Origin of the sequence: Nocardia sp. XZ_19_369, from assembly GCF_015355715.1 — a bacterium.
Classification (GTDB): Bacteria; Actinomycetota; Actinomycetes; order Mycobacteriales; family Mycobacteriaceae; genus Nocardia.
Genome location: NZ_JACVED010000016.1, coordinates 1 through 57,671 on the forward strand (window position 1 = coordinate 1; position 57,671 = coordinate 57,671).

The window sequence follows — 57,671 nt, forward strand, 5'->3', positions numbered from 1 at the left end:
CAACATCCGCCGAGTTGGGTAACGACCGTGACGGCAGCACCTGTAACCGTCGGTCGTCCCATGTCTACTGCGGCCCAAGCAATTTCAAGATCAGAAGCGCAAACGCGCCCTCACCAGTGTGCTGGCGGCTACCTACTCCGGCCGCCCACCCACAGGATGGAGCGCTTGGTCGAATTACTCTGTGTGACAATGCTTTCCGAATTGCAAGTCTCGATCATGGAAGCCCAGCTCGACGCCCGGGTCGAAGCGTTCCACACCCGCCCGCTCGACGGTGCCCGTAGCGGGTCTTTGGTTGGGAACGCTGACAATCGAGTGGTTTCCGGCGCGCGTGTCGGTGCGCAACCGGCGTGGTGTGACCTACAAGTGCAGGGCCGCTGCGGATTCCGCAGTTTCAGAGGTTGTTTTACACGTTTGCGTGTCGGTCAGTAGACGTACTCTGGCAGCGATGAGTGTTCGAGGCGTAGAGGGTGCGTATCAGGGGGCTCTTCGGGCGTTCAAAACCCCGATGCTGGATTTGCTCCATCAGACGTATGCGCCGTTTGTCGTGACCATGCTGGCGACAGTGTTCACGGCCCAGCGTCCCGCCGTGGCAGTGGCAGACGCGCACGCAGAGATCAGCGATGCGTTGAACCAGTTGAGGGCGATGGGGTATGGCGAGGAGAACCAGCTGCCGTTGCCCGCGGGAAGCGCGCGCGATCTGTGCCGTCAGTGGGTGAACGCTGGGTGGCTCGTGCGGCAGGTGTTGGAAAACGAGGGCGAGGTTTATCGGTTGTCCGCGCATGGCGTGGGCGCCTTGGAAGTCGCCGGCCGGGTGGGGGGTTCCCGGACACGGGTATCGGAGTCCCGGGTCCGGACGCTGCTGGAAGCAGTGGAGCGGCTGGCGCAGGACGCCGACCCGGATGTGATGGCGCGGGTTACCCGTCTGGAGACGGAGATCCGCGAACGGCAGCAGGAGCTGAGGCGGCTCGAGGCTGGCGGCGCAGTCGAGTCCGTCGATGACGAGCGGCTGGTCGAGGAGGCGGAGAATGTGCTGCATTTGGCACGGGAGCTGCCAGCTGATTTTGCCCGGGTGGCAGAGTCGATCAAGGCTATGCAGCGGCAGGTGGTCGCCGATCTGCGGCAGGACATCCGGCCGACCGGCGAGGTGCTGCGTGAATACCTGGAACAAGGACAGCAGATCATGGACGCAACGCCGGAAGGGCGGGCGTTCGCCGGGGCGTTGCGGTTGATCGGTGATCCGGAGCGAATCGATGATTTGTCGAGCCGGTTGCGCACGGTGTTGCGGCATCGGTTCACCGCGCAGTTGACCGAACCGCAACGGCGGGAGTTCACCGAGATCGCGCGCCGGATCGAGCGAGGCGTCAAAGAGGTGCTGACCGCGCAGCGGCAGGCGTCGCATGTGATCACGACCCAGGTCCGCAACCATGACCCGATGAGGGACCGGCAAGTGGATGAGCTGCTCCGCGAGGTGATGACCGGCTTTCACCGATGGATGCCAGGCTCCCGACGCGGAGAACCGATCGAGCCACTGCGCCGCCTACCGACCGCCAGCGTCGAGCACCTGCGTCAATCACTGAGCGATCCCCGCCCGCTTCAGCTACCCCCACCGTTGGCCGAGTGGAGCCAAGACATGATTCCGGACACCGATACCCGGGCATGGGGCGGGCCGAATTATGCGGCGCTGGAAGCGCTTTTAGAACGATTCGGCACCGACGCAGACATCATCGAAATCGCGGCCGCGTTCGGTGCGGCGCCCGAGAAGATCCGCCGCCCGGTCGATTTGCTCGGTCTGCTCGAGCTCGCGCATCGCGCGGGGATGACCGAAACTGGGGAGGTTGTCACAGTCGAGGCGATCCGGCCGGACAGGACTCGGCGGCGGTTCGCGTTCGGCGGTGTGGTCGTGACGACGAAGGAGGGGGCGGATGAGTGAGACGAATCCCGGTGACGACGCGTGGTCGGAGGGCGAGGACGCCGGGTTCATCGACCCGGTCTCAATGGAAGAAGACCCGACCGAGTTGTTCGCCGGTGACACGGGCACGCTGGATGTGGAAGTGCGGCGGGTGCTGGTGCGGTTGCTGCAGCGCCGATGCCTGCTAGCCGAAAAGAACCCGGCGCAGTGGCGGACCCTACTGGAAAACCAGCAACTCGTAGAGTCCCGGCTGCACGACATGTTCGTTCGGCTCGTGATCGATCATGAGCGTGGCATCGCCCACAAACAGCAGGTGCGATCGGCGGAACTCGATGTGCCGATCCTGCTGAAGGACGACCCCTACAACCGTGCCGAGACGCTAGTACTGGTGCATCTGCGCACGGTGTTCCAGCAGGAACGGGTCGCGGGTGAGGTGTCGGCGCGAGTCGATATCGAAGAACTCGAGCAGACGGTGCTGACCTACTTCGACCCTGGTGACACCAATATGGCGGAAAGGCAGAAAGAGATCCGTGGCGCCGTGACGCGGTTGGCCAGGGAAGGGTTGATGGAGGAAGAAACCTCGGGTCGGTACCGGATCACGCCGCTGGTGGAGGTCGTGATGAGCGCGGAGAAACTCAGCGAGCTCAGCCGATGGTTGCGTGAACGCAACAACGCGGCAGGCCATGCAGGCGATGCCACCGCGAGAGAGATCGCGCCATGAATATGATCGACACGCTGTTCGGGCTGATCCCCGAAGCGTCCCGCGGCCAGCAGTGGGTGGCGCAGGATCTGCAGTTGGTCAACTGGGGCGGATACGAGGGGCACCATCGCGTGCGGTTCGCGCCCGGCGCGACCCTGCTGTGCGGTGAGTCCGGATCGGGCAAGTCGACTCTGATGGACTCCTATATCGCGTTGATCATGCCCCACACGATGCCGTTCAACGGAGCCTCTAATGGCGGTGTCGTCGGTCGGCCGCGCGGCAAGGACCAGCGCAACATCCTGTCCTATGCACGGGGAAAGCTCGACGAATCCCGTACCGGGGGTGAGACGAAGGCCCAGGTCCTGCGCGGCGACGGCTGGGACACCTGGTCAGCGATCGCGATGACATGGGCCGACCGTTCCAGTGCGAGATTCACTGCTGTCCGGGCATGGTATGTGCCGTCGTCGGCGCGTTCTCTCGAGGACCTGGTCCAGGTGCGAGCCACCTGCGATGAACCCTTCGACCTGCGTGAGCTGGCGGAACCGGCGAACAAGCGGTTCGCCGAGCCCGCGGTGAAAGCCCTCGGGCTGACGTGTTACACCACCGACCGGGAGTACACCGCGCGGTTGCATACCGCGCTCGGGATCGGTGCCGCCGGGGACGGGAACAAAGCGGTCGCGCTGCTGGGCCGGATTCAGGCCGGACAGCAGATCACCACGGTCGACGCATTGTACAAGACGATGGTTCTCGAGGAGCCGTCCACCCTTTCCACGGCCGACGAGGTGGTAAAGCAGTTCGATGAACTGTCCAGTACTCGGAAGCAGATGACTACCGCGCGCCAGCAGGTCAGGGCACTGACTCCGATCCGGGAGTATCGCAGCACCATCCACGACGCGATCGATCGTCTGCGCATGATCGAGGCCATCGGATCGTTCACCGACTCCTCGTCGCCAGCGTGGTTGTGGCGACACGAACGACGAGTCGAATTGCTGCGCGCCGCGGAGGAAGACCTCCGGCGACGCCGCGAACAAGCAAAACAAGCAGCTGTTGTGGAGTCGGCTCTGGCCGAGGCGGCCAAATCCGAACTGGACGGCGTCGCAGAGACTTTGCGCTCTTCCGGAGGCGACAGGTTGGACAGAGCCCGCAGCGCGCTTCGTGATGTCGATAAGCGGCTCGAAGAGGTCAGTCGGGTGCGCACGCGACTGGACCAGGCGTTGAAGGTCCTCGACGCAGAGGTATCCGGCGAAGAGGATTTCGCCGCTCTGGTCGTCCAGGCACGCCGGCTACTCGATGACAAGAAAGCCAGGGAAACCACTCAGAACCACTTCGCCGACGCGAAGGCACACCTGACGACCGTGACGGGTGAGCTGGCGGATCTGCGCGCTGAGCGCAAGGCCGTCGCCGCGCGCCGGGGCAATATCCCCACCGAGTTGCATCGAGCGCGCGCGGCGTTCGCCGAGGTTGCCGGTCTCACGCCGGATGACCTGCCGTTTGTCGGCGAACTGATCGAGGTTCGTACGGTATTCGAACCGTGGCGCGAAGCGTTCAACCTCGCTCTGGCCGGGTTCGCCATCAAGATGCTGATCGACATCGCACACCTCAGCACCTTTCGCGAAAAGATCAACACCGTGCGCACTGCGCGGCGCATCCAGTTCGAGGGCGTGCCGACCGGATTGCGGGACGAGATCGGGCTCGACGATCGCACGCTGCCCGGCCGACTCGACTACCGGCCCTCGCCGTTCACGGCTTGGCTCAAAAGCGAACTCGTCAACCGATTCGACTATGTCTGCGTCGAGACCCCTCGCCTGCTGCCACAGCATCCCAAAGCACTCACGATCACCGGTCAGATCTCCGACGGTGCGCGCGGCGCGCACGGCGGTCAAGGGCGGGCCAACGTCCTCGGCTTCACCAACGACCGATTGCTCGCGCACCTCGACAAACAGATCCGCGACGCCGAGGAAAATCAGACCGAAGCCTCCGACCGAGCGAAAGGGGCGCAGGACGCCCTCGACTCCTTTGAGGACCGCCGCAGCGCCTACCGGACCCTGACCGAGCTGTCGTGGGATCAGGTAGACGTCGACTCGGTCTCGGCCGAACGAGACCGATGGATGCAGATCATCGACGAAGTTCACTCCGACAACCCCGAAATCGACCGACTGCAGAAGAAATTGGATGCGCTGGAGGTCAAGGTCAACGACCTCGCCGAGAAAGCCATCCGGGCCAAGGTCGTGAAAGAAGATCTCGACGAAGACTGGAAAACAACCGCCGACGAGGCAGTCGACGCCCAACAGCAACTCGACATCGTTTGTCAGTCCGGCCGCGAGGTCACCTCAGAGCACCGCGATTATCTCACCGAATTGTTCGATACAGGGAGTACTGGCGATATCTCAGCGAGCGAGGCCGTCACGCAATTCGACACGACTACCGACCGTGTCGCCGACAGGCTCAGAGCCGATCGGCAGACTGCGGTAAGTGCGATAGCCAGGGCCAGAACAGCACTGTCGGAAACATTTTCGACATTCGTCGAGCGCTGGCCGAACCCGAACCTCGGCACCGACCCCGATGCCTCCTACGACGATTTCGAACGCCTGCTCACCGACCTGGAGACCAGTCGGCTGCACGAGCTGGAAACCCAATGGCGCGACAGCCTGCTGAAGCTGTCCGGCAACGACCTCACCAGCCTCGACAGCGAACTCGCCTCGGCCATCCGGGAGATCCGCGACCGGATCGAACCGGTGAACCGCATCCTCGCCGAGTTGCCCTTCTCCGACAACGACCATCGACTACAAATCGACCCACAGGAAAGCCACTCGGCAGTACGCGCACGCTTCCGCAAGGAGATGCGCGACGTTCGCCGCCTGATCGACCAGGCCGATACCGACACCGCCCGGGAACGCGCCTACGGTCGTATGGCCAAGGTGATCGACCGCATCCGCCGCACGGCCCCGGACTTCGCCGACCTGATCGACGTGCGAAACCACATCCGCATCAGCGCCGAAAAGCGCAACGCCGCAAACGAACACGTCGCCCTCTACGACCACATCGGAGAGAAATCCGGCGGCGAGTCCCAGGAACTCGTCGCCTTCATCGTCGGCTCGGCCCTGCGCTATCAGCTGGGCGACGCGGGGGCTGAGCGCCCGCGCTACGCTCCGGTATTTCTCGACGAGGCGCTCATCAAGGCCGACGCCCGCTACACCGGCCGCGCCATCGGGGCCTGGCGTGGCCTCGGATTCCAGCTCATTGTCGGCGCACCCAACGACAAGAACAGCGCCATCGAACCGCATGTCGAGGCTGAGTATTTGGTACTCAAGGACGCCCAGAGCCGCTCGTGGGCCAAACTTATTATCGGCGTGCCCGGGGACGACGAGTGACCGCCAGCCTTCTGACAGTGGACGAGGCCGTCGAAGCGCTCCGCCACAAGATGGACCAGAAATGGGCTGAAGCAGTCTGCGCGGAGCGCGGCGCCGAAGCGCCCGTGAACTTTTCGGTGCCGCTTCGTCCCGGCGTGGCAACCGGGAAAAGAGTCGGAGAGATCGGGTACGTCCGCTGGCACGAATGGTATGCGGCGTGGCGTGCGTTCGACACACAATTCGTCAGCGGCGCCGCAGGAGTCGAGATCATCCGCAAACCGGTGACTATCCGCGGTGTGACTGACGAGTTCCCGGCGATGCTCGTAGCCGACACCCTGGCCGCTGCCATCGAACTCGTGGCCCGAACCCAGACCAAACCCCCGGCTATCGACATGGATCGCGCCCGTTCCCTCGCCGCGTCACTTGCTGCAGTCGGCGCCACTCTCTCCCCAGCCACCTTGAAAGCCACCTGCCGGCTCGCCGATTCCGACACCACGGTTCTATTCGAGGCTGTGTCCTGGTTACGCGACCACCCCGACGCGAGTGCCTGGACTGCCCGCCAGCTCCCGGTGCCCGGCATGCACTCGAAGTGGCTCGAAACCCATGGCACTCTCTTGGCGATGGTGGCCGGCCGCGATGTGCGCGCCGAAGTCAGGCCACGGCTCGCCGTCGTTCACCTGACCTACGTCGACCCTAACTACACCGCCTTGGGCAGACGCAGGCACGACTCCTGGACTACCGGCGACGTCCACGACCTCGCCTACGAACCGCGGGTGGTCCTCATCGTCGAAAACCGTGACTGCCGCCTCTGGTTCCCACCTGCCACCGATACGATCATCGTCGAAGGAAGCGGCAAAGCCGCTGGATCCCTGCTTGCTGACATCGCCTGGATCCGCGCGGCCGAACATATTTTCTACTGGGGCGATATCGACGCCGACGGCTACGCAATCCTCGACCGGCTCCGCGCCATGATGACAGCTACCACCCCCGATGGCATGTCCGCCAAGACCGTCCACTCTATCCTCATGGACGCCACCGACCTGCACCGCTACGCACACCATGGCGTGAACCACGACAAGGCAGGTCGGCCGATCAAACCATCCTCGACGCGGCTCACCCACCTCATCCAGGCCGAAGCAGCCGCCTACGACGCCGTCGCTACAGCAGGACCCGCACCGTTCCGTCGAATCGAGCAGGAAGCCATTCCACTCCATGACGCCGCAGAACGGCTTAAGTCATTGATTGACACCCTCCCGACAACGACGTTGTCTCCTTGACCGGTGACACCCGATCCACAGAGCTAGATCGATCTACCGGCGCGTAGGAATGCAAGTGCGCCGCCGCGCCAGCGGGTCCTCGATGGGTCAATCTTGGAATCTGCCGAAGTGTCCACGATCTCGCTTGCTCTCGCATTCAGCCATTGCCGCCCATGCTGCGACGTATTGCTTGACCGCTGTTCGAATTCACACCCAAGCAAGCACGGCAACTGACACTGGGAACGCCGTCTCTTATGCCGTCATCGATAAGGACCTGAGCCTTCTAGCGGAACAACGTTGCGCGGAATGCCTGTCGCAGTGGCGATCTAGGCAGCCGACTGTCCGGCCCCCAGCCGCGCACAGATCTGACGCGGACCGACTGTGGGTACGATATCGCCGCCCGACCAAGTGCAACGACAACCCAGGACCAGCAGCGCCGGAGAACACCTAACCGAAGGCCAGCACCGGCCCGCGCATGCTGACCGGCGACACAGGGGCCAGCCTCTGTTGCGGATCGCGGTGCCGGAGACCCGGCCTGTTCCCCCAGCCGTAGACCGCGTTTGTGGTCGGCGGACAAGGTTCTCGTGGACTGGTTGTGGGAGGAGGATGCGCGCTACCGGGATGCGCATCGGCGCCGCCCGCTCCAGGCTGCTGAACGATCATCCGAGCCGATCTGCGAGGAAGATCCACTCAAGATGGGGTGCTCGCCAAGGCGCGAGTGTGATTGCGGACGGTGGGCCGCCTCGCAGCAAGCTGTTTGCACCTCTTCATGACTGCTGCGGAGTCGTGTCGAGCACGCAATCATTCGGCGTCGTCAGTTCTGGGGGAGTTGAGGGGCTCGACGGCCGCTGGGCCAGGGTGCGCGACAGTGCTGATCGTGGGATTTTCGTACGTGAAATCCAATTGATCGTATTCGCGCCGATAGACGCTAGGAAGCTCGTTGTCACCGACGATTATCTGAAGCCGCCCTTGCGCTGCATCAACTTGAGTCACCATGCGGCGGTAGAGTGCGGCTGCCAAGTCGTCACTGTTGTTGAGCGACGTGCGTGGACTGTCGATCAGGAGAAATGCTGGATACGCAGTGTCTCGGCGACGGAGCGCGACCGACATCAATGTCAGCCAGTACGCCAACTGCGTCGCAGTGCGGACGCCGCCAGCAGGGCTGAACTTTGTATAAATCTCACCGTTGAGCATGGGCAAGTAGCTCGTGCGATTGATTGTTGCACGCTCGACGCTAGGTACTCCGATAGCAGTCATCGTTTCTGCAAATTCAGCGTCCAGTTCATCAAGTATCTCCGTCTTACGTTCTGCCAACTGTCGCTCAGCCAATTCCAGGGCTGTACGTAGCCGTTGCACATCGTTCCTGAGCTGATCGGCGGTGAGTCTCAAGTCATCCGCGCGGTCCCATTGGAAGAGCACACGATCAAGAGCCTCTTGCTCGCTACGGGCTTCGGCGAGTTTTTGGGAGGCGTCACTATATGCCTGGAGCTGGGGCGTGATCCGATCGCGAGTTCGCTCGTCCAGCGTTGCGCTTAGCTGGTCAACGAGCGCATGGCGGTGCTCCACTGCTCGCTGCACATGAAGCAGTTGCTCCGCGCTGCCTGTGAGTTGCTCTTCCAGTTCGACGAGTTGATCGTTTAGTTGGCGCTGCTCGTAGCTTTCCTCAGCAGCCGAAGTCCGGGCTGCGGGAACTGGGTCGGGCTGCAGGCAAAGCCGGCAGTGGTCAGTCGGTACGTCCCGAAGGTGAATGTCTTGCATACAGCGAGGACAGACCATGAACTCAAAGTCGGCGAGGCGTTCACCGGCGTCATGCAGACGTCGAAGTCGGTCAAGGTCTTGCATGACCCTGCGGCGCTCTGTGCCATAGTCGACTTGTTGCTGTGCAAGAACGATTGCGGTCTGGCGGGCCATCGCCAAGCTGCGCTCGGCCTCGCCGAGCAGGTCGCGGAGAGTCTGGGTTTCGCGGTCGACAACTGGGGCAACGGCTTGTCGAAGAGTGTCCAGTTCAGCTGCAGCGGTGGCCTCAGCCTCAGCGGCCTGTGCGCGGGCAGCGACCGCTTCATCCAGGCTTGCCGTGTTGCTGTCATGCAAGAACTGGAGCACAACCTCGTGGTCATGGACTGCTGCGTCCAGCTCACCGTTGCGCACGGCAAGATCAGAACGAGTTTGGAGAATATCAGAGTCTGTCAGCCCAAACAGCAGCTCGAAGACGGTTTTCCTCTTAGGCTCCCGGTAAGGGGATTGGCTCGATGCGATGTCGCGGTTTATCTCGGCTTGGCGGATATACATGAACATGAAGATGTCCGCGAACGTGATGCGATTTCCAGCTTTGGTAGTGGTAGTGGTTCGCGCGGCAGCTCGCATTTCAGTGGGCAGGCCAAGGGCGCCAAGCAGCAACGTGTTCAGCGATGGTTCGCGATCCTTGACGAAATGATCCGGCAGTCGCTCTTGAGTGATGTTGTCGACCACGCGGATAGTGTTCTTCTTCGTGGGGTCGAGGCTGCGCGTGAGAGTAAATCGCTCATGTACCAGCGTGAGCTGGACCGTGACATCCCGAACGTTTTTGACAGCGACGGGAGCCAGCTCACCGTTGCCGCCAATTCCGTACTTGATCAGTTCGAAAAGCGTGCTCTTGCCGACGCCAACCGGTCCAGCAAGCACCGTGAGAGCTGAAGGGAACTGGTAGGTCACCGTTCCCTCGGTGGTGTCCAGGGAAACGGCGTCGAGCCGGAATCGTGTTGTCATCGAATGACCTGCCGTTGGGGACGGTCCATCACTTCTGGCAGGTGACGGTAGATGAGGTCTTTCAATGCGGCGCCGGTGAGGCCTCCGGTCGCCTGTGCGACTGCATGGCACCGGTCATTGATCTCTTGCCACGGCTCTGTTTGAGCCATGCGCTCGGCGAGCTTGCGACCAGCAGGCGTTGGTGTGAGGGCTACGCTGCCCTGTCGACCTGCGACATAGCGAAGTAGGCCACGCCCGACCAGAGCACCGATGACCGGGTAGTACCGGTCATCCCATGGGCCGTACTTGTACCGAGTCATCGGTGCCTCCACATCGGTTGCGTCAACGTCCTGCGCGATGTGCAGCCGCTCGTCCTCGGCATTCAGGTTCTCCAGGACTCGCGGCGCGAGAGCTGGATAACGTACGAGGAAATCCAGCTTCGCAAGCTTGGTCAAGCCATCGAGTTTGCGGGCATGTCCTTGGCTTCCAGCGACGGCTGTCACCAGAAGGAGAATTCGCATCTGGTGGTATGCGAGATCGTCTCGAAGTGCTTCACGGACTCCGGCGTGACTCGGCGATGTCATCGTTCCGCCGTCCGTTCTGCACGTAGACGCGCGATCTCAGTTTTCACGTCAAACCGAGGACTGAACCAGACTTCGCATCTGGCGGCCAGATCGCAGACGCCTCCGAGGGCGAGTTCGTTATCCAAGCCGTCAAGTGATCCTGCTTCATGCAGGCGGTCAAGGCGGCCGGCCAGCGCGATCCAGAAAGGCGAACCCCAATTCCCAGTGGCTGTTCTGGCCTCGAAGGTAGCTTCGTCGGCCACTCGCAGGAACTTGCGCTCCATCGCATAACGTTCCGCTGCGCTGCCCGGCACGTCATCGCCCCGTTCCTGCCAATAGCGCTTGAAATCCGATCGCAGCCGTTCAGCCCGCGAAATGCTCGTATCGGCGCACCCGCCCCTGGCCATCTTGATGCCGAGCTTGCTCAGCTGAGCGGGCACGGCGAGCGGCATGTACCCAAACGGGTTGGCCAATGCAGTTCGGATAGCTATCGCGATGTCGTGCACATCGATTGTGCGGGGGAGCAGAGCGCGTCGCACTTCGAACGCAGACGTCGCGCCGCCCGAATTTGGGGACGTTACAAGTACGAGCGGAAGCGCACCGTCCGGGACTGGCCCCTGGGCGCGCATACGCAATCGGAAGAGTTGTAGAACTGCTTCCCAGACCGCCGAGGCCGGCACATCCCGCCGATCCATTTTGTCCAGAATGGGCTGCATGTACATGCTCGGCGCCGCATGTTCGGTCACCTCGCGGTGCGGCCGACAGTCATCTATGAACAGCACGGTAAGAAACGAGCAGACTTTCTGGCCATGGGCCTCGCTGGCCACGCACGTCTTCGCGGTGGCCTCCGCAGGAGCCTGCCATTCCTTGGGTAAACCATCACGATAGAGAAGCAGTTCCTTCGCAAAGCCCATCGCAACTTCGTGCACCAACATCACCGTGGGCGCATCCAGTTCACACCCCGCGGCCTGATCGCGCAGAAATGCGGTTACCTTCGCGAGCTTGCGCGGATCTCCCGGTGCCAGCGCTGCGCAGGTCACCAGCCGGACGTTCGGCTTCTCATCAAGCGCGAGCCAACGGCCGAACAGATGGGCCAAGCCACCCTTGTCAACAAGCTGCTTGATTGTCGTCCACGCCCCGGACGATGGCTCGCGGTGCTTCGCCGACACCAGCTCTGCATCAGCGGCATTGAGAACCGTCCAGTCCTCGTGGTGCTCGCAGATGATGCGGCTATCAGCGTGCGCCGACAGGTGACCGTCACCGTCGAGAGCATCAGCGAACAATCGCAACCCGTCAGCAGTAGCCATGGCCGCCTGCCAGTCGTACAGATCAGCTGTTCGCGCACCAGCGTCATCACCTGCGGGTACGGCCAAGACAACCTCTGCAGCCGTGTCCATGTTCCTCCCCGCTACGACAAGTGTCCACCACAAGCCAACAGTCATATCGTCATCGCCACAAGATCTGTAACAGCCTCGCACCGAGTTCGAGTAACGATCTCGGCAAGTGCCGCCACCTGGCGTTCGTTGTACTTCTCCGCCGAGCCTCCAGCGGGCGGTCTGTTTGTGTTGGGCATTGGCGGCGTCTTCACTTTGCTCTTTGTGGAAAACTCGCACGGTCCTGCCTACCCGCAATGACCGAGGATGCGGAACGTCTACTCGCGGCGTTGGTGTCACCTCTGCATCTTCATAGCTCGACAGAACGTGGGAGTCGCGCGCGGGCCGCAGGTGTAGGCCGGCGTGCCGGGAACCGCCTCACCGCGCGCCCACGCGCGCACCTGGGTACGAAACACCGGCAGCGCCTGCTGGTCCTCGACCTTGCCGCGCGCCTAATTCTTGCGCCGGGTGAACGGCGAGACACCGTCGACGGGATTGACCGCCACCGCACCACGATCGCCATCATCGCGCGTAGCACGATCTTGTGCTGCTTGGCATTGCGCCGAAGCCCCAGGGCTACAAGATGTTTGAGATAGCGATCGAGTTCATCGGTGGTCGCTTGCCAGACCTGGAGATTGCCGACCGAGTTCTCGATCTTGACGGTGCCGGGGTTCGCGCGCTTGTCGGCCGAGACGTAGATCTCGCGCCGGTAGTCCTCGACATTTCCTTCGGTGTAGTCGGGATCGGCTTCGAGCTCCACCAGCAGTCATCGGCGCTGAGCCCCATGCGCTCGACCCGCTGGGAACCCCCCGCTCCGTAGTAGCGCACCGTGGTCCGCCAGCTACCGTAGCGGGTACGTCTCAGTGGGCGAAAGAACTGAACTGAGGTGCCCACATGCAATCGAAACCCGAGCCGGAACGCACCGCCGTCGAACGCAGCTCTCCCCAGAGCGATGCGGTCGACGTAGATGGCCCTCCGAGTGATGAAATCTGGCTCAGCACAGCAGAAGTGGCGCGTCATCTGAAGATGCGCCCTAAAACGCTGACGGCGTGGGCTGCGGCGGGTCGTGGTCCGCGGTACGCGCGAATGGGCAGGTAAAGGCGTTATCGCATGGCCGATCTCGTCGTCTGGGAGCTGGAGCAGCTCGCACGCGGCGGTGGAGGCGAACCCACCGGAAAACCGTATCCACACTGACCGTCCGCGACACCCGGCCGGAATAGCTACCGAGTAGCAAACTTCCTGCTCTTGTGTGTGGTGTGTAGCTGGCCCATTCTTGTGCTGGAAGTGCTGGTGTCAGGTAAGAGTTGGTTCCAGTTCTTCTGCTTCTTCGGCTTCGATGCGACACCAAAAGGTGGAGTCTTCGGCCTATCAAGGGCGTCACGCTCTGAGGCAACCAGTTTGCAGTGGGTCCAGAAAGGAGAACGGTGGGAGGCAGGCTGCACAAGCCCGTCGGTACCACCCATTGTAAGCCGACCTTGGCGAGTTTAGCCAGTTCCGCGTACCGCGCCAGGGCCCACGGGGGAGAGCAAGCGCAGCTCACTCACAAAGAAACGCGGCGATCGACACGACCAGACGGCTCCCCTGCTTGCCTTAGCGGTACATCATCGACAAGCCCTGCCAGGCCATCTACATGCGTAGATGGGCAGCCAGATAGCGCCAGGTTTATGGCCATGTGAGCTTATTGGCCATGACCGAAGGGGGACACACGCGCTGAACACACGACCTGCGCAAACGGGATCTGCCCGACTGACAACGACCATGAGGTCGATATCGCGCCGTCGACTCCGTGCAGAAGGGGCAATCGTACGTGACTGCAGCTAGTCCATAGTGGCAACGAACGAACGGTCGCGCGCGTTGCTGACTCCGCGCCCGGTGAATCGATGCTTTAGCCGCGCACGAACAACGACCTAGCTAGCCTCCATCAACTCGGCTGGAACACGTCAAGCTACAAACACCGAGCGCGATAACAGCGAGATAAGTGCGAATAAATCGAATCTCATGGCTGCGCAGTGCGAAGATATGGACATGAGAGCCGAGTTGACGTCAGCGCCCGACGATCGGGAGGTGCACCTCCGCGCAGGCTTCTCAATGCGTTGGGGGAAGGTTTCGGTCGTGGCGACCACAGCACCCGGGGATCCGAGGACGCCGAACGAGGATTCCCTCGCTGTATGCGACGACGGCTCTGGACTGACAGCCGCAGTGTTTGATGGCATAACTTCCCTGAAGAGTACTGCGGGACTTAACGATGAGACGGGTGCACATTTTGCAGCACATTTCCTGAAAGATGCTATCCCAAACATCCACAGTTCAGATGCCATGAAAATACTAATTGAGCTGAATGAGCGACTCGGCGCAGCAACGAAAACTATCGATGGAGTGGATATGTGTGACACAACAACTCTACCTTCATCGACAGCAACGATCATTAGAGTCAATCGATACCGGAAGTCCGTCACTTTTGGCCACATAGGCGACAGCTTCGGCATTGCATACTATACTGACGGATCCTCCGAGTTATTCACAGACAATCGAAATGAATCATACGATCGGAAAGTTTTGTCACTCGTCCGGAAAATAGCTACTCAAGATGGTAAGACCAATCGCGATGCGAGAAACGATTTCCGTGTCGCGTTAGCCTTGATTGATATGGCGAAAGAACGCAACAATAGTGCCGCCGGCAACGGGAGCGGCTGCATCAACGGAGACTCCAATGCCTATCGCTATATCCAATCGGGCCACCTTGCCCTAGATCGTCTACACTCCGTGCTGCTCGGAACCGATGGACTTGTTCCTCAAGATATGTCTATCAAACGCGGTCCCGACCGGAACCTACTGTTGACAATTATTTCAGACGCGGGGTTTGCGAATCTCATGGAGATCAAGCGCCGCAGCGAAGACGATGATCCCGACTGGCGCCATCTCCGGTACAAACACTCCGACGACGCCACCGGAATCCTAGTACGATTCTCCAATCGTACATAGACTCTACCTTCGTAGATCACACCCGCAGCGGCTCGAATGCGCGTTGGACGTTGCGACTATAATGAAGTATGACTATGGCAATACTTGGGGCATCCGGAACTCTCGGTCGAAGCCTAACCAGAATCTTGGGACAATCGCGTGATGTCGTCACGTCTAGCCGTTCAGGCGGAGATCCCGCGACGCGCCTCGATGCAACCGACCCGGAGGCAGTGAACCGATTCTTTACCAGATACCAACCTGCGGTCTGCGTTAACTGCATCGGATTGGTGGACATACGCCAGTGCGAACGCGAACCGGAACAAGCCTACCGGGCCAATGTTGATACTGTTGCCAATATTAAGAATGCTACAGTTGCCCGTGGGTGCCGTCTAGTTCATATCTCATCAGACTACGTATTCGGAGAACCATCTGCACTACCTCATTGCGAGGGAGATATCCCCGCACCGTTGCAAGTTTACGGGGCAACTAAATTGCATTCCGAACACATTCTACAACATGCACAAGACTGTCTCATTGTTCGCTTACCGCTCCTCTACGGGGATAACGAAACGGCACACAACTGGGCAACCGCCATAGTGCATGCACTGCGAAACCAGACACCTGTTGCTATCGATGACGTCCACCTCAGACAGCCCACCTTTGTCGACGATGTCGCGGTTGCCCTCATCGCTGTTGCCGCAAAACCGATTACTGGAATTCTTCACATCGCGTCACCCTCGATCATGACGAAATATGCCTGGTCAATGACTTTGGCCGCCCTTCTCGGCGTCACCGAGCCGAGCATATCGCCGGGGATGCCCTCCGCAAGCGACCCCGCGCGTCCAAAGCAATCGGCGCTGTCGACAGAGCGGGCACTCCGTCTCGGCGTACCGACGCCTCGCCCTGTGGAAAAGGCGCTGTTATCCTTCGTGGGTGAAATTGCCTAATGCCTCGAATTGAGCCCACCTAGTATTTTTTGAGAATACTCCATATCTTCGAAGACAGATGGCCGACGCCAAAAACAGCTCGAGGTACACGACCTCCATTAGGCCATTCCAACGCCTTACCCTCCCAGTTAAGAGCATAGCCTTGCGGTATCGCAGCGATGACAGCGCCTAGCATAATATCTCGCATTTGACGAGTATGACTGACGTAGCACAGAGCTCGACCATTGATACAGTCGATAAGACAATTCGGAGCACCTCTATCATTTTCAGTGTCATCTACAATAGTCAAGCCAAGATCCCGTAATTCATTTTGCGCCTCTACAGGCACCCGACCATTGACATATACAATATTTGAGTCGGACAATTGGGGTTTGATATGTGTCACTTCGAGCGGCGACTTTATCGAGGCACCGGCCGCCATCAATGCTTCATCTTGCTCCGAGGTCCAGTAAAGCTGATCCCGGCGCGGGAAGTAAATATAGACAGGACCGAAGCGTCCCCTGCTAGCCAAGCCAAGACAGATAGAATACGAGTCCCGCCCCAGAAGATACTCCATGGTTCCGTCAATTGGATCAATAACCAACGTGGCGCTATCTGACCGCCGGAACAGACGTCTCATCGACGACTCCTCCTCCGCATCCAACGAGAGGCCACTCCCCCAGTAGGCTGCGGCAGCAATCAAAAGCACATCCTGAACCACCACGTCGACGGTGGTTTTCGCGGCACGACGCTCTCTGAGTTCCGGGGTATCGTGTGGCATGGCTGTATCGTCTACCTTGCCATCATTCGCGACCTTGCCCTCAAACCCTCGCGCGACCGCACCGGCTTGCATCAGCGCGAGAATGACTTGCTGATCCATACGAGGAGTACCCCCAACGGGATTTTTATGCATTGAAAGAACCACGTTTGAATTATCTCCTAGTAGACTTATTTTAAGGTTTCATCCATGAGGGTCGCCTGTCTGCCAGTCGTCCGAAATATAACCATCGATGTCGCTCGTCCCAGGCCGTGACCAGTCGCATCCCTTCTGCGCTCGTCGCCATAGTCCGACATAGCTCAGGAATCCCAGTTGGCAGGCTAGATTGTATTGCATCGAAAGCTTCGGAGTGAGTGGGAGGGATCCGGGCGTGTCTTCGGACGTAAGCAACTGCGGTCCAGGCAAGCAGGGTCATTGTCAGACTTCGCTTATCACCGATCCGCAAATGGTCATTTGTCGCGAGCTGCAGTTTTTCAGCTGCTACCCCAAAGTTGCTTTCGTGGGCATCGACAAGCGCGAGGCGCGCACATGCTATAGCGGTTCGCCGCGAGTCCCCTGATTCGGCGCATCGCCTGTGGGCCTCCGCCAACGTTGCATGCACTTGCGCGATTGCTACGTCAGGCTGCGCCAGATAGACCAACCCAAGATGAAGGAGCACTCGGCCCAGTTCCCTGAGATCGAACGACGGAGAGGTAGTGTGTGCCGCTAGGTTCTGTGCATGCTCGAAAAGGACCCTGGCTTCCGACAACCGACCGGCGTAGTACAGAACGAGGCCGCGGCTGCACAGATTGCGCGAGAATACCGCCGGGTCCCGGTCAATGGAGCACGCGTCCAGGGCCAACTCACTCCAGCGCAGCGCACTACCGAAGTCGAGCAGGTCACAATATTGGTATCCAAGATAGCCCATGCAGGCCGCAGTTTCAGAATGGACGGCAGTTGGATCGGCCTCGATCGCCCGCTGATAGCTAGCGATACAGGCGTCGGTATCGCCAAGATTCCCGTGAGAGATAGCGCTCTGCACCCAGACACGTCGCATAAGTTCTTGGGACCGGTCATCAGCGACTCCGACGAGATTCTGGCGCGCTTCACGAAGCCTTTCCAAGCAATCTTGCGGGTTTCCCATGTCGGATGCGATGTGGGCACGAAGGAGAGCCAGATGCGCTTGCTCTTCGGCAGACAGTGAACCGGGATTCTGAGACACGGCTATGGCGATTGCCTCAAGTGGCTCCTGCAGCTGAACAGCCAAACCGGCCCGGCGCCAGCGCTCTACCAGCCCTGCAGCCAGCAGCGTGCCATGGGCTTCAGAGATTTGCTGCAGACAAAGCATATGATGGACACATTCCTGGACCGCACGGGTGTCAAGCGAGTCCACCAGGAGGGCGGATGAGTAGTAACTTATCGCAAGTTCGTGGACCCGAGCGGCCCACCTCCGCCCGTGTTCTTCAGCCAGGCGGGTCAGATCAAGATGGACCAGGGGGTGTAGCTGGTATTTTTGGCCGACGGATCCCGGGACTACAAGAAGAATCTGAAGAGAGACGGCTTCCAAAATCAGATCTTCTACACTTACTGACGTCAAACTGTCACACAGATAGTGAACAAGCTCAAGCGGAACATCGATCTTGCGCAGAAGCCCACACGCCATGAGTGCCTCACGGCCAGAAATATTCTCCAATGCAACCCGAACTGCGTGGATACTTGCAGTATGGCGCTGATTAAGGAACGACGCTACGAAGTCATCCGGCACATCTGTGGCCGACCATCGAAAATATAGAAGATTCTGCGGGAGCCGACCTATCCGGTCCGCGACATCGAGGATAACCGGGTCACCGAGGCGCCCCCGAACCTCTGGCCCAACTATATCGATGATAGCACTATTTTCACGAATACCTTCTAGTTTCAGGCGCCAAATGGATTGATCAAATGCACGACCACCTTCGCGTGTGGTCAAGATCAGCGTCAGCGCGTTCTGAACACGAAGAGTTGCTAGCAATCGGCAAAAATGTGTTCCATGCGCGACAGCTTCCTCGACGTTATCAACGAACAAGAGAAGGGAATCTTGCTCTTGAGTCTTCAATGACTCAATGATTATCTCAGGCACAAGATTCAGCTCAGGTGACGGCGAAGTTCGACCAGAGACCATACGATAGATCGTGTCGAGCAAAGATCTCTCAGTCATCCCATGGCCCGGAAGAATCGCAGCCGCTAAAAAATGGGTCGACACATCCCTGAACTGGGAGAATACAACTGTGGCTAGCGCCGTTTTGCCAGCCCCGGGAGGCCCTGATATGACTACAACGCGATGGCGACGGACAGCATCTCTGACTGTTCGAATCTCGCTCTCGCGACCTACAAAACGTGAAATGGGCCTGGGAGGCATTGAATTCCATTGGCCCGTCATATTATCTGTCCTCTGGAAGATATGGGCCGGTATCACCTAAGTCCTCGTGTCCTTCCCGGAAATTACGATCTGTTAACCCGACCCGTTTTGCCGCTGCGACGACCATTGCGTCCAGGAGTTCGCTTATGACGTACTCGCCGGTGTCGGCCAGCGCTTGGAGCGGGTTCGAATGAGGACTATCTTGCTGATGAATTCCGATGAATATGTCGCACAGCTCAGCGAATGCTGTCGCATCATTGTCTGCTATACCAAGGATTCGGATGACCGGATTCCTAGCTCTAGCTGTTCGCATAATATTCAGGACGGATGCGGATCGACCCGAAGCACTCGCAGCTAGGATATTGCCGCCTTTTATCGTGTTCGGAAGAGGCACCACGTCGTGTGCGACGTATACGTGAGCGCCGCAATGGGCCAATCGGTTTGCAGGTATCGCTGCGGCTAGCAGGGCTCTTCCGGCGCCTACTACGCGCACGATCTCCTCATTACGTATCCACCTCACAACCTCTTCGACGCCGAGCGATATTGATGATCGCGAAAGTACGACGGTGTTATTGATTGCGAAACCAATTGCTAGTGCCCGAGCGCGGATGGCCCTGCTCAGGCCATCGACTGAATCGAGAGCATGCGCCGCATCCTCTGAATCCTCGGCGGCCTGATGATCGAACTCTCTGGCTGGGAGTTCCGTGGAACCATTTAGCGCATCCGGGAGGTAGATGAGCCGGTTGCCTATAAGAAGTTCCTCTACACTGCTCTCAAGTGACACGGCTTCTCCGGAACGGCCGGCCCCCGCAAACGACGAGCCCTACTCGGCCAGTTTGCGTTGACGATCTCGCTGATAGTTGCGGTGACGCTCCTTGGAGACTGGATCCCACCGACGCTGCGCCGAGGGCGGCGTGATGCCGGCCGCGCGGGCAAGCTGAGCCCACGAGGCCCCGAGTTCGCGCGCTTGAACAGCCGCTTGGTCGAGCTTTTGCCGTAGCTCGTCAAGCTCCAGTGACATACTCGCGACCTCTCCAAGAAGTGCAGCCACATCATAAAGCCTGCGAGCCTCGTTGCGGCGGTCATTCGACGCACTTCGCGCATCGCCCGCGCCAGAGGCGCTGGACTCATCTATCCGGTCCATGCCGCTAGCATAGCGCGTCCATCCCACTTTGCAGCGTAATGGTGCAAACAAGCACCTTTGGCGTAGTCTTGTGCAGTATCTAGAGCTGATCTGACAGGGAGTTGCCGTGGGTACCCACAACACAGTTAGCGGTCATACACCGGTGGGGTGTCAGCGCGATCGCGCGACAGAACCCGTTGCGCCCCATCTCAACGAAGATCCTCGCCAATCAGCCGCCGCTAGCGGCGGCTTCATGCCACATGTCGCACGAGTCTGTGCTTCTGTCGACCGAGACAGTTCGCCCGACCATGGCGGCTCTGCCGGTCGCCGCAGCTTCCAGCGCACACTGACGGCTGTGGCGGCCCTGCTGCAAGGCGTTGCCTTGGCAATGGAAGTTATTGGGCACCAAGACATCTCCACCTCTGCCCAGGCCGGATCAGCTGTCCTGTATGCCCTTAGCAGCTCCACTTCCTTCCGCGCCTTTCAAGTAGTTGGCGGCACACTCGGTCGGGCGGGCAGAACCGCGCGCCGCCGTGCGCTCGGATTGTCCCGCCTTACCGGTTGATACAGGCCGTGCGTCAACGCGCGGACAAACTAGCGCGTGGCGGAATGCGTGCATGCAGAAACATATCGTGGCGCGATCGCTAGATCTGTCCACTTCGCGCAGTGTGCCACTGGACGGCAAGGTATTAAACCCAGTCGGCGTCTCGGTACCCGACGGCACTGTCCACCTGAGGCGTTCTCGTTCGGACAGTGGGCATGACGTTAGTCCGGCGCGGCGTTGACCTTTGAGCGGCGGGTGGGCGCACTCTCCACCAGTCGCGACAGGCACCGGCGGCCACCTGAGGCTGTTGCGGCTAACGACGACGAAAGAGGCGTACGCCGAGCACAGAAACAGCCGCAGCGCCACCGAGGACGACAGGCCAGCCCGGTCCAGCGAGAGACAGCAGCACAAGTATCACGGCGAGGGCGCCGGTGATCGCGGTCAGATAGGCGATGTGTATCCAGGTCCAGTGGCCGCTGGAGACCAGTCGGAGCAATCGGTCGAGGAAGTCGATCCAGTTCGCCGGCGGGGTGGTGCCCCGGACCAGTGCGAGACAAGCGGGTGATCCACACTTCGTACAGGAGGCGTCAGCGGGTTCGGGGCTTGCTGTGCGGTCGGCTGGCACGTTCGGCATGATGGGGTTGCCCTTTCGATGGGTTCTCGCTGAACGTGATAGGCGACCGCCGCAACGGAGTCCCCGAGTTCTCCTGGTGGTAGCGGAAATTGGAAAGTTCTCGCTGCTGGAGGGGACGGGTCGGGGACGCGGCGCCTAGAAGTTAGTTGTCCGCGCGTACGCATCGCGTCGGGTCGAGCAGGTCGGATGCGATCCGACGTAGATATCGGGCGTGCGGAGGAGGAAGCCGATGGCATCGCCAGACGATGCTGTACCCACCCCGAAGAGACAGTCATCAGACTGTGTCTCTTCGGATCTCACCCACAACCAGCTGGCCGCCAGTACCTCAGAGGAGCTAGATACACCGCCGCACGCTGGCGAGTGCGGCGACCAGGGCGGCGGCCTAACCGGAGCCTCGTCGGCGGATCAGGGTGAGGCCATCGGATTGATCTCGCCGAAACGCGCTCGCGACGGTAGCTGCGGACTTTGAAGTTCCATTTCTTTGCAAAAACAAATAACGCAGTTAGTGAAACAAACAGCGCTACTGGATACAACACGCTCTGTCGACACACTCAATTACATGTAGTGCGTTCGCCTCTTTTTGCGATAGGGCTGTGAGTAGCTCTATTTCGAGTGGGAGAAATAAGTATGGGGATGGAAGTCGTTGTCGGGATGATCGTCGCCTGGCTGATCGGTAAAGGGAATCGGGCAGCAGGGCGCCTCGACAGTCGCACTGATCAAGTCGTCGATGCCGCTGCCGATCGGCTATGGGAGATCGTATCCCGAAAACTTGGCATGACCGCAGCTATTCGACAGCTCGCTGACGACGCCAGTGCTGGGTCGGTCCCCGAGAACACGCGCCGCGATGCGCAGCAGACGCTCGAGGACGCGGCAATGAACGACCCTGGCTTCGCCGCAGAGATCAATGCCCTCTTGGGGCAGGTTCCGTCACATACCTCCGCCGGTGCCGTTACTAACACCGGCCCAGTACAGGGTGGCATCGTCGCCGGCCAAATCTACGGGTGGCCGTAATGTGCGCATTAATACTTCGAACGGGCACGACCCGAAGATCCGTCGACGGGTAATTGCGATCGTCGCCCTGTTGGGGGTAGCCTTCCTCGTCTTCGGCTGGATTTTCTGGCCGCACGATTCTCAGCCAAAGGTTCAGCTATCCGGCATAGCTGAGGTCCTCGGCTCGTTGATCTTTCACAAGCCCACGCTGCCCGGTTCGAGCTGCGTGGGCCCCGGCACTACCGGGCGACGAGGGCAGCAAGCCTCCCGGTCGGGCTGTGCTCAGTTCGGGCAGTTAGCCGATACCGAAGCCGCGGAGGAACCCCGAACTCCTCGCACTGGCCACCGCGGACTCACCGGTAGCCGACGTGGTTCCCGGCGATCGCGGCCGCTGCGCGCTGGTGCCGTCCGCACATTATCGGCGAGGTCGAATACCGCGAAGTGACCGGATCCAGCCTGCGCCACCCCAGTTGGCGCGGCGTGCGCGCCGACAAGGGCCCGACCGAGGTCACAGTGCCATTGTCGGATTAGATGCAACGCCACTTCATTGGTCTTTGGGCACGGGGGCGTACGCGCCACTGACTTGTTTAGTCCTTCGGTCGCTGACCTGCGCTGAACCTTAAGTTGAAGGCCAGAAGCCTTCGTCCCTGTGGTTTTGATACATGCGGTTTGCTGCTCTGCGCACGGAGTGAACGGGCTCTGACGGCCGGAGCTTCTTCTCGCACAGCCTGACGCGCAGAGGCCCAGACCGCCTCACGGGCATCGCTGGACGTAAAGTCAACGACCGTCTGCTTCCTGGGGTTGGTTAGCTTGATCTTGCCCATCTCGCGTCCTTCCTTCACGATCGACGGCGAGCCCCCAACGGGTTTCGCTTTCAGTCGGAGCTTGCTATCCGCGTTCGAACAGCAAACGCGATCGCCAGCAGATCTGCTACCAGCATGACGATTTGCATGTCGGTGTCAACCAAGTCGCCAGCCCGCGGAGCGTCGACGGTCACCATTCCATACCCGTACTCACCGTTCTTTATTGCGGCCGCTATGAAGGTTTTGTAGCCCTTTCGGGAACCTCCGTAGTTCTCAGGAGCCTCTTGGTCGATATCACGCATGAACCTGGTCTCACGCTCTCTGACCATCGCAATGGCAAGATCGCCCCGAGGCGTACCAGGAACGAACGGCTCCGGTGGCCTTCCATCACCCCTCCCGCAGTAGCCGATGACTTCCATCGGGCCATCGTCTCCAGCCATTGCGTAGACCACGGCCCGTAACCGGTCGACGTCCTTGAGCAATAGTTTGAGAGCCCCAACGGCCTGGTGAGCAATGCACCTGAGCTGGGCTGACCGCTCCGACTCGTTCATCCCGGGCATATCCGCTATCAGTCCAGCCAACGGCTGGAGCGCATCCTTCATCGCGACGCGAAGACGGCCGGCTTCATCAAGCTCGACCTCTCGTCGGCGCTTCTCAGCGAGCTGAAAGAAAACGACAATGATCAGCTGCATTATCCCGACGACAATCCATGTCCAATCGCCGCGATCCGCGAAATCTTTGCCCAGCGTCAAGCAAACTCCGACGCCCGCAGGTAGCAGAACTCCGCCAACGACCTGCCACCGTGACCCATCGAACCAAGAACGCATCCGGCTCACGGTGGCTTCGCGATCTTGCGGAAGTACCACCACATCCTACTTATCGCAGGTCGACCTTGGTTCGTTCCGTGTATCGGCATTGCGATTTCGATTCGTTCGATCCCGGGACGACCCTCGCCGCAGGGCGCGGCGGCCCGCACCGGCGCTGCGGGGTTGACGGGGGTTTCAGCGCGTCTTCGGATTGAGGCGGGCCACCGCCGCTTCGGCGGCGTGGAGGGCGCGTTGCAGGGCATCGGCACCTGCTGAATCCGTGCGGTGTTGGCGTCGAGGTCGGCGCGTTCCCGTTCCCGTTCGGCGCGATCATCTGCCAGTTCCTGGCGGCCTCCCCGGTGCGTTCCTTGGACTCGGCTACCGCCGCGTCGAAGCACTGTATTAGCCGATGTGCGTGCGTCTGCTCCGGAGGCAGCCCCGGCCCGTTATGCGGGCACTCGCCAGTCTTCCGGCGTACCGTCCACCTGCGGATTCGGTCCGACCACATCCGGGGCTGTTCGGGGTACTTGTGACATCGCGGTGATACCGAGCCGCTAGTCGTGACCTATGGCACCGGGCTATCGTCGTCGTTGTCTTCTTCCCTGTCCAGTACGAACACCTGGTACGTCCATGTCGAGATCTCGTGTCCTAGGACGGCGAACTCGGCCGCTAGTTCAAGGAGCGCCTCCGGATCCATCTCGTGGCGGTCGAACATGCCGTTACGGCGGTTGTTGGTGAGGATGAAGGCGTTGTTGGTCGCGGATAGCCGCATTCCATGGACGTACTTGTTTCGCTGCTGAAATGCTGCGCGGCAACGGTTGAGTATCTCAGCCAGCTCCTCGGCTTGTGCAACGCCAACCGCTCCAACGTCGAGAATGCGCTTGATCGCATCGATCATGCTGGAGGCAGGCATCGCGGCCGTGACGAGGGACGCATACTCGCCGCCGACCATCGTTCGGATGGTGCCTTGGAGACTGAACTCAGCAGACGCAGCTGCCCGGACCATCGCTCCCAAGGCGAGATCCATTTCTGCATGGAGTCTGTGCTCGGCCCAGTTGTCGCGGATGGTTTTGATGATGTCTGCCTTTGTGGACACGATCCCTCAATTTGTTCAGGTTGGTGGGTGCAGCCAGCGGGAATGCCAGGGTATCGACGCTCGAATAGTATTGCGCAACAGCATGTTCGCTCGCACGTTAGTACGTGCCATCTGCTTGGGAAGCAGGCGAATAGGCGGGAAAACGGCCTGACCTGGGCTACCGGTTGCGCGTGAGGTACCCGGATTTACCCCCTTTGACCCTGGCTCAGGGCACGAATGGGGCACGGCCGGTAATCGTCTCCAGGCGAGTTGCCAGCGCGGTCGAACGTCCGCTCATCAGCGTAGGGCGTTCTGTATCGCACTCATCCATGCTGACTTCAGTCAGAACGAGTGAGCGATAATGCCGCGGAGCGCGCGTTGTGAGCGATCGGTGGCCGGCCTCGAACCGGTCGGCCATCAACGCTTCTGGGACATCCTCTTCTCCCGATGAGCGAGCATTCTCGCTGAGGCGCGCATTTGGAATGTGATCTTGTGGCGCAACACATCTCACGATCGGTACGGAATTCCGTTCACCGCACGGCCCGCCTCTGCAGGCCCTACCGTGAACGTGCAGAGCTTCCCCTTACCACCGAGAGGAACCGCTAATAGCCAGCACCCTACCCAAGATCAGCGATCTTGAGCCAAAGTCAGGTAAGGTGACGGAATGGTCATGCGGGTGGCGGTTCCCGTGCTGCCGTGCCGAGATGTGCAGGCAGCGCGGTCGTACTTCACGGACGTGCTCGGATTCGACACCATATTCACCTGGGAGACCCCACCTAGCTACGCGGCCGTGATCCGCGACACCGCCGAGTTCCACCTATACGCCGAAAGCAGCGTCGGCCCGGCCAGGGTGGTGGTTGTCGTCGACGACGTCGATTCCTGCCACGACGAGTTGCGCGCCCGCGGCGCCGACATCGTCGAGCCACTGGCTGACCGGCCCTACGGGATGCGCGACTTCAACGTACGGACACCCGATGGGCACTTTTTGATCTTTAGCCAGCCGCTTACCGAGTACGGGTGACCATCAGCGGACCAGCCGGAAGAATGACCGGACCTCGTCGACGAACAACGCCCGGCTTGTCGCTGAAGCCGTAACCGGGAAGCGATGGGCAGACCCCTAGAACCGGCCGGCTTAGTGCGCAGATTTTCGCCGTTCACACGACGAAACCGCAGCTCAACAGCCAGCACCCTACCCAAGATCAGCGATCTTGAGCCAAGTCAGGTTACCTGCCGTTTTTGTTGCGGCGCGGCCGATTTCGTGCAGGGCGGGTTCATCAGCGAAGCCGAACGCGTGGCCGAACTCCTCGCCCACGTCGTGACCCGCGCCGTCGAACCCCGCGTCACCCAGGTCGAACACGTCCTGCACCAGCTCATCGAGCGCGGCGCGGTCCGCGCCGATATCGACACCCGCACCATCGCCACCATGGTCTTCGGCGCGTTCCTGCGCGGCGACGCCGCCGCCGCGCGCGCCAGCCTGCCCGAACAGCTCACCACCATCCTCTGGCCCGCCCTGACCACCCGCCCCTGACCGCGCCGCAGTGTGCGTCGAGCACCCATCGAGTCCGAGGAGATTCTGTTAGGACCTTGTCCGTCTTGCCCTCCAGGCACGTCGTCGTGCCTGGACTGGACTTCGAGCCCCGCCGACGCAAATAAGCCCGCTGCCTCGGCCCGCCGACTTCAGTGCGCACGCCTGCCAGGTCGCGTCCTACCACGCACTCTCTTGCCGCTGACCGCTCGATTCTGGACAGCCGCCGCCCCGACTCTGCACGTGTTGGACGACGCAGATCCACCACGCAACGAGATCGTGTGAGTGTCATCCGACTCTTTCGATGCGGACCGCAATCGAGTCACTAGCCTCGACCGGTGACCTGCGAATTCGACAGTGAGATGGTCGAGCGAGATGAGGCGATCGAGCTCATGGATCGTTCCGACGGCACCGGGGTGCGGCTGTGGCACCGCACCGTTCCATACAGCGACGACTACGTAGCGGTGTGTGTCGAGTTGTCTGCGGATGGGATGGTGGCGTCGATGCGTGGTCTCATCCTCGATTACGTCGCTGGTCGCTCACTCCCGGGATTCATCAGCAGCTTGGAGCGGGATTTCGCTGGCTGGCAAGGGATCCGGACGTGGGAGAGCATGGACCACGAGCTTCGTATCGAGGCGCGACATTCGACCTTGGGACATGTTCAGCTTGACTGGAGCCTGTGCCGTCAGTCGAGCGAATCCCTTTCCTGGACCGCGACGGTTGTGACCTACCTGGAAGCTGGTGAGCAGTTGCGACAGTTCGCAGCTGCCATCCATCGATTCGTTCTGCCCGACGATGCCGAAGACCGGCGGTAGCGCATATCCGCTATTGCCGCATATCCGCTATTGCCGCATGGCGCGCGTCCCTGGTGAGCACCTCCGGCGAGGCGGGCACGGTATAGTTCGAACTTATGTTCGACGAATGGCCGGAGGAGTTCACCCCACCACTGCGTCGGGTCGTTGAACCTCCAATGCCGGTCGTCGTTGACCTCGGCCAAGCAGTTCCGACCCTGCAGGCAGCCTTCGGCCCAAAGCAGTCGGTACCCCTACGGGTCAGCTCGGGTGGCCTGCGCTTTACCGGAAACGTGCCCGGCCTGCTGCATGCCTGGGCCCGGTCGTGGAACGGGGTATGGCTAGGGCTCGTGGAGTTCACCGCCTCTACCGGCAACGGCCGCGGCCAGCTCGCGATGCGGCAATGGTGCCCCGAGCACTCCCTGGCACCGCCGCCGAACTCCGCAGGCAAAGGCGATCGCCGCCATGGTCAACGCGACCGGTAGCCGCGAGAGTCACTCGTCGGATACGGAGGAATTGCGCGACAAACGAATACATGCACTCCACCGGTTGCGGACAACCGCGGTCATATCGAAGCTCGTCAATGGTGCCCTGAACATGCGCTTACCGAACCAGAATGACAACTCATGACCACCTCTGAGGAGCGGCCCGGTGACGTCCTTTCCGTTGTCGCGGCCGCCATCGACGATGAGTCGGACTCGGGCCGTTTCGCGACCGCCGATGTTCTACGAGTCGTGCGTCGCGATCTCGATCCCCCGCCGACGTCAGAGGAAGTCATCGCGGCGCTGAACTTGTTGGCGCTACCCAATATCAACGGCATTCGCGCTGATGGCGACAGCTGGCGGGTCGCCGACCCTATGGATGTGGTGGCACGAAGGCTTTGTTACCTGGCCGAAGCGGTCGCCGATTACCGCCACGGATACGGCGGCAGCCTTCACCTAGACGACGACGCCTACTGAGGTCGGACGTTTCGGTAAGGCTTCGTCGACTCAGCGCAGGCGTCCGCACCTGTCAGCCTGGCTGCCGCACCCCAGGGGCGAAAGATGCGGCCGAGTTCGCACGAGGTGTCCTGGAGTCGATGAATTGCGTGACACCCCATCTCAAGGCCGAAGTCATACGCGCAGCCGGGAGCATCCACTGCCGCAGCGCAGTCATGTTGGTCCATCTACCAGGGCATCAAGTACCCCTGAACAAGGAGGTCGCAGTGACACTTTTCTATGGAACAGGGCACACGCACCCTCGACAGACGCCGCCCAAAGGTGTTGGATATCACAAAGATCAATCGCTTGGCATCACAGAACCTGTAACCGCCGCACGCAAGCCGAGCAGACATACTGCCCGGGATGGGGGCGCTCGTATGAAGATCGACATCTCATGTCCGCGCTGCGGCGACGGTCACGGCGTTCAGAGTGTTCCCGCCGCGCACGCCGAAGGCGTGTCCACAAGCTACGGCACCAACCTCACGACCGGCGTGGGTATCAGCCCGTCTGGGTTGATGCCGATTGTGGGGACGACGACAGTCGAACGCACGCACACGACCGCACTCGCCCGGAGTCTGTCGATGGCACCCGCGCTACGGCCGGTTGGCCGACTCGTTGCCCTCGGGCTGGTGCTACTGGTCCCGGCTCTTTTCGCACTGGCAGTATTCGCGCGGGCGCTTCAACAGCCCGACGAGGTCGGGTTGCTGTCGATACTCTTCGCCGCTGCCCTGGTGATCGGCGTGTTGACTATGCCGTCGGTCCTTATCTTCTGCATCGTGGTTGGCAGGAATCGCTTCAATAGCCGTATTTTGCGGGGACGCCGAGCAGCGCATGCGGTGTGGAGTTCGGCCTTGTACTGCCATCGATGCGGCATGGCGTTCTGGCCGTTCTCTCCGGCGCCGAACATCCCAGCTCACCAAGCATTTCTGCCAGAGCATTTTCGCTGGTTCGTCTGGCACGCCGGAGATTACGTCGATGCATGACTGCCAGCCCGGACGGCAGCGACTCCCACGCGTAGGACCTTGATTCTGGTTCAGTGAGTCAACGGCCCTCCGCCGTCGGCTCGGTCTCGCTACTTGATCTGGTAGGTCCGTCGACAGGCGTCCGGCCCTGGGGTGTCACGTTCGGTCGGGCGTGACCACGGCCGTCAGCCGGTCCGCTCCCGTCAGTAATCCGGGCAGCTGAGATCAGTTGACGCGCTTGCTTGGCTGTGATTTCGAGCAGCTCAGCGACGTCGTCGTCGCTTTGGCCTTCTCTGCGAAGTGCGGCTGCGGCGGCGGCCTGTTGTGCACGGTGTCCGGTCAGTTCTTCCTCGGCGCGGGCTTCGAGCTGTCGTATCTGCTGGTGGCACACCTCGATGTCGCGATCTCGCTTGCTCTCGCACTCAGCCACCGCCGCCCATGCCGCGACGTATTGCTTGACCGCTGTGGTGATGGCTTTTTCACGCTGTCGAGCTTGAGCCCGGCGCGCGCGCACCCGTTCGCGGTTGCGCTCCAGACGATCGTGAACATCGGGTCCACGACGCGGGTGGCGTGAGGGTTTCGAACCTGAAGTCGGCATGACAGGACTCCTCGACCCGTCCACCTGATTCTCCCGCTGATCAGCGTACCAATATGTCCGCCACCATGATTCCGTGACCGGGCGACCGGGCCACCGCGCTGTGAGGTGCAGCGCGTGCCTACGGAACTGCCGACGCCGGCATCCGCGGATCAGCTCTGCTCTCGACGCCAGAAGCTGGCTCTGCAGTCAACGCTCATCCGATGTCAACCACTGTGCTGATCTCTGGAAGGAGTTCTACCAATGTCGCTTCCACGGTTCGATCCGACTGGGTTGATCGTGTCTATCCCGGCACGGCTGCGCTACGCACCCCACCGCCAGCTGGTGATCATGCTGATCAACACCGAGATGGGGCCTGCGGGGGAAGACACCGACTCGCTGGCGCGCACCGCGATTGTCGCTTTCGATCTTACTGGTGATGTCGAGCGCCTTGTCGACGCCGCGGCTCAGGCCGCACGTCGCATAGATGCCTCCGTGGCGTTTGTTGTTGTCGTCGATGACCGGCTGATCGGCCCAACGCTGCAACCACTTCCGGCACCTGGGATCGAGCGCACACTCGCTGTGTTGGCCGCCGGACTCGCTGCCGCGGGCGCACCCATCAGGCAAGTCTGGGCAACCAGGCGCGTCACGCCGGGATCGCTGTGGTGGTCGCTGACCGACAGCGAGGACCAGGGCGTCCTCACCGATCCATCCGAATCACTTGCTGCCGCTGATCGCAGAGCGAAGGGCCAGACAGTCTTTAGTTCCAGGCAGGAACTCATGAGCGCCCTCGACCCGGATCCCGATCTCAGCGCAGCGGTTGAGACGTTGCTGCCCGCGGCGAGGATTCGCGCCGAGGCGCAGCGGGGACGGGCGATGGCCAACGACTGCTGGAACAGTCACTACCGTCGCGGCCTGGAATTCGTCCTCTGGTGTGCCGCCGACATCGCCGCAGGCGAGGATGTGCCACCGCAGCGGTTGGCCGAACTTGCCATGGTGTTGGCAGACCAGATGGTCCTCGATTGCTTGCACGCGACCGCGAGAAGCGAATACCAGCCCGTCGTAGAACAACTCTGGACGCTGCTCCTTCGCAGTCTCACCGGGCCCGAGCGAGCCGCGCCCGCCGCACTACTTGCCTACAGCCTTTCTCTGCGCGGCGACGGTCCCCTCGCTCTCGTCGCCGTAACCGCTGCCCTCGCAGCTGATCCCCACCACTTCACCTCCAAGCTGCTCTACGCCGTCCTCAACCAGCCCGTGCCCCCATCCCATCTCCCGACATGGAGTCGTCTGGGTGCCGCTGCTGCCGAGGATCTCGGCGTCGATCTCGGAACAACGGATCACTGAGCCAGGCACCGGTATCTGATTTCCATCGCTCGGCCCGCCTCAACCGGGTGCGCCGCGGCGTCGACCTGAAAGGAGCCGCCGATGTGTGCTGACGCGGATGGCCTCTTTGGTCTGCCGTCGTTCTTCGCTGATGGCGCGACGCCGGTGTGCTGGTCCTGGCCACGTTCCCTCTACGACACCGCCCGCCAGACCGGCTCGCTCCCGACCTGACTAAGCCTCATCCGATGCGGATGGGGCTTAGTCGATTTCGTGGGCGCTCAGCCCTTGGCGTTGTGGGCATCGCGTGCGCGGGCGAGTTGGTTGCGGGAGGTGAGGGTTTCGTGGTGGTCGGGGCCGAGAATGCGTTCGCGGTCGGCGAGGGTGGCCTCGAACAAGATGATGGCTTCGTTGAGTCGGCCTGCTGATTCGTAGGCGTCGGCGAGGTTGTTGCGTGAGGTGAGGGTATGGGGATGGTCGGTGCCGAGGATGCGTTCGCGGTCGGCGAGGTTGACCTCATAGAGGGTGATGGCTTCGTCGAGTCGGCCTGCTGCTTTGTAGGCGTGGGCGAGGTTGTTGCGTGAGGTGAGGGTTTTGGGGTGGTCGGGTCCGAGGATGCGTTCGCGGTCGGTGACGTTTGACTCGTGGAGGGTGATGGCTTCGTCGAGTCGGCCTGCTGATTCGTAGGCGTCGGCGAGGTTGTTGCGTGAGATGAGGGTTTTGGGGTGGTCGGGTCCGAGGATGCGTTCGCGGTCGGCAAGATTGACCTCATAAAGGATGATGGCTTCGTCGAGTCGATCTGCTGCTTTGTAGGCGTAGGCGAGGTTGTTGCGTGAGGTGAGGGTTTCCGGGTGGTCGGCCCCGATGATGTGTTCGCGGTCGGCGAGGTTTGACTCGTGAAGGATGATGGCTTCATCGAGTCGGCCTGCCGCTCTGTAGGCACCAGCGAGGTTGTTCCGGGTATTGCGGGTCTGGGGGTGGCCGGTGCCGAGGATGCGTTCCCGGTCGGTGAGGGTGGCCTCGAAGAAGGTGATGGCTTTGAAGGGTTGGCCTGCTGATTCGTAGGCGCGGGCGAGGTTGCTGCGTGAGGTGAGGGTTTCGGGATGGTCGGGTCCCAAGAGTCGCTCACAGTCGATGAGGGTGAGTGGTCCGAGGGTTAGGGAACGGGCGAGATCTGCCGATTCGACCAACTGGCGGACGGCCCACGCGCGTGTTCGTAGTGCACGTTCGGTAAGGGGCAGATTGGTAGTTGTGAGTAGCTGAGCATCCCATATTGCGTCTATGTGGTCGACCAGATGGATGCCTTGCTCGCGGCGTGTCCATGCCTCGCTCGGGTCGAACAGGTGGGGTTCAACGATGGCCAGCGCGTTGGTGATGAGTTCGGTGGTGGTGTTGGTGGATTGAGCGCGTTCGCGCAGGATTCGGGCGATGAGTCGGTGCATGATCAGGGTGTCGCCAGTGGTCGACCATGACAGCAGTGACCCGTCCACGCACCGCTCCACTGACTTATCTATTTCTTCGTCGTGGTCAGGAAGGATCGCGCGGCGTACACCAGCATGCGACAGCATCGCGATTGCCCCGAGCAGCCAGCGAACGGTTATGTTGAGAGCCGAGATTTCGTTGGGGGCTTCGACAGTGTCGATGGAGAGCAGGAGGGCTTGAGCGACCGATCGGGGGTAGTCGTGCCCTGCTTTGCGTTCCAACACCTCCGGTAGCTGACTTTGCTCCAGCAGCTTCAAGTACTGGAGGAAATCGAGGTGTCGCCCGGCGATGGTCGCTGCCGCGGCTGACAACGCGACTGGCAGGTTCCCCAGTGCAGCGGCGAGGCGGCTGGCGTTGTCGCGGTCGGTCAAGCCGGTGGCTTCGTGGAGATAGTTGATGGCTTGCTGGTCGGTGTAGACGTCGAGTTGGACGGGTTCGCCGAGGGCGGTGAAGGTCTTGTTGGTGCTGGTGATGACCACTTGAGTTGTTCCGCCGACGGGTAGTAGTGGTCGGAGTAGATCAGGGTCGAGGGCGTTGTCGAAGACCAGTAGACCGGCTTCAGTGCGGCTCGATAGGTGGTTGCGGAGGCGTCGCGCGGAGTTCGCGGAGTCGCCGTTGAGGTCTGCTACTCCGAGGTGTTCGGCGATGTCGGCGAGTCCGGCGTGTGTGGTGTCGAGGGTTTCGGCGTTGACCCATCCGATAAGGGCGAGGTCTGTGTCGAGGTGTTCGCGGACCAGGGCTGCGGCGAGTTGGGTTTTGCCGACGCCACGCATGCCGGTGACGATGACCCCGACCGTGCTGCGTTGGAGAACCGCGCGGAGTTGGTCGAGTTCGGGGCGTGTCATGTAATGCTGTGGAGGTTGCGGGATTTCACCGGATCTGACGCGTACCGGCGATGACTGCGAGTCAGTCGCTGGCGGATGGAAGTGGAAGTCCCGGAATCGGGATCGGGTGATTCCGATGGTGTGGTTGACCGTTGGGTTGGGCGCGGCGTAGTGGTCGGTGTCCGTCGCGCCGATCAAGGGGTGGGTGGTTGATCCGGTCCTGTAGTGATGTCGCCGGCGGTGAGGTCTCCGAGGAGTTTTGATCGGGTGATGTCGATGCCGTCGCCGGGGGATCGGACGTTTCCGATGTTTACGTTGCGGGCTTTGCTGCGTGTGAGGCGTAGTCCGCGTGCCGGTTCGGTTGGGGACGCGGCGTTTTGGTGGTGTAGCCACATCGATACTGCGAAGCTGAGGAGGGTGAGTACGGCGACGGCGGCCCACAGCCAGATCGAATGCACGCTGCCGGTGGCGAGGTTCACCACGATCGCCAGTGTGGTGGTCACGATCGCGGTTGCTGCGGTCGGTGCCGCGATTCGTGTTATCGCGGTGCTTGCCACGAAACTCTCCCACCCGAAGAAGAAGCGGACTGCGATGGCCCGTCGGCACCAGCGTAAGCAGGTCGTGGGGGGTGTGCAGGGCTTCGGCAATACTCGTTCACTGGCACCTTCGAGCTCGCTTGTCGGATGGTTGCCGGTGCGGACCCACGCGTTCTGTGGTTTGCGGCAGCGGTTATTCGGCTTCGTAAACTTGACGAAGCTGACCTCAGGGTCGTTGCCGACACCAGAGTGGCTGTAAGGCCGCGGTCTGGTCGAGGGGGTGGTGCCATCTTGCTATTTGCGGCATGGGCTGAGACGCGATGTCAATGGGGTCGAGTTCCGGTTCGGAATAACCTCAGGCGGCAAGCAGAGCTCCTGACCTGAGAGGTCTCCCCGGACAAGCCCTCGGCCTCGTGGTCGGGGGCCTTTTCGTATCCTGGTGCCCGACGGCGCGTTCGTCGGCCGGCGCCACGGCTCTCAAGATCGCGCGCTCCGCAGCATAGATTATGGCGTGTTCCCGCCGCACATGCAGGCCGGATTCACGGCGTCGTCATCGCCCCCATGACGGCGCACGGATCGCTGCCGCAGCCAGAAGGTCGAGCGGCGTGTCGCCTTGCGTAGTGCAGTGAAGTTCGGCGAAGGCGAAGGGGGTGCCGCTGGATGGCTGGCGTGCACGGAATTTCGCGCAGGAGCCGTATCTGCATGCGGTGGGATTCAATGCCGATGAGTCGCGGCGGATCGAGAAGGACTCCTCGGTCACGATCGGCGGACAGCGACATCCGATCTACCCGTTGCACGCCGCGGGCTGGTCACGTGCACGATGCCAGGGGTATCTGTTCGGGTTGTTCGGGGTGTGGTGGCCGAAATCGTGCTGCCGCCAATGCTGTTTCGTCTCCGAGGCCGGTTGGCCTGAGCAGCTCGACCGATTCCGCGAGATGCCCGCCGAGGCGTTCGACCATCTCGTCGACGAGTACGTGGCCGTCGCGCTCAACCGCAACTCCGGGTTGTTCGGTCCGGGCAGATCGTTGACCGATCGGCTGCGTCGTGACGACGCTGAGCAGGTCCTCTCCTTTGCCGCTGCGGCACTCGATCGCTGCCGATGGGCGGTCTACCGAGTACGCCGTTGTTACAGCGGGCCGGGTAAGGCGTGGCGATCGGTGGAAACGACGCTGCGCGGCAGCCGTGCCGAGGTTGTTGCCTTCCTTGATGAGCTGGCTGCTCATGTACGGGTCCGCCCGACAGTCGATGGGGAGCACATCCGGGTCTGGCTGACTCCACCGCTGTCCTCCTATCCACGAATCGAGGAGTTCTTCACGATCGCTCCTGATTCGGTCACCGATAAGCAGCGGCCCGGATTCGAGACCCGTTGGCATGGACACGCCGACACCCGGCTACTGGCCATGGAAACCGCCGCGCTCACCTACGCCCGAACCCGCACCGCCGCATGAGCAGCACCGCCCGTCCGATTCACCAGCGATCAAGGAGATCCCCTGTGCAAGTGTCTAGTTCCCGTTCTGTCGCTAATCCTTGCCCGCTCGATGACCATTTCTGTGAGGCGATCGGCGCGGTGGTCGGCTACCTGTGGGACGTCGAGTCCGCCGATTACGAACAACAGGACGCCGAGGGCCGCGCTGGGCATGTTCTGCTGTCGCTGCGGACACTGGCCCGCTGGTTAGATGGCTGCTGCACAGCCGACCTCGTCCTACCCGCTCACCTGGTCGGCACTCTGGCGCCGGGGCGCACGGCCGCGACGCTCGATCACGTCCTCGCCGAGCTCGACTCTGTTTCCGAACCTCTGCGGGTCCACCGATCCGATCACAACCCGCGTGCGAATGCCGGGCCGGTGAGGGCACCGGCGTTCCTTCTGAGCAGCCCCAATCAGCTCTATCACCCCAGCGAGTACCTGCTGCGCGAGCTCGGTCTCAAGTCCAGCGCCAACGACGACCGGACGTCTTCTCCGGCCGTGCCCGGCACCTGGATCGGCGAGATCGCGACCGACATCGATCCCGTCATCGAATTCAGCGCGCCGACAGCGTGATCACCCGACATACGCGCTCCCCACCGGCCTACCGTTCCAGCAAGGAGACACCATGGCACATGCGCCCGAGTGTGATGGCGAAATCTATTATTGCGCATGCGGTTTCGGTCCCTGCTCCATCGAGATTCTCGCCCCCGAACGGCACACCTGTTTCGATCCGCCCCGGCCGATCGTGATTGTGAATCTGCCTGTCGTCGAGATGACGCGGGATATCTATGAGCGCTTCGCCGGACTCACTGCCTCCGGCTGCCTCGTCGTCGATGATGGCGGAACCAGGACGGCATTGACCAAGTGCTGCAATGCCTTCGCGACCTTCCATGACGAGCAGCTGTGCTGCAAAAACTGCTGGAGCGAAGTCCCGCTCGAGCACTGCCTGCCAGCAGAGATCGCCGTCGCGCGCGACCTCATCAACACGTGCATCCCCGGGAAACCGCTTACTTGACAAAGGAGTTGCCGTGAGGTGGGAATACTTCGCCAACAAGTACAGCGCCGAGCTGTCGCTTCTCTCCCGATTCTGCACCAAACCAGCCGAGGTTGGATCCACCGGCGGCGGCTGTTACGGCCTCTGCGGCCAGCTGAGAAACGGGCTCAATGTGCTGGCGTCCAATGGCGAGCTGGAAGGAAACGACGACTCTGGCTGGACGCTCGGGCTCTATCACGTCGATGAGCAACTCGCCTACATCCCCACCGGCACACTCCATGACCAGCTCACCATGGCCGCCGGACTTACACCCGCTCAACTACAGGCCCTGATCAGCCATTCTCCCGGCCAGGTGCCCCTGCCCGCCGAGATGGAGTTGCTCTGACCGCCGTTCACACGCTGGCAGGCATCCGACCGTGAGCTTTACCACCGCCTGACGGTTCAGAACTCAGACAACCCGTAGCGAACCACGCGCAGCCTGACAGCCGGTTCAAATTCATGCATACATGCGCATTCAAGGACTCATTGGAGGTGGAATCGATGTGTATTCGGATCACGCACTCCGCCGAGGAGGGCACCTTGCTTCAGGGAACCGAACGTGATGATGGCACCTATGAGGTGATGGTGGAGGTGAAAAAGGCTGTGGGGCATTGGAAGTGGGCTCGCGGCCTGGGACAGTGGTGTGTTCACTGCTCGCGCGATCGCCAACCCAAGCAGTACGTGATCAACTACGCGGCCAAGCAGTTGCGAGAGGCCGGCTTCGACGTCGAAGTCCACATCGACCGCACCCCACGTGCTACCGAGGTCGCTGAAGCCGCCCGTGCCGAACGGCAATACGATCGGGTCGTCGCGTTGCAGGACAAGGCATCCCGCAAGAATGACCGGGCAGTGGCGGCCGACGCGGCGCAGCGACGGGCAGTGGAGAGTTTGCCGCCCGGTGGTGAGCCGATCAAGATCGGACATCATTCCGAACGCCGCCATCGCAAGGCTATCGATAAGGCGTGGAATGCCTGGGACCGGTCGATACACGCCGACCGCGATGCAGCGACGGCGCATCAGCGCGCCGAGGCGGCGGCACGGACGACCGAGCGGCGGTATTCCCCGCAGACGGTGGCTAATCGCATTGAAACCCTCGAAGCGGAGCAGCGCGGTGATCAGCGCCTACTCGACGGCCACACCCGTGTCGTGTCCCGGGTGGACGGCGAGGTCCGTTCCGCGGACATCACCCCAGCGGCGACCGGCGAGTATCGCGAACGGGTGATCGCCCGGATGACCCAGCGCGGCCAGGACATCGCCTACTGGCAACAGATCCGCGCTCAGCAGATCGCCGAGGGCGTCACCACCGGTTTCGGGCCCGAGGACTTCACCGTCGGCGATTTCGTCCGACTGGGCGGCAAGAAGTGGCATCAGGTGTCGCGGGTCAACAAGAAGTCTCTGTCGGTGGTCAACCTCTCGATCGGCGGTATCCCGCTGCACACGCTGGCCGCGAAGCTGACTTCTCACCGCGAGCTGACTACTGATCACACCGTCCGTTACCACGAGGTCACCGCGGCGATGACCGAAGCCCGTGCCCGCGAACAGTTCGGCGATCTGCTCGCCGAACTCGAGACCACCGATGTGCCGCCCCGCCCGAAGCGTCGCGGCGGAAGGACCCGCCTTGACCATCACCGCGGCCCCGCAGCCGAGCACTGGTCGTGGACCCTCGACGGCATCGAGTACCACGCGCGGTGGGCTCACCCCGAGCGTTGGTACGCGACACCGCCCGAACCGGTCACCAGTCCGGGCGCGGTACATGTGTCAGCCCAGCGTCGTCAGCCCGGTCGCCTGCGGGGCGAGCCTGTCCAGATCCCGGTCGATCGATTCGCGATCACCGAACCGATCTGGTGGCCCGAACAGGTCCACAACCGAGTCCGCGCATTCGTCGAGGCTCGCACCTATCTCGCGGCGGCCAGATCCGCGTAGCGACATCACGGATCGTTCCGTTCACCACTCCGACGAGGGGGTATTTTGTCATGTCCGCAACAGATTCCGACGCCAGCTTGGCCGAGGCGTTCTACCGGGTTCGGCGCCGATTCGGCACACCGGTCGCCGAGGCGCACGCACGCGCCGAGGGCTATGCCTGGGGTTGGCAGGACGCGCGATCGGAACAGGGCGACAGCACGCAGGCCACCACGTTCGCGCATGCCTATGCGCTCTATCTCGCCGAATTCCTGACGCAGCAACGCTGTTTCGTCCATTCGGTCCCCCGAGCGTGGCAGGCATGGCTGCACGCCGGTGACGTAGCCGCCGAACTGGGCAGGTGCGCGTGATGAACCGAGTACCCACCTACGAGCAATGGACAACGGCCCTTACCGATCGCGGTGCGCTGCTGCTGTGTTTCGAGGCAGTCGGCTATGCCCGCGGGTACTGCGACGCCGCCGGCCTGGGCTCTGGTGATGCGATCGATTTCGGTCATTCCTTCGCCGTGCTCGTCGCCGCCCGCAGATCGCGTCCGTCCATCCAAGACGCCTGGCGGAACTGGCGAAACGGCAGACCCATCGGCCAGCTCAGCGGCCAGCGCGCTGCCGTCATCTCGGAGAGGTCGTGACCATGGTCCGGTTGACCCTGACCTCCGAGCCTAAGGCCGTCCGCGCGGCAATTCATCAATTTCTGTGGGCTGATCTCAGGTTCTTGTATTTCGATCCGGTCGAGCTCACAGACTGGGAGCAGTCGTGGATCGTTTTCCTCAAATCAGCCATCGAGCATGCAGCTACCGATCACCTGATTGTCCGCTCCGACACCGGAACCGAAGTAACACTTGTCCTCGACGACGACCGTGAAGACGCCCTGCTGCTAATCGATGCCCTCGACGCCGAGACCGGCGCCACGGTAGCCGTGTTCGTCTACACCGAACCGTTCCCGCCTCGGGCAGGACGCCCGCCAACGGTGCGCACTCTGGGCCACATCGCCGCCGACGCCGCGCACGCACTGCATACGGCGATCGCCGACCTCAACGGTGCCCTCACCGCCACCGGACGCGAAACCTGACCCGATGCGTTCGTGCCGGCTCGCCAGCAGGGGCGCTCTAGTACTCGCACGCATGGCATACGCGCGTGAGCGCCACTCGCGTTCGCCGCGCATCGCATCGCGATCACGCGTCTTCCGCGCTCGCTGCTTGAGATCTCGAGACCTTGGACGGTCTGGTCGGGCGTCTGCTCGCTCCCGAGGATCGGGAATGGCCCACCGACATCCTGGCCGGACTGCATAGCCGACCTACTTCTATGCCGGAATGCGTTGCACCGCTGGCGCTGTGGGTGCGAAGTTCGGCGTCGTTGCGGGAGGCGACCGCGACTCCCGTTGGCGCTGTCGTCGGTGCTGGCTCTCCACCGGCCACGGCGACATGGTCACTGATCGTTTCGTCGGCGACTTCGCCGCCCGGCGCGACCGTGCGCGAACTCAGCAACTGCGCCGCCGCCATCGCGCGCGCTGCCGTGAGCGCTGTGCGCACCGCATAACCAGCCATCGCCGCACCCTTCCCAGGGTGGGCGGACAGGCGCGCAAACCTACTACGGCCTCGGCACCACAGGCCCGAAAATAGTTAGGGGACAATGAAATTGACCGACAAAGACACGATCGATCCCCGCGACGCCGACGAACCGTTGCGCACAGCGCTCGACCACATCGCCTACCGTGTCCGCAACGCGGACAAGCTTCCCGACAAACGCGCCGCGGACCGGATGGTCCAGCACGCTCCACAGGCGATGCAGATCGCCGCCTACGCCACCGAGGTGCTGAACCTCTACTGGCGCGCGATCGACGAGGCGATAGCAACCGGACGACTGGCGTGCGGCGACGTCAAACAGATCCCACCCCTCGCCGAACAGCAAAGTCTGCTGGCGGACTGGGCGCTCACCCATGCCCGCGCCTACGAAGGCGACGGTCTTATCGACGATATCGACATCGTTCTCAGCACCCAACTCGGCCTCCTTCAACTCGGCATCGATCCGGCGGTGCTTCTTCCACCAAAATAGTTGAGAGACAGTCGAAATGGCCGATTACACCCGCCTCGGCCCCAGCATCTTCGGACCCCGCGGGTGGACGATCTGTTCGAGCGCCACCAGGGGATCGCCTCGCGAGCTCGCCAGATGGCCTTCGCCTGTGACGTACCGACGATCGCGGTCTTGGCCTGCGGGATCGATCGCGCGTTTTTGCAGCACAAGTCAGCTGATGCCGAGCCTTGCAGGGGCTTGGCTTTCGTGTGTCAGGAGGTGTTCTGTTATGGGCAAGCTGGGACGCGCCGCTGCCGCCGCGCACCGTGATGCCTGTGCGCTGGTCGATCTACGCCGGGACCTGAGCGAGGACGAGAAGCTGTTCGTACTCACTCATTATCAGGAATCGACCAGCACCACCCAAGCCACCGATGGGGCGTTCTTCACCCCACCGGGGTTGGCGCGCGACATGCGCCTCGAGGTCGTCGGCAACCGAATTCTGGATCTGGGGGCGGGAATCGGGCATTTGGCCTTCGCCTGCCGCAACCCATGGGGGCAGGTCAACGGCGATCCAGCCCGGGATCTGGTGTGTGTGGAGCGCAACCCGGAGTTCGTGCGTGTCGGGATGAAGGTCGTGCCCGAGCGAGCTGGTGGTGCGGGGATCTGCTGCGCGTGCACCGGCAACGAATGCGGCTGTTCGACACCGTGATCGCCAATCCGCCCTTTGGTGCCGTCGCCCGCACCGTTGATGGCCCCGGCTACCACGGTGCGCGGTTCGAATACCACGCGATCGCGGTGGCCAGCCAGGTGGCTCGTCACGGAGTGTTCTTGATCCCGCAGTCCTCGGCGCCGTTCCGTTATAGCGGTCGCCGCGCCATGGAGCACGACCAGGGCGACACCGAGTATCACCGTTTTCAGGCCGGTACCGGGATCGCCCTGCACGCCAACTGCGGCATCGACACCAGCTACTACCGCGACGACTGGCATCACACCCCGATCGCCACAGAGATCGTCACCTGCGATTTCACCGACACCGCCGTCACACACCGGCGTCGCTCACTCGCCACGGTCACCCAATCACCCACGCGTTCGCTCATCAGGGCTCCCCGGACCGAGCCGCGAGCTGACCCCCGACATTGAAGGGACTCCGATCTTTCATGCCCGCACCAGCTTTCACCCCCCAAGATCAGGCCAACACCGCCGCCCACGGAACCGCTTTCAACATCTTCGCTACTGACGACGCTCCGGTCCGGGGACGGGTGTTCGTTGACATGTCCGAGCACACGGTGCTCATCGACGGCCGCCGCGAGTCTCGCCCAGCGGTCGAGTTCCGGTTCTTCGGCCTCGTCGTCGATGGTCGCCCGCTGGGAAATCCGCGTTGCCGCACCGAATTTCACCCATTCTCGGCCGGGTCGGCCGCGATGGTCAGTCTCGGCGAACCCGGAGCGCTGCATCTGATCCTGGGCCAGCGCCTCACCGATATCGGCGACACCGCGACCACGCTGCTCACCGATCTGTTGACCGCGATCAGCGTCGAGTTCCTCACCGACTACGGGGTCGCGCGCTATCGCCATTGGGCCGCCGAACAGGTGCGCCTGCAGGCCAGCAGCCTCTACGAATCCGCGCGCGGCCTCGAACAGCGAATCAGACAGGTCAACGTGCAGGCACAGGCCGACGTCGACGCCTCCTACGCGCTGCTGGCCTCGATGAACCGCCCGCTGTCCGCCTAAACCCGCACCGTGCTCGAGCTTCCCCCAATCTGTGTTCCCGAGAGGAGTTTTCATGCTGATGCCCACTACTGTTCGTCACGCCGACCTCGGTGATCTGGTCGCGTTGCTCAACCGCCAGCAGGCCGCCAAGGTCGATGTCGTCGCCTCCGCGTCAGCGTTGCGATCCCGCGACGGACTGCTGGATTTGTCTGGTGTCGAGCCCATCCTCGACGAGCGCGGAGTCACCGATGTCGACGGACGCTATCGCCCGACCGCCGCCGCGGACTCCCACATCGGTACCAAACTCAAAATCCCTGTGGGCTACCTGAAGTGGCTACGCGAACAATCGCGCACCGACCTCTACGACGCCAACGTCAACGGTCTCCTCCACGGGTCGGGCCCGCTCACCGACGACGCCGGCGAACGGTCGTTTCTGTTGCGGCTGTTCACTTCCGGAGTTCCCGGTGAGCCGGGGGCGTTGCGGGCGTTCCTGTCGGATCGTTACGGGATCATCGACAACCTCGATGTGCTGACCGCGGTACTCGAGGGCATACGAGATGCCGACGCCGATGTGGAAGTGCGTTCGTGTGACCTGAGCGAGTCCAGCATGCACTGCAAGGTGTTCTCCCCCAAGGTCTCCGCGCTCGCGCCCGGATTCCTCGACAACTATCGCAACCCGTTCGACAACCCCGACCTCGACGTCGAACGCCGCCGCGTCGCCGGCGACATCGATCGCTGGCGCCGGGCAGCGGCCCGCGAAGGCCGCGGCTACACCCCCGGCAAGGAGCCAGTGGTCTTTGCCGGATTCCGGTTCTCCAACTCCGAAATCGGCCACCACGCGGTGACATTGAAACCGGAACTGTTCATCAGGATCTGCGGCAACGGGCTCACGCTGCCGATGTTCGCCTACACCAAGCGCCATCTGGGTGACAAGCTCGACACCGGCACGATCGGCGGCTGGTCCCAAGACACCTACCGCAAACGGCTCGCGGTGATCACCGCCGAAACACGCGACAAGGTCTCGGAATGGCTCACTCCGGCGTTCATCACCGCGCGTGTCGAGGAGCTCGAACACCACGCCGCGAAACCGGTTTCCAAGCCCGAGACCACCATCGAAGTCGTCGCCAAGACCCTCGGGTTCAACGACGACGAACGCGCCGGGGTCTTGTCACACTTCATCGCCGGTGGCCAACTCACCGCCGCCGGGATCGCCCACGCGGTCACCAGCTACAGCCAAACCGTGCCCGACCCCGACCGCGCCGACACACTCGACGACCTTGCCCTGCAAGCCATGGCGCTCGTATGAGCCACACATTCACCATCATTGGGCTCGTCACCCCGAAACAGCTGCTCATCGCCGCGGTGATACCTGGCTCGGCGACAGTACATACCCCCGATGTCAACGCCGACGAGCCGAATTCGCGGCCGTGGCACCGCGTCATCTCCGCACCCTCGGCTCGCCACGCCGAGGTCGCCGCGCGGTTTCTCCACGACCACGACATCGCCCTCGACACCGTCCCCGCCTGCGCGCTGACACTGAATTCCGCCGTGGTCGACATGTTCGAGACCACTCGAACAGTCGTTGCGCTGCGTCGCGATGACCAGCACATCCTGGTCTGGTTCGACACCGACCTCGATTTCCCTCTGGACGCCGACAGGCCCGATTGGACCTATCCCCTCGACGCCAGCGTGCTGATACTGCCACCAGGCGTGCCGATTCCCCTCGGCACCTGACCCCGGGTTGCGCACCGGCTCCCGCGCCTTCGGCTACCCCTTCGCCGCGACCCAACTTCCGCGGGCGCCTCCAGTGATGCCTCCAGCCGCCGCAGCGCCCGGCAACATTGCCCGCCTCACCGACAGGACAACGCCATCATGGACGACGAAGATCACGTAGAGCACTCCTCAGCCCCAGTTGCCGACCGACCCGAAATCGACCTCGCTGCGGACTACCTGCGCAGCCAGGGTCTCACCGTCGTGGCGACCAGGTGGCGATGCCGATACGGCGTGCTCGATGTGATCGCTGAGGGCACCGGCGTTCTGGTCTTCGCTGGCGTCCTCGCTATCAGCGGCACCGCTTCACCCGACCACATCGACATCATCTCGTACACGAGACGGCAACGTCTTCGTGCTCTGGCATTGTTCTGGCTGGCCGAGCAGGATGGCTCGCTCGGGGCGGCTCGCTTCGATGTCGTCTCGGTCCAGTCATCCGGCGACCAACCACCTGTCATCACCCATCACCGGGCGGTGTACTGATGACGATCGGAGTCGGGCGTTCCGTCCAGGTGACTGGTGTCAGCGGACAGGTCATCGAACTGTATGCCGATCTCAGTCACGGCTTGCCCTCGGTCACTGTCATCGGTGACGGGATGCTGCGCGAGTCGCGCGATCGCGTGCGCGCGGCCCTCACCAACTCCGGTGAACACTGGCCTGACTCGCGGGTCATCCTCGCTGCCTCGGCCCCCGTCGTCGAGCCCAGTGCCAGTCATGATCTGGCTCTGGCGGTAGGTGTGCTGGATGCGACTCGAGTGATTCCCGCCCAAGCCGATTCCGGGACAGTGTTTCTTGGTGAACTCTGCCTCGACGGGCGACTGCGTGGTGAGCGCGCGGTCCTTCCCGCCGTGGTGACCGCACGAGACAACAACTATCGCACCGTGGTCGTGCCCGAGGCCGCGCTGCCCCAGCTCGGGCTCGTCGAGGGCATCGAGATCGTCGGGGCCCGCGACCTTCGGGCGGTGCTGGCGTGGCTGCGCTACCAGCATCCCCTTGCCCAGCCCGGCCGCGTCGAACTGCGATACCCGCCCCCAGCAATCGATCTGGCACACGTCGCGGGCCAGCCCCACGCCAAGTGGGCACTCGAGGTCGCTGCGGCCGGTGGACATCACCTCGCGTTGGTCGGCTCGCCCGGTGTCGGTAAGACTCTGCTGGCACAATGCCTGCCAGCAATCCTGCCACCGTTGACCGATGCTCAGGCGCTCGAGGTTGCCGCGATCGCCTCCGCCGCCGGTGTGCTCGATCACCAACTGATCTCTCGAATGCCACCGTATATCGCGGCCCACCACTCCGCATCGGTGCCAGGGATGCTCGGTGGCGGATGGCGGTTGCTGCCTGGTGCAGTCAGCCGCGCCCATCACGGTGTGTTGTTCCTCGATGAGGTTACCGAGCTCGGCTCGAAGGTGTGCGAGGCATTGCGGACCCCGCTCGACTGCGGCCAGGTCCACCTCGGACGCGCGGGAACGACTGTGACCTATCCTGCGCGGTTCCAGCTGATCGCCGCAGCGAGCGAATGCGCGTGCGCCGCCCGCACCGACGGCGATTGCGTCTGCACTCCGGCGACACGCTTCCGCTACTGGAACCGTTTCACCAGTGCCTGGGCCGACCGGCTCGATATCTGGGTTCGGCTCTCCTCCAGCAGGTTGCAGCGCAATACCGCAGCGAACGAGACCAGCGCGGCCGTGCGTGAGCGAGTCACCGCAGCCCGCGACGCCGCCGCCCGTCGATGGTCTGAGCATGGCGTCACCACCAACGCCGAGGTGCCTGGAGAGGTTCTGCGCCATCGGTTCCCACTCCCGCCCGCTGTCGTCGCGCCGGTCGAGTCCGCACTACGCGCTGGCGGGATATCGACGCGCGGTGTCGACCGCGTCGTTCGTCTCGCCTGGACGTTGTGTGACCTGCGGGCAGGGTCGACACCTAACGCTCACGACATCACCGACGCCCTTCTGTTGCATCGACGCCCAGCCCTCACCGGCCCGGCCGACTCGTGACCGTCGCGACCGGGTGCAACCCGTCGTCGCTTGATCTGAATCCATTGGGCTCCAACGGCCCACCGACACAGGAGGTTTCCCGTATGGCTGAGACCATCACCCGCGACGAGTTCGAACTCGCCGAGCATCTCGGTGGCGCCGGAACGGCCGCGGCCCTCGGTGAGGCGACGGTGACCCGCTGGCGTGCCCAGCATCCGGACTGGCACGGCAAGCACTGGTCCTATACCGACCCCGACGCCCGCGGTGCCCGCCATCTGCGCCCGATCAACATCGCACCCCGGCCCAAGAACTCGCACTGATCAGCTCGCAGCAGCACCGCGTCGCTGATGCCCCAACGACCCACTCATATCCCGACCCAGGCAGGCCCCGGACAGTCCAAAGCTGTCCGGGGGCTGCCTGTTTCACGATAGGAGCCCTGTTCAATGCCGACCGACACCGACACACCCGAAGCTACCGCGGAGCTGGAATCCCTGACCAATTTCGACGCCATCCCCGACACCACCGCCACCCCGACAGCGGCCGAGAACACACCCGCCGCACCGGTCCCCAGCAAAGCCGGTTATCTCGATGACAAGGACCCTGCTGACCTTGTCATCGACGCCAACGTGCGCGAGAACTTCCGCCTCGAGGATTACCCCGACTACACCGAGTCGATCCGCGAACACGGTGTGAAAGAACCGATCTGGGTGATCCGGATGCCCGATGGCGTGCTGGTGGTGCGCAATGGCCACGTCCGCACTCTCACCGCATTGGCGTTCGAGCAGACCTCGGTGCCGGTGCGGGTGACCGAGTTCGACCCCACCGTCGATGCGAAGGAAGCCGAGATCCTCCGGATCTTCGACCAGATCACCTGTAACCAGCATATTCCGCTGACCGAAGGCGACGTCGCCGGAGCTGTCGCGTTGGCACTCGAACTCGGTGCCTCCCCGACCCGGATCGGGCGTGCGTTGCAGATGAAGCGCGACAAGGTCAAGCTCGTCGGCAAGATCGGTGCTTCGCGCACCGCACGCGGTCTGGTCGACGACAAGCAGCTCGATTTCGAACAGGCAGCGATCCTTGCCGAATACGAAACCGTGGGCGACACCGACGCGGTCGACCAACTGCTCAACGTCTCGCGAGGCCATTTCAGCTACACGGCCAAACGTATCGCCGCCGACCGCGAGGAGCAGCGCGCCTTCCTGGCCGCCGCACTGCCCTACGCCGAGGTCGGGTGCGGTGTGCTGTGCGGGGACTACCCTGACGGCAATCACGAGCTGGTGCCCGTGGCCGGTCTCGTCGATGGCGACGGTGCGGCGATCGGCGTCGAGCAGATCCAAGCCGACCCGGCGGGGTTGCTGGTGTGGGTCGAACTCGATGAACGCCAAGAGGTCGTGGAACGCGAAACCGGAGCGGTCGTCGACTACAACACAGTGGACTGGCAGACCGCCGGAAGCCCTGACCGCACACCACGCGACGGGTTGCGCCACGCAGACGAGGTCGAACGCCGCGACCGCTGGCTCGTCGAATACTGGCTGTCCGCCGAGCAACTCGACTCCCGTGGATGGTGGCAGCGCGGTGGCGACGACCACGGCGATCCCGTCGACGCCGAGGGATCCAGCCCCGCAGGTACGGACTCTGATGAGTCCGACGCTGAGACCGCCGCGCAAGCTCGCGCGGCGGCGCAGGCCAAGGCTGTTCAGGAGCGTGAGGAGAAGCGTCAGGCCAACCGGCGGGTGCGCGAGCTCAACAAGCAGGGCGTCGCTGCCAAGGAAGCCCGTATCGATTTCGTCGTCCGGTTCCTCAAGCGCAAAAACGCACCAACGCAGGCACCGAAGTTCATCGCCGAAGCCCTGGCAAAGAACTCCGATCTCCTCGGGGAGTACAACGCGTTGGAGAACGCTTTGAAGCTGCTTGAAATCGAGGGGGGCAGCTGGCGTCGCCACGAACTGCTCGAGGCGATCGAGTCCGCGAAACCTCAGCGGTGCATGGTCATCGTGTTGGCACTGGTGCTCGGGGCCTACGAGAAGCGCACCGGCAAAGACTGCTGGCGCTACTCCGACGCCGGAGTCAAGCACTACATGAGTTTCCTCGCCGAGATCGGCCACCATCTGGTCCCAGTCGAGCTCGCCGCCGCCGGCGAACTTGATCCCGAGCAGATCGACATCGACAACCCCGTCCGGACCATCGATCTGGACCAGGCCACCGAACTGGACACGGCCGCCTAACCGACAACCCACTGCGTCCAAGGTTGCTGCCGTTCACCGTTTCACGGTCAGACTGCGGGCCGCCGCCCCCTCGCGCGGCGGCCCGCGCGTCGTCTCGTCGGAGACAGGAGACCTCAATGAAGATCACCGAACACCCCGTAATCGACACCGTCACCAAAACGGACCGTGGATATCGCGCGCGGGCTTTGTGTTTGGTCGATGACCAGCCCGCCGACATCGTCGTCACCATCGACACCGCGCGACCGTCTCGATCGTGCTACCGCGTCGACCTCTACGACCGAATGCAGCTCGTCTGGAACCCGGTGTTGCGCGCCGACGGTGACGACTTCGCGCCCCCGCCCGCATCCGCTCACAACGAGCGCACACTGGCGGCATATCAGTCTCTGTTCAACCGGCTCCATGACACCGCCGAATGGATCGTGCGCACCGCACGCGACCTCGGCCCCCGTTGGTAGGTGGTGCACAGATGACCGTGACGGCAACAGAACCCGATCTCACCGAGCTCGACTCGCCGCGGGCCGCCGCACTCTCTGCCGCTGCCCGGGGGTGGCCGGTCTTCCCGCTGAGCCCCGGCAGGAAACAACCACCGATCTTCAAGAACTGGCCCTCGCAGGCGAGCACTGATCCCAGCCAGATCCAGCGGTGGTGGTCATGGAATCCGTCGTTCAACGTAGCGATCGCGACGGGTCCCGCCCGCCTGCACGTCATCGACCTCGACAGCGAACATCTACCGGAGCCAACACCCGACCTCACCCACGCTTTAGCCCAGTTGGCTGAGCATCTCCCCCAGCCAGCGCCACTGACCTTGACTGTTGCCACCCCTCATGGTTGGCATCTGTATTACCGGGCACCCCAGCAACCTCTTCCGTGCACGATCGGCCGCATCGCCATCGGCGTCGACTCCCGAGGACGCGGCGGCTACATCGTCGCTCCTGGTTCCCGCACCCCGGCAGGGATATACCAGGTCGTCCGCCCGCGTCCGATCGTGGAACTGTCCCCCGCTCTGATTACCGCATTGGCCCCGCCGCCACCGCCCACCATCTCCACTCGCGCTGTGGTGGGGAACGTCGGCTCGTATCTGGGCGCGATCTTGTCCGGTGAAGCCGACCGTGTCACCCATGCACGCCCCGGCACCCGTAACCTCGCACTCTTCGGGGCCGCGCTGCGACTGGGGCGGCTCATCGCCGCCGGCGAACTCTGCGAGCACACCGCCCGCACAGTGCTCACCCGGGCTGCCGAAATCCATGTGGGCATCGAAGGATTCACCGCCGGCGAGCTCGACCGGGCGGTGAGCAACGGATTCCGCTACGGCGCGAAACATCCACGCCGCCTCCACCATTGACCACTCCGGGGACAGGACTGTCTATGCCCGAATACAGCGTCTGCTGGCACATGGACCTCACGGCGAACACACCGGTGCTCGCCGCGACCGAAGCCCTCGAAATTCACCGTGACCCTGAGTCGTTGGCAACAGCGTTCCGCGTTCGTGATGAACACGGCTCCATCTATCACGTCGACCTCGGCGACGAGCGCCCTGTCCCCGTCGTGATCCATACACCGCCGTTAACTCCTCGCCGCTGGTGCGCCGCATGGTTTTCCGGCCGCCTCGTTGCTTGGGCCGCCGCACTCGACGCCACTCCACGTGTTGCCTAGGCCATCGCGCGGCATCTCACATCACTTCGAGTTCCGACCGAAAGGGAAGTAAAGCCGATGACATCGATCGAACTGTGGTTCCGACTGGCCGAGGTCGGTCCCATTGCCGAACATGCGATGACCGCACCTGAGCACACGTCGTGTCCCTTCGTGCCGGACGACGCACCCGCACGTCCTTGCTTGATTTGGGTCAAAGACGACGGCACCTATTTGCTGAGCAACGGCCGTCCCCGCCAGCTCGCCGACCCCACCCAGCCCGAAGGTATGGCCCAGGTGGCCTACGCCCAGGGCTGGGGACCAGGTACCGGCCCTGAAATCGGCGGCACCCCGGTCGGGGGCGACGACTTCGCCGAATACATCGACCTCACAGAGGATCTCGGCGACGACCAGCTCAGCAATCTGATCCACAAATACGCACTGCTCGACGGCTGGATGGTCTTTACCGTCAGGCCGGGGCAGTTCGACATCTCTTTCGAACCCTCGAATCCCAACTAGCGCACCGCCGCATCGGTACGCCCTCTCATCCCGCGCCCTTCAGCGTCCTGCGTTGCTACGCGGTCGAGACGCGGCAGCGGTTGTCGGCGGTTATTCCGCGCGGCGGTGAAACCGGTTTTCGCGCACGCCTTGTCGTAGGCAGCAGTGCTCGGCGTGTGACCGATCCCGCCGCAGAGGCAGAACCACACCACGATGAGAGGACCCACCTATGTACACCGAACCCGCCACGCTGGTGATCGATCACTTCCGCGACGCCGATGACTACCTGTCGAACTACAGCGAGTACCCGGTCGAGTACGGCGGACGGCGGTTCGAGACCGCCGCACATGCCTTCGCGGCGGCTCAGTCGGACGCCCCGGGGTGGGCACTGGTCGTGCAGTCCGCGGCAACAGGCCGCGACGCAGAGAACCTTGCGTGGCAGGGGCGCATGCGTGACGACTGGGCCAGCGTGCGAAACGCAGCGATGGTCGACGTCCTCCATAGCAAATTCACCTTCAACCCGGAGCTGGGTGATCAGTTGCTCGCTACCGGTGACGCGTTGCTGATCGACACCAACGACGACGGTGAACAGTACTGGGGTCGCTGCCTCCACGCAGGTCTGCGTGTCCCGGCTGAGATGAACATGCTCGGCCGCACGCTGATGCGGGTCCGGCGCGAGCTGCGCGGTGACCCGAGTGACCGGTGGCCTCGGGTCGCGCTGACCGGGCACCGTGAACATCTCATCCACCCCGCCGACCGTGACTGGGTCCGTGCTGAGCTCGACCGGATCACCGTCAAACTCCGCGACCATCACGACACCGAGATCGCCTCGAGCGGTCTGGCGACCGGCTCCGACTCCTGGTGGGCTGACTCCGCTCTCACTGCCGGGCTCACGCTGTGGGGATATCAGCCCTTCCCTGAGCAGCCCGCCCGCTGGAACGCCGAGCAGCAGAGCGTGCATGCGCGGCTGTGTGAGAGCGCGCAGCGTCTGGTTATGGTCGGCTCCTACCCCGATGTCGGATTCTTCGATACCCGCAATCAGCTGCTGCTCACCGACGCCGACGCCGTTGTCGCGGTACGCGACCCGCGTATCACTCGCGGCGGCACCGCGTCCGCGCTCCAGCGTCACGCCACCGGCATGCCGCTGATCACCGTCAACGTCGAGCAGCACACCACGACTGTCAACTTTCTGCCGCCGACGACCCACCCGCGCCAGTCCTGAGGTCTTGCCTCGACGGATGCTGCGCCGCGTCGCGCTCAGCTAAGACGGCGCAGCACTGCCCAGCTCAGCCTCCAGTGCTGACATCACCACGCGCAGTCACCGTTCGGGACTTTTCCATCGCTGCCATCGGATCGAACGGCACACCGGCACTGCGGGAAAGGGTTCCACGTCCCTGCACCTACCTCGGCACCAAACCTGTTCCTCGACATAGGGAGTGATCACTCATGGCCGGAGACACCGTCATCACCGTCATTGGCAACATCACCCACGCCCCCGAACTGGTCGTTACACCGTCTGGGGCCTCCGTCGTCAATTTCACCGTCGCCTCGACCCCGCGCTACTTCGATCGCGATGCCAACGAGTGGAAGGACGGCCCAGCGTTGTTCATGCGCTGCAACGTCTGGCGCGATCAAGCCGAGCACATCGCGGAATCCCTGACGCGAGGGTCGAGGGTGATCGCCTCGGGTCGGCTCAAGCAACGCAGCTTCGAGACCCGGGAAGGCGAGAAGCGCACGGTCGTCGAGCTCGACGTCGACGAGCTCGGCGCGTCGCTGAGGTATGCGAACGCCAAGATCACCAAAGTCAGCTCGCGTCCAGCGTGGGGCGAAACAACCAACACCACAGCCCGTAGCGGCAACGACGATCCATGGGCCGCATCGGCGTTCCGCGAGCCAGCCTTCGCTGGGGCCACGGACACACCTCCCTTCTGACCTCAGGTGTGCACCTGGCGCTGCCAGGTGCACACCAGGAGTTTCTTCGGGTGGGTAGGGATGCCCGACTGGCCGGGCGGCCAGCCCGAACGAGGGGTACCAGGCCGTCGGCCGACACGGCAGGGCCCGCGCCCGGCACCACCGAATTTCGCTCCCGCCGAGCTGTCAATGCGGCGGTGGGGCACAGAAATTCGGTGGTGCACGCCCCGGCGCGTTCCCTACCGCGCCGACCGCCGCCCTGGTCCAAAGCGCCCTCAGGCTGGCCGCCCGGCCAGTCGACCATCCCCGTGGCAAGTTTCGCGCCGCGTCGGGCTGGTTCCTGTCCGCTCGTACGAAGGGAAATCCGATGACCAGCACACAGCAGTCCTTCCTCGACGCGATCGCCCGTATCGACTGGCACCTCCAGGCCGGTCTCCATGTCGAGGCCCGCGAGCAGTTCGAGCGCGCTCTCACCACCCTCGCCTCCCCCGAGGACCTTCAACGACTCACCGCCTTGGCCGACACCTTCACGAAGAACCACTACGTGACCGCCAAGGCTCGGCTTCGCAGGCTGTGGCGCGACTCTGATCCCGAATTGCGTTCCTGGCTCGACACCTTCGTCACCCGCACCGACCCCGGCTTGCACCGTCCAGTCGAGGACAAGCCCCGATGGATCACCACCATTCCGATCACCGCCGTCGACTGGAAGGTTCGCCGCATGCTCGCCACCGACGATCGACGCCTGCGCATGCGCACGCCCTCTGCCATGACCGAGCTTGCGGCGGAACTCGTCTGGGATACCGACGAACACCGCCAAGCGCTCAAGTCCAAGCGTCGCCCGGTCGCCCGGGATCCTCGTGTAGTCACCGATTACTTCCGTACCCGGTTCCTCGTCGACGCCGACCCCACCAACTCCGACCTCACCCTCAGTCCCACCGACCCCCAGGCCAGCAAGCGCCCCGCCTATCGGCAGGCGATATGGGATCGCCACTACGTCTGCCAGGTAGCCGACCAGGTCCGCGCCGAGCGCGACCTTGCCGGGGCACGCACCGGTAAGAACTTCGACTCTGCCGCGCTTGCGATTGCCCAGGCCCGGACCGGCTTGCGGGTCAGCGACGACGCCCGAGAACCTTTCCAGAGCAATGGCAACGGCCTGGATTACGACCACACCACTCTGCCGAAGTTGCAGGGCTGGGTGTGCGTGTACTGCTTCGGTGAACGCGCGTGCAGCGATCACTTCCGCACCGGTACCGACGGTCGTCGGGTCAGCGACGACGGGCTGTGCCAGCACTGCCGCGACTTCGGACGCCCCGGCATCCCCGGACTCGCAGCAGGTTTCACCCTCGCCGACGAAGTCGCCGCCTACTGCCAGTACCTCACCGACCACTACCCCGCTGCCGCGCCCGCACTGCTCGATCAGCTCCGCGAGCGCTCGACCCGAGTCGTGCGTGGATTGGTCCTCGCCTTCCTCGACCAGCAGCGCACCGGCACGCCGATCACACAGCTGACCCCGGTCGCCCTGCGACGAGATCGGTGCCGCCTCTGCTTCGCTGACGATCAGCTCGTCGACGATCGCAACCTGTGCGACGAATGCCGCCCGCGAATCCTCACCGCTGCCTGATCCACCCCCGGCTCCGCTCCCCAGTGAGCGGATCTCGAGTTCCCGGTCCGTCGCGGTGTGGCTCCTGCGGCGGACCGGGCTACCACTCACGCCGCTTCCCGCGGATGCGCCCTCGTCTGTCACCGCCCTCGTCACGGCTGGGGCACCGCACTACGAGTTCCGGTCACCCATGTGCATCCACCTCAAGCCGCCACCCCTCGCCCACTCCCCCCCGCATTACCACCTCGCACCTGCTCCCTCACCACCACTCTCTTACACCTCCTCTCTTCACCTCACCTCCCTCTCCATCCCTTTTTCATAAGCAGACCTCTTGCATTCAGGGTAACGATTCGATAACGACCAGGGAGTTTGCTCGATTTGATACTAAATAGGGCAAGTCTAACGCCTGGACTAATTCGCGGTTTAAGTGCTTGCTAGATATATGACCGCGACGATTCATAAAGTCGCGGCAGGCAATGGGTATCAATATTATCTCCGTAATGTCGCCGCGAATGATGTGTCCTCTCGTGGCCGTTCCAGCCTTACTGACTACTACTCCGCGCACGGGGAAGCTCCGGGACGCTGGCACGGCTCCGGCCTGGCCGCGTTAGGGCTCCACACCGGTGACGACGTCACCGAAGAACAGATGAAATCGCTGTTCGGACTGGGGCGTCATCCGAACGCCGACGCGATCGAAGCCCGCGTCTACGACGAGCAGATCCGCCTCGGCGCCAAGCACAAAGATGCCGTCCGTGCCGCCGATAAAGCGAGCCGTTTAGGTAACCCGTTCCGGATTTATACCGAGGTTTCCGAGTTCCGAAAACGGTGTTCCGAGGCATACGCTGAACACAATAAAGCGAACGGATGCCACCCAGACGACACCATTCCTGAAGAGGATCGGGCGCGGATTCGGACGCATGTCGCGTTCGATATGTTCACCGACGAGTACGACCGGCCACCGATTGATGCGCGCGAATTGTCGGGGTGGGTAGCCAAGAACTCGCGCCCGAACACCACCGCCGTCGCCGGTTTCGACATCACTTTCTCACCAGTGAAGTCGGTATCGGTGCTGTGGGCCGTAGCGCCACATTCGGTGTCGGAGAAGATCGAGGCCGCCCACCACGCCGCTGTCAAGGATGCGTTGCGGTGGCTCGAGAAGCACGGAATCTTCACCAGGTTGGGCCGTAACGGTGTCCGGCAAGTCGATGTCGAGGGCATCGTCGCTGCGGTGTTCACCCACCGTGATAGTCGCGCGGGTGACCCGGACCTGCACACACACGTGGTGATGGCCAACCGGGTGCGCACGCTCGATGGCAAGTGGCGCACCCTCGACGGCGCGACAATCTATGCCGCGCTGGTGACGGTCTCGGAGATCTACAACACCCGCCTCGAGCATCACCTCGAGCAGATGGTCGGGGTGGAGTTCGCCGAACGCGCCGGCCAGGACCCGTCCAAACGACCAATCCGGGAAATCGTGGGTATCCCAGCAGTGTTGATCACCGCCTGGTCGCGCCGCGATACGGCGATCAGCGCCCGGCTCGGGCAGCTCGCCGCGCAGTTCCAAGCGCGGTTCGGGCGCGAGCCGACGCCGAAGGAAATGTTCGATCTGGCAGAGCGCGCCACGCTGGCAACCCGTCCGGTCAAGCACCTGTTGCGCTCGCTCGCCGAGCAACGCAGCACGTGGCGGGCCGACGCTGAGCAGCTGCTGGGTGGCCGGGAAGCGTTGTCCCACATGGTGAGTGCGGCGCTGAATCCGCTCCGGATTCCCCGGCCGGTGATCACGCCGCAGTGGGTCAGCCGTACCGCCGAGCGCGTGGTCGAGGTCGTTTCCGAGCACCGCGCGACGTGGCAGGTCACCCACTTACGCGCGGAAATCGAACGGCAACTGCGCGGACGCGTGAGCGGTGGGGACTGGGAACGCGTCGCCGAAGAGATTCTGGCCGAGACGATTTCCCCCGCATACGCCGTCGCCTTCGATGATCCAGACCTCACCGATCAACCCGATCTTCGGACGGTGCCGCTGCTGTTGCGGCGCCGCGACGGCACCAGCGTGTACACCTCGGCGCTGACCCAGCGCTACACCTCGGCCGACACCTTGTCGGTGGAGCGGCAGCTGATCGAGATGGCGGTACAGCCCGGCGCACGTCAACTCTCGCCCGAGATCGTCGCCACCGCGGTACGGGAGTACAACAGCGCCAACCCTGATCGGCCACTCAATGCCGGGCAGATCAGCGTGATCGAGGGGTTCGCCACATCGGGTTTGCGGGTGCGCACGACCAACGCACCCGCCGGGTCGGGCAAGACTACGGCGGTGGCGGTGCTCGCCGATGCCTGGCATCGCAGTGGCGGTCAGGTCCTCGGGCTCGCCCCGACCGCGGCCGCGGCGGCGGTGCTGGGTGAGTCGATCCATGTGCGCGTCGAGACCGTCGACAAGGTCCTCGACGTCCTGACCCATCACACACCCGGCCCGGACAACCCAGGCCTCGAGCGCGAGTATCCGCCGCCGTTGCCGCAATGGATCCTCGATATCGACCCCGACACGTTGGTGATCGTAGACGAGCACGTCAAAATCGGCAACCGGAAACGTCTTCGCCTGCTGCGGTTTCTGGCCGATCGGGGCGCGACGATCCGCTGCATCGGTGATCCCCGCCAGCTCGCGGCGATCGAGGCCGGCGGCGCCGATACCGATATGGACGCTGCCGCGCCCGAACCGGCACTGACCTTGAGTCATGTCGTGCGGTTCGACTCCAGCGCCGAAGCCACCGCGAGTTTGCAACTGCGCGAGGGCGATCCGACCGCGCTGGGCTGGTATCTGGACAACGGACGCATCCACTCCGGCCATCAAGGCGCCACACAAGATGACGCGTTCACCGCATGGACCACCGATCACCTCGTCGGTCGCGACACCATCATGCTGGCCGCCAACCACGCCGTGGTTAGCGAGCTCAACGCGCGGGCGCGCGCCGACCGCCTCGCTCGCACCGGTGCCCCGGTAGGTCCGCGGTGCGTCTTGATCGACAACAACGCGGCCTCGGTCGGCGACACTATTCGCACCCGCCACAACGATTCCCGGCTGCGGTTGGGTGCACGAGATTGGGTGCGTAACGGCTACGTCTGGACCGTCACCGCGGTGCACGGGGACGGCAGTATCACCGCCATCCATCAGCGTCCCGGCGGCGAATTCGGCGACAGTGTCTGGCTTCCGGGCGACTATGTGGCCGAGCATGTGCGCCTCGGGTACGCGACAACGATCGATTCCGCGCAGGGAATTACCGCTGACACCTGTCATGTCGCGCTCACCGGAAGCGAGTCGCTCCAACAGCTCTACGTCGCCCTCACCCGCGGAGTCTTCGCCAATGACGTCTACGTGCCGACCGCGTTGGACGGTTCGGAAGCCTCGTTCTGGTCCGAACCGGCCGTGTATCCGCGCACCGCCGTGGAGATTTTGTTGCGCGTTTTCGGTCGAGACGGCACCCAACAATCAGCGCACACCATGCTGCGTGACGCACTCGACCCGCACCGGCGTCTGGCCCGTGCACTCGATATCTACCTCGACGCGATCGGGCTCGCCGCCGAAGACGCCCTCGGCCCCGACGGTCTCGAGCGCCTCGACACCGCCGCAGACGCGCTGATTCCCCACCTCACCGACTACCCCGCCTACCCAGTCCTGCGCCAACACCTGGCCACCCTCACCCTGTCCGGGCGCGACCCGATCACCGCACTACACGATGCCGCTGATGCCCGAGAACTCGACACCGCCGATGACGTTGCCGCCGTGCTGGACTGGCGTCTGGACTCTTCCGGCATGCACTCCGCCGGCCCGGGACCGTTGCCGTGGGCGGCCGGGATACCCGAGGGACTGCGCGCCGAACACGACCACACGCAACTCAGCGGCCGCGCTCACATCGTCATCGACCTCGCCCGCCAGATCCGCACCGACGCCCGCACATGGACACCAGCGACAGCGCCGCGCTGGGCGCGCCCGCTCATCAGCGCCGACCCGCAACTGGTCGAAGAACTCGCCGTGTGGCGCGCCTCGCTGCAGG

55 protein-coding genes and 1 pseudogene (1 of these 56 running past the window's edge) are annotated in these 57,671 nt (G+C 62.8%); 46 read left to right on the forward strand and 10 right to left on the reverse strand.

Features of this window, described 5'->3' with window-relative positions; translation table 11 throughout:
* Positions 1-94: 94 nt before the first annotated feature.
* The 5 genes and pseudogenes from IBX18_RS42675 to IBX18_RS40580 form a co-directional block, all read left to right on the forward strand.
* A pseudogene (locus IBX18_RS42675) lies at positions 95-270 on the forward strand (transposase); the annotation flags it as partial.
* A 175-nt stretch (positions 271-445) separates the two neighbouring features.
* A complete protein-coding gene (locus tag IBX18_RS40565; RefSeq protein ID WP_194838725.1) occupies positions 446-1,930 on the forward strand; it encodes a DUF3375 domain-containing protein in 1,485 nt (494 codons plus the stop codon).
* Positions 1,923-2,630 (forward strand): DUF4194 domain-containing protein, encoded by a 708-nt coding sequence (locus IBX18_RS40570; protein ID WP_194838726.1) that lies wholly within the window; start codon positions 1,923-1,925, stop codon positions 2,628-2,630. The genes IBX18_RS40565 and IBX18_RS40570 overlap by 8 nt, the downstream gene beginning before the upstream one ends.
* Complete coding sequence (locus IBX18_RS40575; RefSeq protein WP_194838727.1) at positions 2,627-5,980, forward strand: ATP-binding protein; 3,354 nt, start codon at positions 2,627-2,629, stop codon at positions 5,978-5,980. Before IBX18_RS40570 ends, IBX18_RS40575 begins: the two co-directional genes overlap by 4 nt.
* Before the next feature lie 17 nt (positions 5,981-5,997).
* The gene (locus IBX18_RS40580) at positions 5,998-7,236 is read left to right on the forward strand and encodes a Wadjet anti-phage system protein JetD domain-containing protein (RefSeq protein ID WP_306796635.1); all 1,239 of its coding nucleotides are present in this window, start codon (positions 5,998-6,000) and stop codon (positions 7,234-7,236) included.
* Between the two features lie 780 nt (positions 7,237-8,016).
* Here IBX18_RS40580 and IBX18_RS40585 read toward each other — a convergent pair.
* The 3 genes from IBX18_RS40585 to IBX18_RS40595 form a co-directional block, all read right to left on the reverse strand.
* Positions 8,017-9,960: a hypothetical protein gene (locus tag IBX18_RS40585; RefSeq protein WP_194838728.1), complete on the reverse strand. Its 1,944-nt coding sequence runs from the start codon at positions 9,958-9,960 to the stop codon at positions 8,017-8,019.
* Entirely contained in the window at positions 9,957-10,394 is a 438-nt protein-coding gene (locus tag IBX18_RS40590; protein WP_228542568.1) for a hypothetical protein, read from the reverse strand. The genes IBX18_RS40585 and IBX18_RS40590 overlap by 4 nt, the downstream gene beginning before the upstream one ends.
* A gap of 125 nt (positions 10,395-10,519) precedes the next feature.
* The gene (locus IBX18_RS40595) at positions 10,520-11,899 is read right to left on the reverse strand and encodes a hypothetical protein (protein WP_194838729.1); all 1,380 of its coding nucleotides are present in this window, start codon (positions 11,897-11,899) and stop codon (positions 10,520-10,522) included.
* 520 nt (positions 11,900-12,419) lie between these two features.
* Here IBX18_RS40595 and IBX18_RS40600 point away from each other — a divergent pair.
* The 3 genes from IBX18_RS40600 to IBX18_RS40610 all read left to right on the forward strand — a co-directional run bounded on the left by IBX18_RS40600 (position 12,420) and on the right by IBX18_RS40610 (position 15,783).
* The gene (locus IBX18_RS40600) at positions 12,420-12,695 is read left to right on the forward strand and encodes a hypothetical protein (protein WP_194838730.1); all 276 of its coding nucleotides are present in this window, start codon (positions 12,420-12,422) and stop codon (positions 12,693-12,695) included.
* A gap of 1,292 nt (positions 12,696-13,987) precedes the next feature.
* Positions 13,988-14,857, forward strand: coding sequence for a protein phosphatase 2C domain-containing protein (locus IBX18_RS40605; protein ID WP_194838731.1), 870 nt, complete (start codon positions 13,988-13,990; stop codon positions 14,855-14,857).
* A 74-nt stretch (positions 14,858-14,931) separates the two neighbouring features.
* Positions 14,932-15,783 (forward strand): SDR family oxidoreductase, encoded by an 852-nt coding sequence (locus tag IBX18_RS40610; RefSeq protein WP_194838732.1) that lies wholly within the window; start codon positions 14,932-14,934, stop codon positions 15,781-15,783.
* A gap of 19 nt (positions 15,784-15,802) precedes the next feature.
* Here IBX18_RS40610 and IBX18_RS40615 read toward each other — a convergent pair whose 3' ends face one another.
* From IBX18_RS40615 to IBX18_RS40630, 4 genes are all read right to left on the reverse strand, one after another.
* Positions 15,803-16,642, reverse strand: coding sequence for an inositol monophosphatase family protein (locus IBX18_RS40615; RefSeq protein WP_194838733.1), 840 nt, complete (start codon positions 16,640-16,642; stop codon positions 15,803-15,805).
* A gap of 73 nt (positions 16,643-16,715) precedes the next feature.
* Complete coding sequence (locus IBX18_RS40620) at positions 16,716-18,938, reverse strand: tetratricopeptide repeat protein (protein ID WP_194838734.1); 2,223 nt, start codon at positions 18,936-18,938, stop codon at positions 16,716-16,718.
* Position 18,939: 1 nt separating this feature from the next.
* Entirely contained in the window at positions 18,940-19,701 is a 762-nt protein-coding gene (locus IBX18_RS40625) for a hypothetical protein (RefSeq protein WP_194838735.1), read from the reverse strand.
* A gap of 39 nt (positions 19,702-19,740) precedes the next feature.
* Entirely contained in the window at positions 19,741-20,061 is a 321-nt protein-coding gene (locus IBX18_RS40630) for a hypothetical protein (RefSeq protein ID WP_194838736.1), read from the reverse strand.
* A 1,784-nt stretch (positions 20,062-21,845) separates the two neighbouring features.
* Here IBX18_RS40630 and IBX18_RS40635 point away from each other — a divergent pair.
* Both IBX18_RS40635 and IBX18_RS40640 read left to right on the forward strand, forming a co-directional pair.
* Positions 21,846-22,229 carry a hypothetical protein gene (locus IBX18_RS40635; RefSeq protein ID WP_194838737.1) on the forward strand — a complete coding sequence of 128 codons (384 nt, stop codon included), beginning with the start codon at positions 21,846-21,848 and terminating at the stop codon, positions 22,227-22,229.
* 360 nt (positions 22,230-22,589) lie between these two features.
* A complete protein-coding gene (locus IBX18_RS40640) occupies positions 22,590-22,739 on the forward strand; it encodes a hypothetical protein (RefSeq protein WP_194838795.1) in 150 nt (49 codons plus the stop codon).
* 343 nt (positions 22,740-23,082) lie between these two features.
* On the opposite strand, the gene IBX18_RS40645 is transcribed toward IBX18_RS40640, so the two are convergent.
* Both IBX18_RS40645 and IBX18_RS40650 read right to left on the reverse strand, forming a co-directional pair.
* The gene (locus IBX18_RS40645) at positions 23,083-23,763 is read right to left on the reverse strand and encodes a hypothetical protein (RefSeq protein ID WP_194838738.1); all 681 of its coding nucleotides are present in this window, start codon (positions 23,761-23,763) and stop codon (positions 23,083-23,085) included.
* 619 nt (positions 23,764-24,382) lie between these two features.
* Positions 24,383-24,913, reverse strand: a complete 531-nt coding sequence (locus IBX18_RS40650; protein ID WP_194838739.1) for a hypothetical protein — start codon at positions 24,911-24,913, stop codon at positions 24,383-24,385.
* 643 nt (positions 24,914-25,556) lie between these two features.
* Between IBX18_RS40650 and IBX18_RS40655 the strand changes: the two genes are divergently transcribed.
* From IBX18_RS40655 to IBX18_RS42965, 9 genes are all read left to right on the forward strand, one after another.
* Positions 25,557-25,913 carry a VOC family protein gene (locus IBX18_RS40655; RefSeq protein ID WP_147141757.1) on the forward strand — a complete coding sequence of 119 codons (357 nt, stop codon included), beginning with the start codon at positions 25,557-25,559 and terminating at the stop codon, positions 25,911-25,913.
* A 237-nt stretch (positions 25,914-26,150) separates the two neighbouring features.
* Positions 26,151-26,420, forward strand: a complete 270-nt coding sequence (locus IBX18_RS43325; RefSeq protein ID WP_306796636.1) for a TetR/AcrR family transcriptional regulator C-terminal ligand-binding domain-containing protein — start codon at positions 26,151-26,153, stop codon at positions 26,418-26,420.
* Positions 26,421-26,755: 335 nt separating this feature from the next.
* Positions 26,756-27,232, forward strand: a complete 477-nt coding sequence (locus IBX18_RS40665) for a DUF6228 family protein (protein WP_194838741.1) — start codon at positions 26,756-26,758, stop codon at positions 27,230-27,232.
* Between the two features lie 95 nt (positions 27,233-27,327).
* The gene (locus IBX18_RS40670) at positions 27,328-27,693 is read left to right on the forward strand and encodes a hypothetical protein (RefSeq protein WP_228542569.1); all 366 of its coding nucleotides are present in this window, start codon (positions 27,328-27,330) and stop codon (positions 27,691-27,693) included.
* A gap of 141 nt (positions 27,694-27,834) precedes the next feature.
* Positions 27,835-28,167 (forward strand): hypothetical protein, encoded by a 333-nt coding sequence (locus IBX18_RS40675; protein WP_194838742.1) that lies wholly within the window; start codon positions 27,835-27,837, stop codon positions 28,165-28,167.
* A 398-nt stretch (positions 28,168-28,565) separates the two neighbouring features.
* The gene (locus IBX18_RS40680; protein ID WP_194838743.1) at positions 28,566-29,171 is read left to right on the forward strand and encodes a hypothetical protein; all 606 of its coding nucleotides are present in this window, start codon (positions 28,566-28,568) and stop codon (positions 29,169-29,171) included.
* A gap of 208 nt (positions 29,172-29,379) precedes the next feature.
* Complete coding sequence (locus IBX18_RS40685; RefSeq protein ID WP_194838744.1) at positions 29,380-29,724, forward strand: hypothetical protein; 345 nt, start codon at positions 29,380-29,382, stop codon at positions 29,722-29,724.
* A 264-nt stretch (positions 29,725-29,988) separates the two neighbouring features.
* Entirely contained in the window at positions 29,989-31,068 is a 1,080-nt protein-coding gene (locus tag IBX18_RS40690) for a DUF4192 domain-containing protein (protein ID WP_194838745.1), read from the forward strand.
* Positions 31,069-31,149: 81 nt separating this feature from the next.
* Positions 31,150-31,278 (forward strand): hypothetical protein, encoded by a 129-nt coding sequence (locus IBX18_RS42965; protein ID WP_255528300.1) that lies wholly within the window; start codon positions 31,150-31,152, stop codon positions 31,276-31,278.
* Between the two features lie 47 nt (positions 31,279-31,325).
* Here the strand turns inward: IBX18_RS42965 and fxsT are convergent, their stop codons facing one another.
* Positions 31,326-33,371: an FxSxx-COOH system tetratricopeptide repeat protein gene (gene fxsT, locus IBX18_RS40695; RefSeq protein WP_194838746.1), complete on the reverse strand. Its 2,046-nt coding sequence runs from the start codon at positions 33,369-33,371 to the stop codon at positions 31,326-31,328.
* Between the two features lie 396 nt (positions 33,372-33,767).
* Between fxsT and IBX18_RS40700 the strand changes: the two genes are divergently transcribed.
* The 27 genes from IBX18_RS40700 to mobF all read left to right on the forward strand — a co-directional run.
* Complete coding sequence (locus tag IBX18_RS40700) at positions 33,768-34,145, forward strand: hypothetical protein (protein WP_194838747.1); 378 nt, start codon at positions 33,768-33,770, stop codon at positions 34,143-34,145.
* A gap of 391 nt (positions 34,146-34,536) precedes the next feature.
* A complete protein-coding gene (locus IBX18_RS40705; RefSeq protein WP_194838748.1) occupies positions 34,537-35,334 on the forward strand; it encodes a hypothetical protein in 798 nt (265 codons plus the stop codon).
* Between the two features lie 119 nt (positions 35,335-35,453).
* The gene (locus IBX18_RS40710) at positions 35,454-35,924 is read left to right on the forward strand and encodes a hypothetical protein (RefSeq protein WP_194838749.1); all 471 of its coding nucleotides are present in this window, start codon (positions 35,454-35,456) and stop codon (positions 35,922-35,924) included.
* A gap of 52 nt (positions 35,925-35,976) precedes the next feature.
* Entirely contained in the window at positions 35,977-36,366 is a 390-nt protein-coding gene (locus tag IBX18_RS40715; protein WP_194838750.1) for a hypothetical protein, read from the forward strand.
* 13 nt (positions 36,367-36,379) lie between these two features.
* Positions 36,380-36,730: a hypothetical protein gene (locus IBX18_RS40720; RefSeq protein ID WP_194838751.1), complete on the forward strand. Its 351-nt coding sequence runs from the start codon at positions 36,380-36,382 to the stop codon at positions 36,728-36,730.
* 155 nt (positions 36,731-36,885) lie between these two features.
* Positions 36,886-38,307: a DUF3560 domain-containing protein gene (locus IBX18_RS40725; protein ID WP_194838752.1), complete on the forward strand. Its 1,422-nt coding sequence runs from the start codon at positions 36,886-36,888 to the stop codon at positions 38,305-38,307.
* A 50-nt stretch (positions 38,308-38,357) separates the two neighbouring features.
* A complete protein-coding gene (locus tag IBX18_RS40730; protein ID WP_194838753.1) occupies positions 38,358-38,654 on the forward strand; it encodes a hypothetical protein in 297 nt (98 codons plus the stop codon).
* Positions 38,654-38,932 (forward strand): hypothetical protein, encoded by a 279-nt coding sequence (locus IBX18_RS40735; RefSeq protein WP_194838754.1) that lies wholly within the window; start codon positions 38,654-38,656, stop codon positions 38,930-38,932. The genes IBX18_RS40730 and IBX18_RS40735 overlap by 1 nt, the downstream gene beginning before the upstream one ends.
* A gap of 11 nt (positions 38,933-38,943) precedes the next feature.
* On the forward strand, positions 38,944-39,372 hold the full coding sequence (locus tag IBX18_RS40740; RefSeq protein ID WP_194838755.1) for a hypothetical protein: 429 nt from the start codon (positions 38,944-38,946) through the stop codon (positions 39,370-39,372).
* 560 nt (positions 39,373-39,932) lie between these two features.
* Positions 39,933-40,355, forward strand: coding sequence for a hypothetical protein (locus IBX18_RS40745; RefSeq protein WP_194838756.1), 423 nt, complete (start codon positions 39,933-39,935; stop codon positions 40,353-40,355).
* Positions 40,356-40,602: 247 nt separating this feature from the next.
* Entirely contained in the window at positions 40,603-41,022 is a 420-nt protein-coding gene (locus IBX18_RS40750; protein WP_194838757.1) for a hypothetical protein, read from the forward strand.
* Positions 41,001-41,453, forward strand: a complete 453-nt coding sequence (locus tag IBX18_RS40755) for a hypothetical protein (protein WP_194838758.1) — start codon at positions 41,001-41,003, stop codon at positions 41,451-41,453. Before IBX18_RS40750 ends, IBX18_RS40755 begins: the two co-directional genes overlap by 22 nt.
* Before the next feature lie 17 nt (positions 41,454-41,470).
* On the forward strand, positions 41,471-42,043 hold the full coding sequence (locus IBX18_RS40760) for a hypothetical protein (RefSeq protein ID WP_194838759.1): 573 nt from the start codon (positions 41,471-41,473) through the stop codon (positions 42,041-42,043).
* 52 nt (positions 42,044-42,095) lie between these two features.
* Entirely contained in the window at positions 42,096-43,328 is a 1,233-nt protein-coding gene (locus IBX18_RS40765) for a hypothetical protein (protein WP_194838760.1), read from the forward strand.
* Positions 43,325-43,756 carry a hypothetical protein gene (locus tag IBX18_RS40770; protein WP_194838761.1) on the forward strand — a complete coding sequence of 144 codons (432 nt, stop codon included), beginning with the start codon at positions 43,325-43,327 and terminating at the stop codon, positions 43,754-43,756. The genes IBX18_RS40765 and IBX18_RS40770 overlap by 4 nt, the downstream gene beginning before the upstream one ends.
* Positions 43,757-43,894: 138 nt before the next feature.
* Entirely contained in the window at positions 43,895-44,275 is a 381-nt protein-coding gene (locus tag IBX18_RS40775) for a YraN family protein (protein WP_194838762.1), read from the forward strand.
* The gene (locus tag IBX18_RS40780) at positions 44,275-45,783 is read left to right on the forward strand and encodes a YifB family Mg chelatase-like AAA ATPase (protein ID WP_194838763.1); all 1,509 of its coding nucleotides are present in this window, start codon (positions 44,275-44,277) and stop codon (positions 45,781-45,783) included. The genes IBX18_RS40775 and IBX18_RS40780 overlap by 1 nt, the downstream gene beginning before the upstream one ends.
* 83 nt (positions 45,784-45,866) lie before the next feature.
* Entirely contained in the window at positions 45,867-46,082 is a 216-nt protein-coding gene (locus IBX18_RS40785) for a hypothetical protein (RefSeq protein ID WP_194838764.1), read from the forward strand.
* Positions 46,083-46,205: 123 nt separating this feature from the next.
* Positions 46,206-47,987, forward strand: coding sequence for a ParB N-terminal domain-containing protein (locus IBX18_RS40790; RefSeq protein WP_194838765.1), 1,782 nt, complete (start codon positions 46,206-46,208; stop codon positions 47,985-47,987).
* A 116-nt stretch (positions 47,988-48,103) separates the two neighbouring features.
* On the forward strand, positions 48,104-48,442 hold the full coding sequence (locus IBX18_RS40795) for a hypothetical protein (protein WP_194838766.1): 339 nt from the start codon (positions 48,104-48,106) through the stop codon (positions 48,440-48,442).
* An 11-nt stretch (positions 48,443-48,453) separates the two neighbouring features.
* Positions 48,454-49,329: a bifunctional DNA primase/polymerase gene (locus tag IBX18_RS40800; protein WP_194838767.1), complete on the forward strand. Its 876-nt coding sequence runs from the start codon at positions 48,454-48,456 to the stop codon at positions 49,327-49,329.
* Positions 49,330-49,352: 23 nt separating this feature from the next.
* A complete protein-coding gene (locus IBX18_RS40805; protein WP_194838768.1) occupies positions 49,353-49,640 on the forward strand; it encodes a hypothetical protein in 288 nt (95 codons plus the stop codon).
* 57 nt (positions 49,641-49,697) lie between these two features.
* Complete coding sequence (locus IBX18_RS40810) at positions 49,698-50,135, forward strand: DUF3085 domain-containing protein (RefSeq protein WP_194838769.1); 438 nt, start codon at positions 49,698-49,700, stop codon at positions 50,133-50,135.
* A 208-nt stretch (positions 50,136-50,343) separates the two neighbouring features.
* Complete coding sequence (locus IBX18_RS40815; protein ID WP_194838770.1) at positions 50,344-51,336, forward strand: NADAR family protein; 993 nt, start codon at positions 50,344-50,346, stop codon at positions 51,334-51,336.
* 224 nt (positions 51,337-51,560) lie between these two features.
* Complete coding sequence (locus IBX18_RS40820; protein WP_194838771.1) at positions 51,561-52,046, forward strand: single-stranded DNA-binding protein; 486 nt, start codon at positions 51,561-51,563, stop codon at positions 52,044-52,046.
* 346 nt (positions 52,047-52,392) lie between these two features.
* A complete protein-coding gene (locus tag IBX18_RS40825) occupies positions 52,393-53,646 on the forward strand; it encodes a hypothetical protein (protein WP_194838772.1) in 1,254 nt (417 codons plus the stop codon).
* 421 nt (positions 53,647-54,067) lie between these two features.
* Positions 54,068-57,671, forward strand: partial view of a MobF family relaxase gene (gene mobF / locus IBX18_RS40830; protein ID WP_194838773.1) — the 5' portion only. Its footprint extends 2,027 nt past the window's final position; the window shows 3,604 of its 5,631 coding nt (coding positions 1-3,604); the start codon lies at positions 54,068-54,070; the stop codon falls past the right edge of the window.

Excerpts from the sequence above, each read along its gene's own strand:
- IBX18_RS40565 (WP_194838725.1), top strand. The coding sequence starts at position 446 with ATGAGTGTTCGAGGCGTAGAGGGTGCGTATCAGGGGGCTCTTCGGGCG.
- IBX18_RS40570 (WP_194838726.1), top strand. The coding sequence starts at position 1,923 with ATGAGTGAGACGAATCCCGGTGACGACGCGTGGTCGGAGGGCGAGGAC.
- IBX18_RS40575 (WP_194838727.1), top strand. The coding sequence starts at position 2,627 with ATGAATATGATCGACACGCTGTTCGGGCTGATCCCCGAAGCGTCCCGC.
- IBX18_RS40585 (WP_194838728.1), bottom strand. The coding sequence starts at position 9,960 with ATGACAACACGATTCCGGCTCGACGCCGTTTCCCTGGACACCACCGAG.
- IBX18_RS40595 (WP_194838729.1), bottom strand. The coding sequence starts at position 11,899 with ATGGACACGGCTGCAGAGGTTGTCTTGGCCGTACCCGCAGGTGATGAC.
- IBX18_RS40610 (WP_194838732.1), top strand. The coding sequence starts at position 14,932 with ATGGCAATACTTGGGGCATCCGGAACTCTCGGTCGAAGCCTAACCAGA.
- IBX18_RS40615 (WP_194838733.1), bottom strand. The coding sequence starts at position 16,642 with ATGGATCAGCAAGTCATTCTCGCGCTGATGCAAGCCGGTGCGGTCGCG.
- IBX18_RS40620 (WP_194838734.1), bottom strand. The coding sequence starts at position 18,938 with ATGACGGGCCAATGGAATTCAATGCCTCCCAGGCCCATTTCACGTTTT.
- IBX18_RS40630 (WP_194838736.1), bottom strand. The coding sequence starts at position 20,061 with ATGGACCGGATAGATGAGTCCAGCGCCTCTGGCGCGGGCGATGCGCGA.
- IBX18_RS40635 (WP_194838737.1), top strand. The coding sequence starts at position 21,846 with ATGGGGATGGAAGTCGTTGTCGGGATGATCGTCGCCTGGCTGATCGGT.
- IBX18_RS40655 (WP_147141757.1), top strand. The coding sequence starts at position 25,557 with ATGGTCATGCGGGTGGCGGTTCCCGTGCTGCCGTGCCGAGATGTGCAG.
- IBX18_RS40670 (WP_228542569.1), top strand. The coding sequence starts at position 27,328 with ATGTTCGACGAATGGCCGGAGGAGTTCACCCCACCACTGCGTCGGGTC.
- IBX18_RS40675 (WP_194838742.1), top strand. The coding sequence starts at position 27,835 with ATGACCACCTCTGAGGAGCGGCCCGGTGACGTCCTTTCCGTTGTCGCG.
- IBX18_RS40680 (WP_194838743.1), top strand. The coding sequence starts at position 28,566 with ATGAAGATCGACATCTCATGTCCGCGCTGCGGCGACGGTCACGGCGTT.
- IBX18_RS40690 (WP_194838745.1), top strand. The coding sequence starts at position 29,989 with ATGTCGCTTCCACGGTTCGATCCGACTGGGTTGATCGTGTCTATCCCG.
- IBX18_RS42965 (WP_255528300.1), top strand. The coding sequence starts at position 31,150 with ATGTGTGCTGACGCGGATGGCCTCTTTGGTCTGCCGTCGTTCTTCGCT.
- fxsT (WP_194838746.1), bottom strand. The coding sequence starts at position 33,371 with ATGACACGCCCCGAACTCGACCAACTCCGCGCGGTTCTCCAACGCAGC.
- IBX18_RS40715 (WP_194838750.1), top strand. The coding sequence starts at position 35,977 with ATGGCACATGCGCCCGAGTGTGATGGCGAAATCTATTATTGCGCATGC.
- IBX18_RS40725 (WP_194838752.1), top strand. The coding sequence starts at position 36,886 with ATGTGTATTCGGATCACGCACTCCGCCGAGGAGGGCACCTTGCTTCAG.
- IBX18_RS40730 (WP_194838753.1), top strand. The coding sequence starts at position 38,358 with ATGTCCGCAACAGATTCCGACGCCAGCTTGGCCGAGGCGTTCTACCGG.
- IBX18_RS40735 (WP_194838754.1), top strand. The coding sequence starts at position 38,654 with ATGAACCGAGTACCCACCTACGAGCAATGGACAACGGCCCTTACCGAT.
- IBX18_RS40745 (WP_194838756.1), top strand. The coding sequence starts at position 39,933 with ATGAAATTGACCGACAAAGACACGATCGATCCCCGCGACGCCGACGAA.
- IBX18_RS40750 (WP_194838757.1), top strand. The coding sequence starts at position 40,603 with ATGGGCAAGCTGGGACGCGCCGCTGCCGCCGCGCACCGTGATGCCTGT.
- IBX18_RS40755 (WP_194838758.1), top strand. The coding sequence starts at position 41,001 with ATGCGGCTGTTCGACACCGTGATCGCCAATCCGCCCTTTGGTGCCGTC.
- IBX18_RS40760 (WP_194838759.1), top strand. The coding sequence starts at position 41,471 with ATGCCCGCACCAGCTTTCACCCCCCAAGATCAGGCCAACACCGCCGCC.
- IBX18_RS40765 (WP_194838760.1), top strand. The coding sequence starts at position 42,096 with ATGCTGATGCCCACTACTGTTCGTCACGCCGACCTCGGTGATCTGGTC.
- IBX18_RS40770 (WP_194838761.1), top strand. The coding sequence starts at position 43,325 with ATGAGCCACACATTCACCATCATTGGGCTCGTCACCCCGAAACAGCTG.
- IBX18_RS40775 (WP_194838762.1), top strand. The coding sequence starts at position 43,895 with ATGGACGACGAAGATCACGTAGAGCACTCCTCAGCCCCAGTTGCCGAC.
- IBX18_RS40780 (WP_194838763.1), top strand. The coding sequence starts at position 44,275 with ATGACGATCGGAGTCGGGCGTTCCGTCCAGGTGACTGGTGTCAGCGGA.
- IBX18_RS40785 (WP_194838764.1), top strand. The coding sequence starts at position 45,867 with ATGGCTGAGACCATCACCCGCGACGAGTTCGAACTCGCCGAGCATCTC.
- IBX18_RS40790 (WP_194838765.1), top strand. The coding sequence starts at position 46,206 with ATGCCGACCGACACCGACACACCCGAAGCTACCGCGGAGCTGGAATCC.
- IBX18_RS40795 (WP_194838766.1), top strand. The coding sequence starts at position 48,104 with ATGAAGATCACCGAACACCCCGTAATCGACACCGTCACCAAAACGGAC.
- IBX18_RS40800 (WP_194838767.1), top strand. The coding sequence starts at position 48,454 with ATGACCGTGACGGCAACAGAACCCGATCTCACCGAGCTCGACTCGCCG.
- IBX18_RS40805 (WP_194838768.1), top strand. The coding sequence starts at position 49,353 with ATGCCCGAATACAGCGTCTGCTGGCACATGGACCTCACGGCGAACACA.
- IBX18_RS40810 (WP_194838769.1), top strand. The coding sequence starts at position 49,698 with ATGACATCGATCGAACTGTGGTTCCGACTGGCCGAGGTCGGTCCCATT.
- IBX18_RS40815 (WP_194838770.1), top strand. The coding sequence starts at position 50,344 with ATGTACACCGAACCCGCCACGCTGGTGATCGATCACTTCCGCGACGCC.
- IBX18_RS40820 (WP_194838771.1), top strand. The coding sequence starts at position 51,561 with ATGGCCGGAGACACCGTCATCACCGTCATTGGCAACATCACCCACGCC.
- IBX18_RS40825 (WP_194838772.1), top strand. The coding sequence starts at position 52,393 with ATGACCAGCACACAGCAGTCCTTCCTCGACGCGATCGCCCGTATCGAC.